Source organism: Rufibacter latericius (assembly GCF_003721515.1).
In the GTDB taxonomy this organism is placed as follows: Bacteria; Bacteroidota; Bacteroidia; order Cytophagales; family Hymenobacteraceae; genus Nibribacter; species Nibribacter latericius.
Genome location: NZ_RJJD01000023.1, coordinates 171,078 through 228,748 on the forward strand (window position 1 = coordinate 171,078; position 57,671 = coordinate 228,748).

General features: G+C 51.6%; 42 protein-coding genes (2 of these 42 cut by a window edge). 22 read left to right on the top strand and 20 right to left on the bottom strand.

All coding sequences use genetic code 11. The features are described from left to right. On the bottom strand, nucleotides 1–477 hold the 5' portion of the coding sequence (locus tag EFB08_RS22385; RefSeq protein ID WP_123129219.1) for a sensor histidine kinase. The gene continues 852 nt to the left of window position 1, outside the view; only the first 477 of its 1,329 coding nucleotides appear in the window; the start codon lies at nucleotides 475–477; the stop codon falls past the left edge of the window. 372 nt (nucleotides 478–849) lie between these two features. Between EFB08_RS22385 and EFB08_RS22390 the strand changes: the two genes are divergently transcribed. Continuing rightward, entirely contained in the window at nucleotides 850–2,208 is a 1,359-nt protein-coding gene (locus EFB08_RS22390; protein ID WP_123129220.1) for a DUF6600 domain-containing protein, read from the top strand. Between the two features lie 85 nt (nucleotides 2,209–2,293). Here the strand turns inward: EFB08_RS22390 and EFB08_RS22395 are convergent, their stop codons facing one another. The 9 genes from EFB08_RS22395 to EFB08_RS22440 all read right to left on the bottom strand — a co-directional run bounded on the left by EFB08_RS22395 (nucleotide 2,294) and on the right by EFB08_RS22440 (nucleotide 18,423). Further along, nucleotides 2,294–3,145 (bottom strand): alpha/beta fold hydrolase, encoded by an 852-nt coding sequence (locus EFB08_RS22395; protein ID WP_123129221.1) that lies wholly within the window; start codon nucleotides 3,143–3,145, stop codon nucleotides 2,294–2,296. A gap of 435 nt (nucleotides 3,146–3,580) precedes the next feature. Beyond that, on the bottom strand, nucleotides 3,581–5,035 hold the full coding sequence (locus EFB08_RS22400) for a glutamate synthase subunit beta (RefSeq protein WP_123129222.1): 1,455 nt from the start codon (nucleotides 5,033–5,035) through the stop codon (nucleotides 3,581–3,583). After that, nucleotides 5,035–9,540, bottom strand: a complete 4,506-nt coding sequence (gene gltB / locus EFB08_RS22405; protein ID WP_123129223.1) for a glutamate synthase large subunit — start codon at nucleotides 9,538–9,540, stop codon at nucleotides 5,035–5,037. Before gltB ends, EFB08_RS22400 begins: the two co-directional genes overlap by 1 nt. Before the next feature lie 330 nt (nucleotides 9,541–9,870). Next, nucleotides 9,871–10,362, bottom strand: coding sequence for a hypothetical protein (locus tag EFB08_RS22410; RefSeq protein WP_123129224.1), 492 nt, complete (start codon nucleotides 10,360–10,362; stop codon nucleotides 9,871–9,873). Nucleotides 10,363–10,438: 76 nt separating this feature from the next. After that, on the bottom strand, nucleotides 10,439–13,609 hold the full coding sequence (locus EFB08_RS22415) for an efflux RND transporter permease subunit (protein ID WP_123129225.1): 3,171 nt from the start codon (nucleotides 13,607–13,609) through the stop codon (nucleotides 10,439–10,441). A gap of 30 nt (nucleotides 13,610–13,639) precedes the next feature. Beyond that, entirely contained in the window at nucleotides 13,640–14,782 is a 1,143-nt protein-coding gene (locus EFB08_RS22420) for an efflux RND transporter periplasmic adaptor subunit (RefSeq protein ID WP_123129226.1), read from the bottom strand. 20 nt (nucleotides 14,783–14,802) lie between these two features. After that, nucleotides 14,803–16,131: a TolC family protein gene (locus EFB08_RS22425; RefSeq protein ID WP_123129227.1), complete on the bottom strand. Its 1,329-nt coding sequence runs from the start codon at nucleotides 16,129–16,131 to the stop codon at nucleotides 14,803–14,805. A gap of 45 nt (nucleotides 16,132–16,176) precedes the next feature. After that, nucleotides 16,177–16,749, bottom strand: a complete 573-nt coding sequence (locus tag EFB08_RS22430) for a TetR/AcrR family transcriptional regulator (protein ID WP_123129228.1) — start codon at nucleotides 16,747–16,749, stop codon at nucleotides 16,177–16,179. A gap of 690 nt (nucleotides 16,750–17,439) precedes the next feature. Beyond that, a complete protein-coding gene (locus EFB08_RS22440) occupies nucleotides 17,440–18,423 on the bottom strand; it encodes a YpdA family putative bacillithiol disulfide reductase (protein ID WP_123129230.1) in 984 nt (327 codons plus the stop codon). A 395-nt stretch (nucleotides 18,424–18,818) separates the two neighbouring features. On the opposite strand from EFB08_RS22440, the gene EFB08_RS22445 reads away from it, so the two are divergent. From EFB08_RS22445 to EFB08_RS22465, 5 genes are all read left to right on the top strand, one after another. Further along, entirely contained in the window at nucleotides 18,819–20,969 is a 2,151-nt protein-coding gene (locus EFB08_RS22445) for an FUSC family membrane protein (protein ID WP_123129231.1), read from the top strand. A 241-nt stretch (nucleotides 20,970–21,210) separates the two neighbouring features. Further along, nucleotides 21,211–21,747, top strand: coding sequence for a YceI family protein (locus EFB08_RS22450; RefSeq protein WP_123129232.1), 537 nt, complete (start codon nucleotides 21,211–21,213; stop codon nucleotides 21,745–21,747). Nucleotides 21,748–21,980: 233 nt separating this feature from the next. Then, nucleotides 21,981–22,520: a GAF domain-containing protein gene (locus EFB08_RS22455; protein WP_227006440.1), complete on the top strand. Its 540-nt coding sequence runs from the start codon at nucleotides 21,981–21,983 to the stop codon at nucleotides 22,518–22,520. 249 nt (nucleotides 22,521–22,769) lie between these two features. Then, entirely contained in the window at nucleotides 22,770–23,270 is a 501-nt protein-coding gene (locus tag EFB08_RS22460; RefSeq protein WP_123129233.1) for a Panacea domain-containing protein, read from the top strand. Next, complete coding sequence (locus tag EFB08_RS22465; RefSeq protein ID WP_123129234.1) at nucleotides 23,251–23,643, top strand: hypothetical protein; 393 nt, start codon at nucleotides 23,251–23,253, stop codon at nucleotides 23,641–23,643. Before EFB08_RS22460 ends, EFB08_RS22465 begins: the two co-directional genes overlap by 20 nt. A gap of 142 nt (nucleotides 23,644–23,785) precedes the next feature. Here EFB08_RS22465 and EFB08_RS22470 read toward each other — a convergent pair whose 3' ends face one another. The 3 genes from EFB08_RS22470 to EFB08_RS22480 form a co-directional block, all read right to left on the bottom strand. Beyond that, nucleotides 23,786–24,646 carry a bestrophin family protein gene (locus EFB08_RS22470; RefSeq protein ID WP_123129235.1) on the bottom strand — a complete coding sequence of 287 codons (861 nt, stop codon included), beginning with the start codon at nucleotides 24,644–24,646 and terminating at the stop codon, nucleotides 23,786–23,788. Nucleotides 24,647–24,874: 228 nt separating this feature from the next. Then, on the bottom strand, nucleotides 24,875–26,455 hold the full coding sequence (locus EFB08_RS22475; RefSeq protein ID WP_123129236.1) for a DUF4394 domain-containing protein: 1,581 nt from the start codon (nucleotides 26,453–26,455) through the stop codon (nucleotides 24,875–24,877). A gap of 189 nt (nucleotides 26,456–26,644) precedes the next feature. Continuing rightward, the gene (locus EFB08_RS22480) at nucleotides 26,645–27,073 is read right to left on the bottom strand and encodes an SRPBCC family protein (protein WP_123129237.1); all 429 of its coding nucleotides are present in this window, start codon (nucleotides 27,071–27,073) and stop codon (nucleotides 26,645–26,647) included. Between the two features lie 343 nt (nucleotides 27,074–27,416). On the opposite strand from EFB08_RS22480, the gene EFB08_RS22485 reads away from it, so the two are divergent. After that, nucleotides 27,417–28,487 carry a glycoside hydrolase family 43 protein gene (locus EFB08_RS22485; RefSeq protein ID WP_123129238.1) on the top strand — a complete coding sequence of 357 codons (1,071 nt, stop codon included), beginning with the start codon at nucleotides 27,417–27,419 and terminating at the stop codon, nucleotides 28,485–28,487. Between the two features lie 386 nt (nucleotides 28,488–28,873). Here EFB08_RS22485 and EFB08_RS22490 read toward each other — a convergent pair whose 3' ends face one another. The 4 genes from EFB08_RS22490 to EFB08_RS22505 all read right to left on the bottom strand — a co-directional run bounded on the left by EFB08_RS22490 (nucleotide 28,874) and on the right by EFB08_RS22505 (nucleotide 32,681). After that, the gene (locus EFB08_RS22490; protein WP_227006441.1) at nucleotides 28,874–29,578 is read right to left on the bottom strand and encodes an SGNH/GDSL hydrolase family protein; all 705 of its coding nucleotides are present in this window, start codon (nucleotides 29,576–29,578) and stop codon (nucleotides 28,874–28,876) included. Nucleotides 29,579–29,814: 236 nt separating this feature from the next. Continuing rightward, nucleotides 29,815–30,270 carry a hypothetical protein gene (locus tag EFB08_RS22495; protein ID WP_123129240.1) on the bottom strand — a complete coding sequence of 152 codons (456 nt, stop codon included), beginning with the start codon at nucleotides 30,268–30,270 and terminating at the stop codon, nucleotides 29,815–29,817. A gap of 51 nt (nucleotides 30,271–30,321) precedes the next feature. Further along, nucleotides 30,322–30,921 carry a hypothetical protein gene (locus EFB08_RS22500; protein ID WP_125077836.1) on the bottom strand — a complete coding sequence of 200 codons (600 nt, stop codon included), beginning with the start codon at nucleotides 30,919–30,921 and terminating at the stop codon, nucleotides 30,322–30,324. Nucleotides 30,922–31,133: 212 nt separating this feature from the next. Beyond that, nucleotides 31,134–32,681: a hypothetical protein gene (locus EFB08_RS22505; RefSeq protein ID WP_123129242.1), complete on the bottom strand. Its 1,548-nt coding sequence runs from the start codon at nucleotides 32,679–32,681 to the stop codon at nucleotides 31,134–31,136. Nucleotides 32,682–32,827: 146 nt separating this feature from the next. Between EFB08_RS22505 and EFB08_RS22510 the strand changes: the two genes are divergently transcribed. The 14 genes from EFB08_RS22510 (at nucleotide 32,828) to EFB08_RS22575 (ending at nucleotide 54,172) form a co-directional block, all read left to right on the top strand. Beyond that, on the top strand, nucleotides 32,828–33,994 hold the full coding sequence (locus EFB08_RS22510) for a 2-isopropylmalate synthase (RefSeq protein ID WP_123129243.1): 1,167 nt from the start codon (nucleotides 32,828–32,830) through the stop codon (nucleotides 33,992–33,994). 135 nt (nucleotides 33,995–34,129) lie between these two features. Then, on the top strand, nucleotides 34,130–35,527 hold the full coding sequence (gene leuC / locus EFB08_RS22515) for a 3-isopropylmalate dehydratase large subunit (protein ID WP_123129244.1): 1,398 nt from the start codon (nucleotides 34,130–34,132) through the stop codon (nucleotides 35,525–35,527). Continuing rightward, nucleotides 35,527–36,123, top strand: coding sequence for a 3-isopropylmalate dehydratase small subunit (leuD, locus tag EFB08_RS22520; RefSeq protein WP_123129245.1), 597 nt, complete (start codon nucleotides 35,527–35,529; stop codon nucleotides 36,121–36,123). The genes leuC and leuD overlap by 1 nt, the downstream gene beginning before the upstream one ends. After that, complete coding sequence (gene leuB / locus EFB08_RS22525; RefSeq protein ID WP_123129246.1) at nucleotides 36,111–37,229, top strand: 3-isopropylmalate dehydrogenase; 1,119 nt, start codon at nucleotides 36,111–36,113, stop codon at nucleotides 37,227–37,229. The genes leuD and leuB overlap by 13 nt, the downstream gene beginning before the upstream one ends. Before the next feature lie 215 nt (nucleotides 37,230–37,444). Next, the gene (gene ilvD / locus EFB08_RS22530) at nucleotides 37,445–39,166 is read left to right on the top strand and encodes a dihydroxy-acid dehydratase (protein WP_123129247.1); all 1,722 of its coding nucleotides are present in this window, start codon (nucleotides 37,445–37,447) and stop codon (nucleotides 39,164–39,166) included. Further along, nucleotides 39,129–40,862: a biosynthetic-type acetolactate synthase large subunit gene (gene ilvB / locus EFB08_RS22535; RefSeq protein ID WP_123129248.1), complete on the top strand. Its 1,734-nt coding sequence runs from the start codon at nucleotides 39,129–39,131 to the stop codon at nucleotides 40,860–40,862. The genes ilvD and ilvB overlap by 38 nt, the downstream gene beginning before the upstream one ends. A 20-nt stretch (nucleotides 40,863–40,882) precedes the next feature. After that, complete coding sequence (ilvN, locus tag EFB08_RS22540; RefSeq protein ID WP_123129249.1) at nucleotides 40,883–41,491, top strand: acetolactate synthase small subunit; 609 nt, start codon at nucleotides 40,883–40,885, stop codon at nucleotides 41,489–41,491. A 126-nt stretch (nucleotides 41,492–41,617) separates the two neighbouring features. Next, nucleotides 41,618–42,661: a ketol-acid reductoisomerase gene (ilvC, locus tag EFB08_RS22545; protein WP_123129250.1), complete on the top strand. Its 1,044-nt coding sequence runs from the start codon at nucleotides 41,618–41,620 to the stop codon at nucleotides 42,659–42,661. A 109-nt stretch (nucleotides 42,662–42,770) separates the two neighbouring features. Beyond that, on the top strand, nucleotides 42,771–44,042 hold the full coding sequence (ilvA, locus tag EFB08_RS22550) for a threonine ammonia-lyase IlvA (protein ID WP_123129251.1): 1,272 nt from the start codon (nucleotides 42,771–42,773) through the stop codon (nucleotides 44,040–44,042). Nucleotides 44,043–44,736: 694 nt separating this feature from the next. After that, on the top strand, nucleotides 44,737–48,096 hold the full coding sequence (locus EFB08_RS22555) for a SusC/RagA family TonB-linked outer membrane protein (RefSeq protein ID WP_165865001.1): 3,360 nt from the start codon (nucleotides 44,737–44,739) through the stop codon (nucleotides 48,094–48,096). 91 nt (nucleotides 48,097–48,187) lie between these two features. Continuing rightward, nucleotides 48,188–49,627: a SusD/RagB family nutrient-binding outer membrane lipoprotein gene (locus EFB08_RS22560; RefSeq protein ID WP_123129252.1), complete on the top strand. Its 1,440-nt coding sequence runs from the start codon at nucleotides 48,188–48,190 to the stop codon at nucleotides 49,625–49,627. A 111-nt stretch (nucleotides 49,628–49,738) separates the two neighbouring features. Further along, nucleotides 49,739–50,782 (top strand): glycerophosphodiester phosphodiesterase, encoded by a 1,044-nt coding sequence (locus tag EFB08_RS22565; protein WP_227006442.1) that lies wholly within the window; start codon nucleotides 49,739–49,741, stop codon nucleotides 50,780–50,782. A gap of 216 nt (nucleotides 50,783–50,998) precedes the next feature. Next, a complete protein-coding gene (locus tag EFB08_RS22570; RefSeq protein ID WP_123129396.1) occupies nucleotides 50,999–52,495 on the top strand; it encodes a calcineurin-like phosphoesterase C-terminal domain-containing protein in 1,497 nt (498 codons plus the stop codon). A 171-nt stretch (nucleotides 52,496–52,666) separates the two neighbouring features. Beyond that, nucleotides 52,667–54,172: an ATP-binding cassette domain-containing protein gene (locus EFB08_RS22575; protein WP_123129397.1), complete on the top strand. Its 1,506-nt coding sequence runs from the start codon at nucleotides 52,667–52,669 to the stop codon at nucleotides 54,170–54,172. Nucleotides 54,173–54,679: 507 nt separating this feature from the next. Here EFB08_RS22575 and EFB08_RS22580 read toward each other — a convergent pair. The 3 genes from EFB08_RS22580 to EFB08_RS22590 all read right to left on the bottom strand — a co-directional run bounded on the left by EFB08_RS22580 (nucleotide 54,680) and on the right by EFB08_RS22590 (nucleotide 56,871). Further along, entirely contained in the window at nucleotides 54,680–55,318 is a 639-nt protein-coding gene (locus EFB08_RS22580; protein ID WP_123129253.1) for a hypothetical protein, read from the bottom strand. A gap of 218 nt (nucleotides 55,319–55,536) precedes the next feature. Then, a complete protein-coding gene (locus EFB08_RS22585; protein WP_123129254.1) occupies nucleotides 55,537–56,409 on the bottom strand; it encodes a prephenate dehydrogenase in 873 nt (290 codons plus the stop codon). 174 nt (nucleotides 56,410–56,583) lie between these two features. Next, nucleotides 56,584–56,871: a GNAT family N-acetyltransferase gene (locus tag EFB08_RS22590; RefSeq protein ID WP_123129255.1), complete on the bottom strand. Its 288-nt coding sequence runs from the start codon at nucleotides 56,869–56,871 to the stop codon at nucleotides 56,584–56,586. Between the two features lie 109 nt (nucleotides 56,872–56,980). Here EFB08_RS22590 and EFB08_RS22595 point away from each other — a divergent pair, with 109 nt between their 5' ends. Further along, nucleotides 56,981–57,671 carry the 5' portion of a CvpA family protein gene (locus tag EFB08_RS22595; RefSeq protein ID WP_227006443.1) on the top strand. The gene runs 344 nt beyond the window's last position, so only the first 691 of its 1,035 coding nucleotides appear in the window; its start codon is at nucleotides 56,981–56,983; the stop codon falls past the right edge of the window.

The window sequence follows — 57,671 nt, forward strand, 5'->3', positions numbered from 1 at the left end:
CGTAAAGGCCAACGTGGTGAAGGCTACCAGTACCAGTGTCTCGAAATATTCAAAGTCCCAGAGAAAGGATACCGTCACCAGTCCCAGTAAGTACATGGTAAGGGTGTTTTTGGGGTTTGACTGCGCAATGAACGTAATGCCCAGGCAGCAGCAGATAAACGCCAAAGCGAAGGCCAGGCACAACCCTTGCGCGATCCACTGCCGGGAAAGCGGTTTTAAGTTCTGGTGGAACCAACCTTCCAGAACCAGCACCGCCGCAGAGGCCAGAGCCAAGGATATATTAAGGCCCCGGAAGAATGTGATGTGCGCCGTTTGGTTCAGAAAAGGAAATACCAGCGGCAAAAGCAGGATCCCGCAAGCCACCGACAGCGAAAGCGAGGCGACCAGCCGTAGTTTTCTGAGGTTTTCCGGTACGTAGTACGCCCTGAAAGGCAAAAGAACCGGGCGTGGAGGGGTATTAAAAAAGTAAAATTTCAAGCCAATGCACTTCTAGAAAAAAAGGGTGACAAAACCCTGAATAAGGTAGATTTCTGACCCGCCGTAAAGGTAAGAAAAGTCTTTTAATCCATTATTCATGCTCCTCCAAATTTCCCTCATCGGCTTTAAATAATTCTATCTGATTTTGAAGAAATTAGGCTAGGATTAAAAAATATTTTATCAAGCCTTTTGGCTGGTTCAAAGAGGCATTTGTCCGTATAAAAATATATTCAATTGAGCCTTGAAAAGTGCGTGATTTTGGCAAGATGTTTGGTTTAAAGCAGATAGGAGGATTTTTCTCCTATGACCCAATTAGCGAGCTGATTAGTGCCCCAAACATGAAGCAGCTGTCTAGTTTAAAACCTCTGTTACATGAAAACCTTTATTAACAACTTGTGGGTCTGGGGAGCTTTGCTGCTTCTGACCCTCGGCCTGGCTTCTCCACCAGAAGCGCAGGCCCGTCCAGGAGACCTGGTGTCTTTCCAGACGTTTTATGATGAGCTGGACCGCTACGGCCGCTGGATCCGTGATCCGGAGTACGGCTACGTGTGGTCGCCCACCGTGGAGCAGGGATTCCAGCCGTACGCTACCCGGGGCCACTGGGTCATGACGGAGTACGGCAACACCTGGGTCTCTGACTATGACTGGGGTTGGGCACCGTTCCACTACGGTCGTTGGATCTACGATGATTTTGACGGATGGCTCTGGATTCCGGGTTCTGAGTGGGGACCGGCCTGGGTAGACTGGCGCAACGGCGGCGGTTACTATGGTTGGGCGCCCATGGGTCCGAGGATGACTTACATTGTCCCGGCTGTTCGCTGGGTGTTTGTGCCGGTGATGTACATCACCAGCCCGCGTATCTACTCGTACAGCGTTCCTAGAACCCGGGTGGTGAACATCTACCACAATACCACCATCATCAACAACTACTACGAGCGCGACAACCGCAAGTATGTGTACGGACCCCGGAACCAGGACATAGAGCGGGCTACTAACCGCAAGGTGAACGTCTACCGCGTGGACAGAGACAACCGTCCCGGAAGAACTTCCTTAGCCGAGAACTCTGTCCGGATTTACCGTCCGGATGTGAACTCGCGCCGTGAGGAAGCCCCTACCCGGGTGATCGCCCGAAATACTTCCACCATCCGTTCCCGCCTAACTGACACTAACTCGGGTACCGTAGGCAGAAGCGATAGAAGCAGCAACGCAGACCGAGGCGGGGTTGGAACCCAGCCTGAAACTGGAACTTACCGCAGCCGCACTGGTTTGGAATCAACCTCTGAGCAGCGGAGCAGCGTGGAAAGAGAAGGTGCCCGGACGAGGGAACGCGTGAGAGGCACTACTTCGGCAAACGTGGAATCTTCAGCCCCATCTCGTGCCGAAAGAACCGATTATCCGCAACGTTCCACCGAAACCAATGCTACCAGAACCCGCACCCGCACGTCCGAAGCACAGGTGCAGCAACGGTCTCCAGAAACTTCGGGGCAGCACCAGCAGCAGCAGCAGCAGCAGCAGCAGCAGCAGCGGACAGAAGGCTCCTATTCTCCCCGCCGGACAGAAAGCGATTCGAACCAGGGACAATACCAAGCCCGTTCTCGCTCTGAGCCTAGCTCGCAAGGGCAATATCAGCAAAGGAGCAGCCGTCAGGAATCTGCCCCGGTCCAGCGCCAGTCTGCTCCCCGCCAGGAACAATCTTCAGGAGGTGAGTCTGGCCGAAGAGGTAGAAATTAAGAGTTTTTGATTTAATGAATGATGGGAAAGCCGCACTTCTTTGAGGGGCGGTTTTTTGTTTTAGCGCTGACTAAGCAGGTGGTTTTTAAGCCTTCAGGAAGTTTTCCATCCAGGCATTTACTTTGTCGGGCTGTTCATGGTGCACCCAGTGGGTCGCATTTTCCAGGAAGAACAGTTGCCCATTGGTGCATTGCTCAATGCTAGGCAACGCCATTTCTGTCCCCAGAAACTGGTCTTGCTTTCCCCAAAGCATAAGGGTAGGAACGTCAACCTGGTGGTCAGCTTCAATCTTATTGTCTTTATAAGCCCGGTACCAATTAATCATGGCTTGCATGGCGCCTGGCTGTTTCCACGCTTCTTTATAGGCTTCTATGTCTTGCTTTGTAAACGTATCCGGCTGGGCAGAGCCTTTCAGGGTACTTTCCAACACTTTAAAATCAAAAGAACTGTTTACTGCTTCCGGTATCCAAGGGATTTGGAAAAAACCGGCATACCAACTCCTCAGCATCTGTTTCGGATTCTTGGTCAAGTGCTCGTGTGCTACCTGCGGGTGCGGCATGTTCAATATCACCAGCTTTTCAAAAAGTTGTGGGTGATGCAGCGCCAGGTTCCAGGCCACTCCGCCGCCCCAGTCGTGTCCCACCAGTACCATTTTCTCTGTGGTAAGTTGCGGGATAAGCTCTACAATATCCTTTGTGAGTTCGTCAATAGTGTAGGATTGTACGCCCTCGGGTTTGCTGCTGAGGTTATAGCCCCGCTGGTCTGGAGCCAACGCATGCCAGCCCTTCTCTGAGAAAAATTTTAGTTGGTTTTTCCAGCCGTACCAGAACTCCGGGAAGCCGTGCAGAAACAAGATTGTTTTCCCTTCCTGTGGTCCAGCCTCCGCTACATGAAGTTGGATGCCGTTGGTTTGGTAGTACTTGTGTTTGATATCCATACAGGGCTTTCTTGTTTCTTAGGCTTCTACGGGAAAGGGTAATTCTGTTTCTGTCCTGCTTTTCTAAAAATAGCCTTAAAACTACTCAATACCGTTCCCTCAAAAGACCTTATAGCGTCCGGAGGACCTGCGAGCGTCTGCGCCAATGGTTTTCTGTCTTGGTTTTAAAACTGTACAGGACTGTAACTCCAAACGGAAAGTGCAACCACAAGGGGTTGCCCCTACATAATCAGATACAGTGGAGACAAGGTAGAGCCTAGTCTCTACAATGTCTGCAAACAAGGTGACTCGGAAGTGGTATTTTTCAGATGTGGTTTCAGATCTTTTTTCAGAAAACAAGTTCTAAACGAAAAAAGCCCCTCCTCACCAAACAGGCAAGAACAGGGCTCTTCAAAACTATTATCGTTCTACGCAATACGTGCTACTTGATACTACCTAAAACAGCTGGTACTTAGAAAGCTCTTTTGACGGCAATTCTGAAGTTCCCATCAGGTACACGTCAATGGCGCGGGCGGCTTCGCGGCCGTCTGAGATGGCCCAGACTACCAGGGACTGTCCGCGGCATGCATCTCCGGCGGAGAAGATGCCGGGTACGTTGGTTTGCCAGTCGTTCAGCTTAAAGTTGCCGCGGCGGTCCAGTTCAAACTTGAAGTTAGACGTGAAGGCATCATGTTCCGGGCGCTCGTAGCCGATGGCAATCAAAGCCAGGTCACAGGGAAGGATGCGTTCACTGTTGGGTTTCTCAGTGTATTCAGATTGGTTTTTCCATTCCAGTTCCACCACGCGAAGGCCTTTCACGTGCCCGTTTTCATCAGCGATAAACTCTTTGTTCAGCCAGCCCCAGCTCCGCTCGCAACCTTCTTCATGGGAAGAGGAGGAGGAGAGCGTCACGGCAACTTCAGGCCAGGGGTTGGTAGGATGGCGCTCAGTGGAAGGCATGTAGCGGTACTGCAACTGGGTCACAGATTTGGCAAAATGACGGTTGGCGGTGCCAACGCAGTCTGAACCGGTGTCGCCGCCGCCAATCACCAGCACGTGCTTCCCAAAGGCGTTGATGTCGTTTTCAGGTGCTATCTGCGCTCCGTCTACGCGGCGGTTCTGCAAGCCAAGGTAATCCATGGCAAAATGGATGCCTTTTAAGTGGTTGCCGGGGATGGCAATGGCGCGGGGTTTCGTAGACCCAATGCACAGCAGCACGGCATCATACTTCCGGTACAGCTTCTTAAGGGTGGTGTCTTGCCCGATTTTGCGGTTGTACTTGAACTTGATGCCTTCGGCCTCCAGGATGGCGATGCGACGGTCAATGGTCCATTTTTCCAGTTTGAAATCGGGAATACCGTAGCGAAGCAGGCCGCCGGCTTTTTCGTCTTTTTCAAACACAGTTACCTTGTGCCCGGCTTTGTTTAACTGGGCCGCGGCGGCTAATCCGGCGGGGCCGGAACCTACTATGGCTACCTTCTTACCGGTTCTGTGCAGCGGCGGCTCTGGTTTCACCAGACCCAACTCAAAGGACTTCTCGGCAATGGATTTCTCAATGTGCTCAATGGTCACGGCCGGTTTGTTGATGGCCAGCACGCAGCTGCTCTCGCACGGAGCGGGGCAGATGCGGCCGGTAAACTCCGGGAAGTTATTGGTACGGTACAGTACGCGTATAGCCCGTTCCCAATCGCCTTCTGACACCGCATCGTTGAAATCCGGAATCAAGTTGCCCAGCGGACAGCCGTTGTGACAGAAAGGAATGCCGCAGTCCATGCAGCGGGAGGCCTGTTGTTTTGTTTTCTCCTCGGGGAAGGGGAGGTAAATCTCGTTGGAGTCGTTTACCCTCACCTTCGGGTCGCGGGTGCCGGGCACCTCGCGGTTATATTTCAAGAATCCGTCTGCTATTCCCATTACGCCAATATTCTTTCAGTTTCTTTATCTTTTAATTGCAGGGCCTTCTTCAGGTCGTGCGGCATTACTTTCCGGAAGTGGTCGCGGTGAATCTCCCAGTTTTCCAGGAACCCATGGGCCAGCACGCTGCCGGTGTAGGCCACGTGCTCCTGTAGTTTTTCTACAATCCAGAGCAGGTCTTCAGCATCTGGTTCTTCCAGGCCTACCATGTCCAGGTTCAGTTGGTCTACATGGTTGGGGTCTGGGGCGTAGATATAGGCCATGCCGCCGCTCATACCGGCTGCGAAGTTCTTTCCTATCTCACCCAGCACCAGCACTTTTCCGCCGGTCATGTACTCGCAACCGTGGTCCCCGATGCCTTCCACCACTGCCTCGGCACCCGAGTTCCGCACGCAGAAGCGCTCACCGGCCATCCCGTTGATGTACACCTTACCGGCCGTAGCGCCGTACAGCGCCACGTTGCCCGTGATGATGTGCTCATGGGCCAGGTATTGGCTTTCTTTGAAAGGCTGCAGAATCAGTTTCCCGCCCGAGAGGCCTTTGCCCAGGTAGTCGTTGGCTTCGCCGTACAGCTTGAAGGAAAGTCCCGGGGCTAAAAAAGCGCCGAAGCTCTGCCCTGCGGAGCCATAGAAGGTGGACCTGAAGGAGTCTTCCGGCAGGCCGTGCTTCCCGAAATTGCGGGAAATCTCATAGGAGAGCATGGTGCCCACGGCGCGGTCCACGTTGTTGATGCGGTACTCCACCTCGGTGTTACCTTTCTTCAGGTCCCGGATAAGCTTTTTGTCCAGCACTTTGGCAATCTCGTGGTCCTGTTCAATCTGCTTGTAGGTACCCACGTTTCTGGGCGCGTACTCCTGGAAGAAGATAGGAGAGAGGTCCAGATTTTTCAGTTTCCAGTGGTTCAGGTCGGTTCTGATTTTGAGCACCTGTGACTGGCCCACCATCTCGTTGATGGTCCTGAAGCCCAGCGATGCCATTATCTGCCGCAATTCCATGGCCAAAAACGTGAACAGGTTCACTACGTGGTCAGGGTCTCCGGTGAAAAGGGCGCGCAGGTCTGGGTTCTGGGTCGCGATACCCACCGGACAGGTATTCAGGTGGCATTTGCGCATCATGATACAGCCTTCGGTGATGAGGGCCGCGGTGGCCACGCCGTATTCCTCGGCACCCAGCAAGGTAGCCACGGCCAGGTCATAGCCGGTCAGAATCTTGCCATCGGTCTGCAGTACCACGCGGCTGCGTAGGTTGTTTTTGATCAAGGTTTGGTGTGCTTCGGCTAAGCCGATTTCCCAAGGCAAACCAGTGTGGCGGATAGAGCTCAGCGGGCTCGCGCCGGTACCACCATCCGCACCGGAAATCATGATAGCATCAGCTTTGGCTTTGGCTACGCCCGAGGCGATGGTGCCTACACCTGCCTCGGCCACCAACTTCACGTTGATGCGGGCTCTGGGGTTGGCATTCTTCAAATCGAAGATCAATTGCTTCAGGTCCTCGATGGAGTAGATGTCATGGTGTGGCGGCGGTGAGATCAAGCCTACGCCGGGCGTAGAGCAGCGCACGCGGGCAATCCAGTGGTCCACTTTGTGACCAGGTAGCTGGCCGCCTTCGCCGGGTTTCGCACCTTGCGCTATCTTTATCTGTATTTCGTCAGCGTTAGCCAGGTAGTGGCTGGTGACGCCAAATCGGCCGGAGGCCACCTGTTTCACACGTGAAATCTCAGAATCACCGTTCGCGTTCCTTATATAGCGAGCCTCATCTTCGCCGCCCTCGCCGCTGTTGCTTTTCCCGCCGATGCGGTTCATGGCAATGGCCAACGTGCTGTGCGCCTCATAGGAAATGGACCCGAACGACATGGCGCCCGTGGCAAACCGTTTCAGGATGGCCGAAACGGGTTCTACTTCGTCTAACGGCACCGACTGCCGCTTCCTGAATTCAAACAGGTTGCGCAGCGTAATGGCGGTTTCCTGCTGGTGCTCTCTAATAGACTTGGAGTACTCTTTGTATAATAAGTAATCGTTTAAACGGGTGGACTTTTGCAGCAGGTGAATCACCTTAGGCGTAAGCAAATGCTCCTCACCATCACGGCGCCACTGGTAATACCCCCCGGACTCCAGCAGGTTTTCCTTAACCGGATAGGCCGATTGGTGTTTGGTCAATGTCTCGCGCTCCAGGTCCTCAAAGTTCAGGCCTTCCAGACGGTTGGTAGTGCCTTTGAAGCATTTTGCAATCACTTCCTGGCTTAGACCCAGAATCTCAAATATCTGAGAGCTCTGGTATGACTGCAGCGTACTGATGCCCATTTTGGACAGGATTTTCAGCAAGCCATTGTCTACCGCGTAGATGAAGTTCTGGAAGTAATGGGTGTAGGGGTGCTTGTTGTCCAGTTTGTGCTGGTCGTGCAGGCCTTTGATGGTATCATACACCAGGAACGGATACACCGCACTTGCGCCATATCCAATAATGGTCGCGAAATGGTGTGTTTCCCAGGCATCACCGGCTTCTACTACCAGCCCTGCTTTGGTCCGGATGCGCTTTTCAATTAAGTGATGGTGCACGGCACCCACCGCCAGCAAAGACGGAATAGCCGCGCGTTGCGCCTGGATGTTGCGGTTAGAGATAATCAGGATTTTCTTTCCGGCGCGTACCGCGGCTTCGGCCTCCGCGCAGATGCGGTCAATCTCGCGTTGCAGGTTGCCGGTTTCGCGGGTAGAGAACGTGGCGTCCAAGGTTTCGTGCTCAAAGCCTTCTTCCTTCAGGAACACCAGTTTCTGGAACTCCACCGGGTCCATGACAGGCTGCGAGATATGGATTTGGCGGGTGTGCAGTTCGGACTCATCCAGGATGTTCAAGGACTCGCCCACGCGGGTGAACAGGGACATCACCAAGCGCTCGCGGATGGAGTCAATCGGCGGATTACTTACCTGCGCGAAGAACTGCTTGAAATAGTTGGAAACGTGCTGGCTTTGCTGCGAGAGTACGGCCAAAGGAGTGTCTGAGCCCATGCTGCCCACTGGTTCATAAGCGGTAGCGGCCATGGGTTCCACCACCATTTTCAGGTCTTCGCGGGTGTAGCCGTATGCTTTCTGGCGTTGGCGCAGTTCCTCGGGCGTGCAGGGTTCTAATAGCACGGCCGGCTCTGGGCGCAGGCGCAGTTTGATGCGGTTTTTCTGAATCCAGTCAAAATACGGCTTGTCGTTGCAGACCAGTTGCTTGATTTCCTCGTCCTCAAAGATGCGGTTCTGCGAGATATCGGCTAGAAGCATTTTGCCGGGCTGCAGGCGGCCGCGTTTGATGACGTCTTTGGGGTCCACGCACAGGGCTCCGGCTTCAGAGGCCATGATCAGGCGACCCTGTTTTGTAAGGCAATAGCGTACCGGGCGCAGGCCGTTGCGGTCCAGAGTAGCGCCAATCTGGGTACCGTCGGTGAAGAAAAGGGCGGCGGGGCCATCCCACGGCTCCATCAGGGATGCATGGAATTTATAGAACGCCTTTTTGTAGGTGTCCATGTACTCGTTGTTCTGCCAGGCCTCAGGTACCAGCATCATCATCACGTGCGGCAACGGTCTTCCAGAAAGGGTCAGCAGCTCCACCAGGGCATCCAGGTTAGCGGAGTCAGAATCCTCTGGGTTGGTGATGGGCAGCAGCCATTGCATCTCTTCCTCGGTGAACAGGGGAGAAGACATTAGCGCTTCCTTGGACTTCATTTTATTCACGTTCCCCCGGATGGTGTTGATCTCGCCGTTGTGCGCGATGAAGCGGAACGGTTGGGCCAGGCGCCAGTTGGGGAAGGTGTTGGTGGAGAAACGGGAGTGCACCACCGCAATCGCCGACTTGAAATCAGGATGGCGCAAGTCATGGTAATAGCGCTCCAGTTGGTCGGTTTTGAGCTGACCTTTATAGATAATGGTGCGGGAAGAGAAACTGGCGATGTAAAAGGTGCCGTTCTCGCCGCGTACGTTCTTGCGGGTTTCGTTGCTGATGAGGTTGCGCAGGACAAACAACTTGCGCTCCAGGTCCTCGCCTTTGATGGTAGGGTCAACCGGCTGCACAAACACCTGTTCAATGTAAGGCTCTACCGCTTTTGCTTCGTGGCCGGGAACCAGCGTGTTCACCGGCACCAAGCGGTAGCCAATCAGGCTTAAGCCTATCTTTCGCAGGCAGTTATTGAGCACTTTTCTGGATTTCTCCCGCAGTTCGTACACAGTCGGGAAGAAGACCATGCCAACGCCGTAGCTACCCTGGGGAGGCAGGTTGATGGCGAATTCGGCTAGTTCTTTCCTGAAAAACTCGTGGGGCAATTGCACTAAGATTCCGGCGCCATCGCCGGTCTCAGGGTCGCTGCCGGTGGCGCCTCGGTGTTCCATGTTTTTAAGCATGGTGAGGGCGTCTTTGACGGTGGCGTGTGATTTCTGGCCATCTAAATTGACTACACAACCAACACCGCAAGCATCGTGCTCTAACTCGGGCGTATACAGCCCTTTCGTATGCTTATCGACCTGATTCATTCCTTTGTTTGTCTAGTTTGGGTAGGGTGAATCAGTAATTTATCAAATTATTTTTAAGGTTTCAAGGCTTATGTTGAAAATAATTTAACGAACAAGTGTTAGTAGTATTAAAACTGCAACAATATTTCTGGTTTATTGCTTTGTTTTTAAAAATCGCCCTAAAAACAAGGGTAAGAATTGTAAAAATGAAAATTAGGGGAAATAAAATATTTTAACTGGCTGATCTGTAATCTGTTGTAGAAATGGCTTTCTAAGGAAGGCGGGAAAGAAAGAGGTTGAGGCCTCGGCTTTACGGCTGTTTTACTGAAAACAGGGGCAAAACAGGTTAAACTACTTTAGCTTAGATTCCTCGCGGGCTCGCTCCAGGAGGTAGATGAGCAGCAGCGCCAGCAGATTTACAGCCACGAAGGAAACCCCGGTGTTGGTGCCTAAACTGAAATGAAAGGAAGACAAGGAGAATCTGAACTTAAAGAGCCAACTGGCAAGGAAATCGATGCCCACGCCTATTTTCAAACCCGCCACATAGTTATACGCCAGCCCACCCATCCCGAAACTGAAGACCTGGAGCACCTGATTGATCAGGGAAAGGCTGTGTCCTTGGCGTTTGCCCCTCATCAGGGAAAAACCACAGAAGATGGAGAAACTGTACAGCAAAGCTGCCAACAAGATACCCACCCAGGTGGAGGTGGATGGATTCTGTAAACCGGGGATCAGTTTGAGGAAAAGGCCCAGTCCCAGCAAGCCTCCGGCCAATTGGTAAACGCCTATGATCTGGGAAAGGAGAAAAGGGTTTTTAGGCGAAGTTTTCGGTTTTTGCTTCATAAACGGAAGAATGTGTTTAGTAAAAAGCCCCGGCTCTAGGAGCCAGGGCTTTTCTGTTTGCTAACAAGAAAGAAACTTAGTGATGGTCAAAGTCAACGTCTCGGTAACGGGCCCGTAGATCGGCTAAGCCTTTTTTGCCGTAGGCCAGGCGGGTGATGACCACGTACAGCACCGGCACAATGAAGATAGCCAGGAACGTGGCCGCCAACATACCGCCTACCACTACCCAGCCAATGGTCTGGCGGGAAACCGCCCCAGCCCCGGAGGCCAGCACCAGCGGTAATACTCCCAAGATAAAGGCAAGCGAAGTCATGATGATCGGGCGCAGACGCAGCCGTACCGCTTCAATGGTAGCTTCTACCAGTTCCATGCCTTTGTCTACCCGCTCTTTCGCGAACTCCACAATCAGGATGGCGTTTTTAGCGGCCAGACCGATCAGGGTAATCATCCCGATCTGGGCGTACACGTTGTTGTCCAGCTTGGGCAGGAATGTCAGGGCCAGAATTGCCCCAAACATCCCCAGCGGAATGGCAAACAAGATGGAGAACGGCACACTCCAGCTTTCATACAAGGCAGCCAGCAAGAGCAATACCAGGATGATAGACAACGCGAAGATGTAGATGGTACTGTTCCCCGCAGCCAATTCCTCGCGGCTTAGGCCTGAGAAATCAAAGCCGTACCCGGCCGGTAAGGTCTGGGCGGCAACTTCCTCCAACGCCTGCAACGCCTGTCCGCTACTGTACCCCGGCTTGGCACTCCCGGAGATCTCTATGGAACGGAACAGGTTGTAGTGCGAGATCACCGCCGGGTTCTCTACCACTTTAGAGGTTACCAAGGCACTCAAGGGCACCGATTCTCCCATGCGGTTGAGGACGTAGAACTGGTTCAGGCTCTGAATGTCCATCCGATATGCGGTATCGGCCTGGGCTACTACCCTGAAGTTACGGCCGTAGCGGGTGAAGTCATTGATGTAGCGGCTACCCATGTACGACGACATGGTAGAGAACACATCGGTCAGGTTGATGCCTAGTTTCTTCACCTTTTCGCGGTCAACCTCTACGTGGTAGCCCGGGGTGCGGGTATTGAAGAAGCTGTAGGCCATGGCGATCTCGGGACGTTGGTTCGCGGCAGCCAGGAACTGACCCATCACGCGCTCCATCTCTTTGATATCACCGGCCGTGCGCTGCTCCAGCATAAAGCTGAAACCACCCGACTGACCCAGACCCGGAATAGCCGGCGGAGCCACCACAATGATGTTCGCTTCCTTAATGGCGGCGAAACGCTGGTTCAACTCAGCCATCACGCCCTGCAAGCGCATGGATTCATCTTGCCGTTGGTCCCATGGGTGCATCTGAATGAAGAACGTACCGCTGTTTGACTTGAACGAAAAGTTGATGGCGTTCAGACCCGAGATGGAAGTGGAGTTTTTGATGGCAGGCACATCGCGCAGAATCACCGCCATACGCTCCAGAATCGCTTGGGTACGGTTGGCCGAAGAACCCTCTGGTAATTCCACCGAGATGAACAGACGACCTTCGTCTTCCGTCGGGATAAAGCCGGTTGGTTTCTTCGCGAACAAGCCCACGGTACCTATATACAGACACAACAGCAGAATCAAGGCCAAAGGAGCCGCTTTGATGCTCTTGCGCACGCCACCGGAGTAAGACTCAGTAGTTCTGGCAAACCAATTGTTGAACCGATAGAAGAACTTGTTCAAACCTCTTGATTCTCGGTTCACCTTCATAGGCTTCAGCATGAGAGAGCAAAGCGCCGGAGTAAGCGTCAAAGCCACAAACGCCGAAATAAGTACCGAGATAGCGATGGTAATGGCAAACTGCTGGTACAGACGGCCCACAATACCGGGGATAAAGCCTACGGGAATAAACACCGCCGCCAGAATCAACGCAATGGCAATAACCGGAGCCGTGATGTCTTTCATCGCCCGCCGGGTTGCCTCCCTTGCGGAGAGCCCTTCATGGTCAATGTAGTGCTGCACGGCCTCTACCACCACAATGGCATCATCCACCACAATACCGATGGCCAATACGAACCCGAACAACGTCAACGTGTTGATGGTGAAGCCCAGCGGGATGAAGAAGATGAACGTCCCGATGATGGATACCGGAATGGCCAGGATGGGTACCAGCGTGGCCCGCCAGCTTTGCAGGAACAGGAATACCACAATAATCACGAGCACCAGGGCTTCTAATAGCGTGTGCACCACCTCATTGATAGACACCTCCACCACTGACACCGACTCAAACGAAACGATATAATCCACGTCGGCAGGGAAGTTTTTCTTTATTTCCGCTAAAGCGGCGTAAATACCCTCCGCGGTTTCCACGGCGTTGGAGCCCGGCGCCTGGTAGATCAACATGATCCCAGACGGGTTGCTGTTGATGGTCGCCTGGCGGCCGTAGTCAAACTGCCCGAATTCAATACGCGCTACGTCCTTGAGATACACCAGGGAACCGTCCTCGGGGTTGGTCCGGATGATCACGTTCTCAAATTCCTGCTGCGTGGCCAAACGACCACTTACGGTGATAGGGTACTGGAACGCCTGGGTATTACGCTGCGGCCTTCCGCCCACGGTCCCGGCCGCTACCTGCAGGTTTTGCTCCTGGATGGCGGTTACCACCTGGTTTGCGCTGATGCTGTATTGCGCCAGTTTATCGGGCTGCAGCCACAGACGCATACTGAAGTCCTGACCAATGGAGGTTACGTCACCCACGCCTTTCACCCGCAGCAACGCGTCTTTCACGTAGATGTTGGTGTAGTTGTCCAGGTACTGGATGTCGTGGGTTTTGTTGGGTGAGTAGATCCCCACCACCATCAAAATACTAGGGTTCCGCTTTCTAACGGTTACCCCCAGGCGGCGTACCTCTTCTGGTAAGCTGGGCTCGGCCACGCTGGCGCGGTTCTGTACGTCCAGGGTGGCGATGTCGATGTTCGTGCCTACCTCAAAGATCACGCTCATGTTCATCTGGCCAGTACTGGTGTTGGTAGAGGTCAGATAGGCCATGCCCGGCGTACCGTTGATCTGGGTTTCAATGGGCGTAGCCACCGTCTGTTCTACTGTCTGGGCATCGGCCCCGGTGTAGTTCGCTGACACTGACACCGTAGGCGGCGAAATATCAGGGTACTGAGTGACGGGCAAGTTCAACATGGCCAGGGTACCTACCAGCACAATCACAATGGAGATCACGATGGCGGTTATAGGCCGTCTTATAAATACTTCAGATATCATATGGTTTCTGAAAAAGCTCTTTAAAATAGATTATCTGGCGCCGGCTGGGGCACCACCGGCAGGCTGTGGCGCGCCTACCTGTACTTTCGCGCCCTGGCGCAGCTTCTGGATTCCTTCCACCACAATGACATCGCCGGCTTTCAAACCTTCACGGGCCACGATCTTGTCCTGAAAGCGGGTACCCAGCTGAATGTTCTGCTGCTGCACAGAATCGCCCTGCACTTTGTACACGAAGTATTCGCCCAACTGCTCGGTCACGGCTTTAAACGGCAGGGTCACCTGCTGCCCGATGTCCTGGTTCAGGACGTTCACGCTCACGGTCATTCCTGACACCAGTTGGCGGTTGGGATTAGGGAAACTCACCCGCACCGTGATGGTCCCGGTCTGAGTCCCAATGGCCCGGTCAATGGCCGTAAGTTTTCCGCCGTGCGGATACCTTGACCCATCAGATAAGGTCAGGGTGAAAAGCGAATCAGATTGTTTTCCTTGCTGCAGACGGTTGAAGCGGGGAAGCTCCTGCTCATTGATCACGAAGTCCACGCCGGTTGGCCCGTCTGAGGAAATGGTGTTGAGCAAGGTCTGCCCCGGGCTCACCTGCGATCCAATACGTACCTGAGAAATGCCTATGGTTCCGCTGAAGGGAGCGTTGATGATGGAATACCCTAAGTCTGTAGAAGCGCTGGCTACCTGGGCACGGGCTACGGCTACCTGGGCACGGGCGGTTTCCACATCGGCACGGGCGTAGTCTACCCGTTGGCGGGCAATGGCGTCCTGTTTGGCTAGGTTCTCGTAGCGTTCCAGGTCTTTCTGAACGCGGTTTAGGTTGGCCTGAGCACTGCGCACGTTCGCCTGGGCCTGGCCGTACGCCGCCTGGTATTTAGTACGGTCAATTTCGTACAGCTTCTGACCTTTGGTTACCCGTTGGCCGTCTTTCACAAAGATCTGAGTGATATAGCCGCTCACCTGCGGGCGCAATTCTACTTCGCTCAGGGGAACCACGGTGCCGGGGTAAGTGTCAGTTCCTACTACATTTTCCTGGCTAACGGTATAGGTATTCACGGGAACCGGTCCTCCCATCATGGGGCCTTGGGGTGCGGCGTCCTTTTTGCCGCAAGAAACCAACAGGGCACCAGACAGGGAAAGCGCCGCAAAAGTGGATAAGTGTATCTTCATTGTAATCTGTTTTTCTCTGGTTAATTAACGGCTATGGTACCCAGGGCGCGCTGCACGTCCAGTTTGCTGGAGAGCACGTTGTACAGGGCATTGTAGTAATTGAGTTGAGCGGTTCTGAGATCCGTTTCGGCCACAATCAGGTCCAGGTAGGTTTTAATGCCTTCGTTGTACTGGAGCTTGATCACGTTGTAGACCTCCTCGGCCAGCTGCACGTTGCTTTGCAGGGTAAGCCAGTCGTTGTAGTCGCTTTTGTAGTTGGCCAGGGCGCGCTGGTACTCGGTGTTGATCTGGCGCTGTACATTCTGAAGTTCCAGGTTCAGGTTTTCTTCCTGCAGCTCAGAGATGCGCACGTTCTGCAGACGTCTTCCTCCCTGGAAAATAGGGATGCCCACCTGCAGTCCTACGGCCGAAGTGGGGTATGACTGGCTGTAGATGTCTGAAAAGCTGGAGCTGAAGAACGTAGGGTTGTAATTGACAAAGGCCGAGGCCGTGGGTAGAAAGTTATACCGGTGGTAGCGGGTATTCAGGCCCTGGATCTGGCGTTGCGTCTGCACCTGCTGAAACTCCACCCGGTTGGCAAAGGTCACATTCTGGGTAGTGTCCACGAGGATGTTCTGCTGCATCTGGTTGTAGTCATACGCCAGCGTGAGCGGAGAATTCACCGGTAAGCCCATCAGCTCCTGAAGCACGGCGGTGCTGGCCTTAATGGCTTCCTGGGTTCTTTTGCGGTCGGCCCGGATGCTGTTGAGCGTAATGCTGGCCCGCTGGTAATCGGTTTTGTCTACCAGGCCCTGTTCGTATTGGGCGCGGGCATCGCGGTACTGTTTTTCCTGCCGGGCGATGTTTTCGTCCAGAATCCGGAGCTGCTCCTGGCTCAGGAGGATGTTATAGAACGCCTTGCTCACGTCTACCACCGTGTTGATTTTAGTGGACTGTGTGTTCAGGTCCAGGGCGGTTCTGGTAAAGCGGGCCGCCCGCGAGGCCAGCAGCAGGTCATTGCTGTAGAGGGTCTGGTTTGCCTGGAAGTTGATGTTGGACGTGAATTTCTGCCCGATGGTAATCACCTGGTCGCCAAACACGCTTTGGGGGCGTTTGATGTTGTGCGTAAACGCGTAATTGGCCGACACCTGCGGTAACCAGCCCGAAAGCTGCGCCCTGATCTGCCGTTCGCCAATCTCCTCGTCTATTTGCGCCTGCTGCACCTGGGCCTGGTTCTTCAACGCGTACTCCACGCATTGCTCCAAGGATAGCCGTCCAGCGGTGCTATCTGGAGTCACCTGTGCCCGCAAAACCGCCGGCGCCAGAAGGCAACCCAGCAGCAGAAGCATCAGATAGTTTGTTTTTCTCATAGGTACTAATTGATAAATAAAGGTAAGTGGGTGATTGTTTGAAGTTTATAGCTTACGGATGCTGTCCCAAACCATCTGGGCTAATTGGTTGAATTCTTTGTCTCCTAACAGCACTTTTTGGTCTAAGTGAACTTTGGCGGCCGTCATGATGCTGCTGTGAATCATAATAGCCATCAGCTTTTGGTCCAGATCTCGCAGGATTCCGTGCCTATGGCCTATCTCTATAAACTGCTTTATCTCATTCTGCACCCGCTCATTATGATCCTGAGGACACCGGGGGTAGTAGGGCGAATTCACAAACTGCTCCATGAAGAACAGCACATCGGGGTGTTGGATGTAGAACCGGCAACGGCTTATCCAGCGTAGGAAGAAGTTCTCCTTCAGGTCCATGTCTTCGCGCAGGCACATTCCCATGGCTTCCTGTACCCGGTACTGGGTGTAGGCGAACAATTCCATGATCAGGGTGTCTTTGCTGTCAAAATAATGGTAGATGGTACCGGCCGCTACGCCCGCTCTTTTTGCCACCATACTCATGGGCGTTCCGTGGAAGCCATTTTCTTTAATCAACTTCAGCGTACTCTCCAGAATCGCTTTCTTCTTCTCTGCAATAATCTCCAAGTTGTTTCTGTCTGTCTATTGAACGTTCATTCGGCGGCGCAAAGTAACGCAAATCAAAAGGAAGGATACAAGCTGGTATTTGTTTTATTCAATGGGTAGGCAAAAAGAAAGATAATTTTTGTTTGTAAGATATTGGTATTTAAATAGTTAATGTAATATTATCTTTTAGTTACCTTTGGGATACTTCCTGCCAATAGGATTTCCCATGTTCACCTATCTAGGGCCTGTTTTCAGGAAAACAGGCTCAAAAGGAAGTTTTAGGAAGAAGGGCAGGAGAGAGGGGCCAAGTGAATATTTGATGGTTTACTGAAGCTGGAAAGGCGAGTGGCACCGGTCACACCTGCAAAAGCGGGAAACTAGCACGTTCGTTAGAATCTTCTTGAAAAGCCTGTAAAAGAAGTTTGGAATTTTTTGCCCCATTTGAAGGAGGTAGGGGATGGCTGCCCGGACTGATCTTGGCAATTGCATTTCGTAGGGCCAATCCCTTGTGGTTGTCCTCGCTCTTTGCCAAAGCTGTTGGTTCTTCAAACGGAATTATCATCCCCCTACCCCCTTCAAAGGGGGACGGTGTGTGTGCGAATCTCGGGAAGGAGATGTTTTTGTAGAGATGAAGTCTTAAAAGAATTAATTTAACCCGAACTTCTGTTTCGGGGCTGGTTTCAATAAAACATGCCCGAAACAGAAAAGGGGTTAAGAAACGCGGTCTTGTTCCAGAATGTGCTGGACTATCTTTTCGGCGTGGTCGCGGGAGTTCTCGATGAACCAGAGGTGGGTGTCCATGCCGCCGCAGACCACGCCCGCCAGGTACAGGCCGGGCTGGTTTGTTTCCATGGTCTGGGTGTTGTGCTGCGGGTACAGTTTGTCATCTGGGGAGAGTTCCACGCCGAATTTGCGGAGCAGGTCAAAATTGGGTTTGTAGCCGGTGAGCGCCAGCACGAAATCAGTTTCCAGGGTAACGGGCCCCTCGGGCGTGTTGAGGTCTACCTCGCCGGGGCGGATGGCCGTGATGCAGGAGTTGAAATGCGCTTTGATGCTTCCTTCCTTGATGCGGTTCTCCACGTCGGGCCGAACCCAGTATTTCACCCGCCGCCCGATCTCGGGTCCGCGTACCACCATGGTGACATCGGCGCCTTTGCGGTACGTCTCCAGGGCGGCATCCACTGACGAGTTACTGGCCCCAACTACCACTACTTTCTGCAGTGCATAGTAATGCGGGTCTTTGTAGTAATGGGTCACGTGCGGCAGGTCTTCGCCGGGAACGTCCATTAGCGCGGGCAGGTCATAAAAACCCGTAGAGACAATCACCTTGCGGGCATGGTAGGTTTCCTTGGTGGTTTGCACCTCAAACCGCTCTCCGGTTTTCTGCACTGAAAGAACTTCCTCAAACAGGCGCAGGTTCAGGTGGAACTTGAGCGTTACCCGGCGGTAATACTCCAAGGCCTCGTTGCGGCGGGGCTTCGGGTTGTCTGACATGAAGGGTACTCCGCCAATCTCCAGTTTCTCAGAGGTGGAGAAAAACGTCATGGTGACCGGGTAGTTGTACAGCGAGTTCACCAGAGCCCCTTTGTCCAGGATCACGTAAGAGAGCCCGGCTTTTTGGGCCTCAATGCCACAGGTCAAGCCGATGGGGCCGGCCCCGATGATCACAATGTCGAATTCAGAAGGAGTACGCATGGCGTAAAGGTAAGGAGTGATTTTAGGATTGAGTAATAGGGAATGTAACCTGATAGCAGATGAGGTTGGGGAATTGGGTGAGTGATTCTACGGAAAGCTCCTGAGTAGAGTAATACGGGAGATTTGTCCTTTGGGCTTCTTTTCCTCAAAACGCCCGTAAAGCGCAACCTATCCTCTTGGTAGCTTATCCATGCCTTTTTACGTACTTCGGCATTTTAAATTGTTGGTCTGTTTGAAGGCTTTTTCCGTAAAAGCAGCCCGAAACCATCTGGTGTGAACGAGAAGAATTTCCTCAAAGGTACAAGGTCGGCGCTCTTGCGGGCGAAGAACGTATTACTTTCAGGCATTCATTTGTGTTCACCCACGAACCCCATCACGCAGTCACACCTCAAAGAATGAACAGGAAAGTCCGGGAGCTACAGTACTTTTTCTTCAGCCAGAACTTTTATGACGGCATCCGCACCACCGTAGCGGCGCTGCTGCCTTCTTTGCTGTTTTCGCAGATGGGCCATTTTGAGACGGGAGTCACCATTTCCTTGGGAGCCATTGGGGTGAGCTTGGCAGATTCGCCGGGGCCGGTGCTGCACAAACGCAACGGCATGCTCATCTGCATGGGCATCTGTACCCTTATGGCTTTGGTCACGGGATTTGCGCGGATGCACGTGGTCACGCTGGGGCTGGCCATTCTGGTGAGTTGCTTTGTGCTTTCCATGCTGCTGGTGTACGGTATGCGGGCCTCGTTCATCGGGTTGGCCGGGTTGCTGATTTTGGTTTTGACCATGGACCGGCCCTTGGAGTCGATGCAAGTGGTGCAGTACAGCGGCCTGGTCATGGCGGGGGGCAGCTGGTACATGGTATTGAGTTTGCTTTCCAACCGGTTCATGCCGTATCGGCCGGCCCAACAGGCGTTGGGCGAGTGCATCCGGGAAGTGGCTGTTTTCCTTCGGCTGAAAGCGTCTTTCTACCAGCCTTCCTCTAATCTGGAGGAGGGCTACCGGAAAGTAATTACGCAGCAGGTGCTGGTCAGCGAAAAGCAGGATGCCCTGCGGGAACTGCTCTTCAAAAGCCGGCAAATGATGAAGGAATCCACTACCACCGGCCACACGCTGGTGATGACGTTTGTAGACCTGGTGGATCTCTACGAACAGGTCACCGCCATCCATTATGATTACAGTAATATCAGAGAGAAATACGGACCCACCGGAATCCTGCCCGAGTTCGCCGACATGATCACCGCCTTAGCCGACGAGTTGGACAACATCGGGTTTGCCATTCAGGCCAACTTATCGCCTAAAACCAAGCTGGATTTTACCGGAAAACTGGACCGCCTCAAAGCCCGCATCGATGCGCTGGAGGAACAAGTAGGGCATACCGGCCACCTGGTACTGAAGAAGATTTTGGTGAATATCCGGTCTATTTCACAGCGTCTGTCAGACATCAGGTCGTACTACTCAGAAAACAAACCCGATGTGCGGCAGAAGACCCGAAACCTGGAGTTCGCGCAGTTTGTCTCGCACCAGACCCTTGACCCCAAGCTGTTCTGGAGCAACCTCACCATGGAATCCTCGGTGTTCCGGTTCTCGGTGCGGGTGGCCGTGGTGGCGTTGTTTGCCTACATTCTCACCAAGTTGTTCCCGTATGGGCAGCACAGTTACTGGGTCCTGCTCACCGTCATCTTCCTGCTCAAACCCGCTTTCAGCCTCACCAAACAACGCAACAAAGAGCGGGTCATCGGGACGTTAGTGGGCGGAGGTTTGGGGCTGTTGGTTCTGTACCTGGTTCCGGACCAAAGGCTTCAGTTTGTGTTTTTGCTGGTGTTCATGACGGGCTTCTACAGCGTGCAGCGCATCAACTATAAACTGAGCGTCATTCTCATGACTCCGTTCATGCTCATTCTGTTCAGTTTTCTGGGCGGCGGAGGCCTCACCATTGTGCAGGAACGCGTGATTGACACGGTGGTGGGCTGCGCCATTGCGTTGGCGGCCACGTATTTTGTGTTTCCTAACTGGGAATCAAAGCAGGTAGGCCGGTTCCTGAAAAGCATGGTGCAGGCCAACCTCAAATACCTGCAGGTGCTTCATGACGGGCTGGCCGGAAAAGAGGTGCCCGAGGTGCAATACAAACTGGCCCGCAAGGAAGTGTATGTGAGCGGGGGTAACCTGGCTGCTGCGTTCCAGCGCATGGCCGCCGAACCCAAAAGCAAGCAGCGGCACCGCGAGGAAATCTACCAGTTTGTGGTCCTGAACCATATCCTTTCTTCCTACATTGCTACCATCGTCTCGGTTAGAATGCAGCGGGAGCCCGTCACGTATCCTAAAAGCATGCTGAAAGCGCTTCGGCGCGCCTTGTTTTCCCTCACCGAAACACTGCACACTCTAGACCCCAGCCTGCAGGTTCCGGAGAGCAGTCCCCAAGCCATTGAACCCGAGATTCCTGAAAAAACCGAGCTTACCTCAGACGATCTTTTGCTTTTGGAGCAACTGGAATTCATCAGGAAAGTAGCCGCTGACCTAACTAAAATCGCGCATCAGCTTCAAGGGGAATAAGGAGGAAAGCCTTCTAAACGGATTCCTTTCCGTAAAACCTAGTACACGTAGCTACCCCAAAGGATGTCGGCTTTAGGGGTATTTTCCGAAAAATAGGCCTAAAACAGGCTTACGGCAGAAGGGGTTTAACCTGTTCGTCCTTTTTTATGTATATACATGAAGTGGATACCTGTATTTCCCAGCGCCCTTGAAGGGATTGTTATTTCCGGCTTCTCAAAACCTAACCCATAATCACATTACCATGGCAACTATCAAATGGTCTACAGACCCCATGCACAGCGAAGTGCAGTTCAAAGTAAAGCACTTGATGATCACCACGGTGACCGGTTATTTCCAGACCTTCAACGCCGAGATGGAAACTGAGACCGATGATTTTACCACGGCTACCAGCATTATTTTCACCGCCGATGTGAACTCCATCAATACCAACAACGAACAACGCGACACCCACCTGAAATCAGCGGATTTCTTTGAGGCCGATACCCACGGAGAAATCCGGTTTGTGGGCAACCGCTACGAAAAAACGGGGGAAGACTCTGCCCGGCTCCACGGCGACCTGACCATCAAAGGCACAACCAAACCCCTGACCCTGGAGGTTGAATTCGGGGGCATGGTGGTAGACCCTTACGGACAAACCAAGGCCGGTTTCACCTTAAGAGGAAAGATCAGTCGCAAGGAATTCGGGCTTACCTGGAATGCGGTCACTGAGGCGGGCAGCGTGGTGGTTAGTGATGAAATCCGGTTGAACGCCGAGATCCAGTTAGTGAAGCAGGGGTAATTTCCTGCGTCTTCCTTAAAACAGAACAAGGAGCCAACTAACAAAGGCTCCTTGTTCTGTTTGGCGCCTTTGGAGTTCTTTATAGAGGCATTTCCTAATATTAAGCAGAGTCTTGGAAAAGAGACACTTGTGATTATTCCGTTACAATGTTTTAATTTTCTGTTAACCTTGTGGTAATGTGCACGTACTGTCCTAAACTGCTTGTCTGGAGCAGTAGTTTAGCTATAGCGTGAATGGGAATAAAAAATACATTCGGGGTGGAGATAATTCCTGATAATGACACAGATAGGGTAAAAAGGCTACATGATTACCAAATTCTAGACACTGAGACCGAGGGTCCGTTTAAGCACATCGCGGCCCTGGCAGCCCACATCTTCAAGGTGCCCATTGCTTTGGTTTCGTTTGTGGATGCTGAGCGGGTCTGGTTTAAGGGAAACGTGGGCATGGAAGAAGTACGCCAGGTAGACCGGGGCGCTAGTTTATGCTCTTTGTCCATCATGCGCCCGGAAGCCACCATTTTTGAAGATGCCCTGAAAGAGCCCTGCCTGCTGGCCAATCCGCTGGTAGCCGGGGAGTTTGGCCTTCGGTTTTACGCCGCCGTGCCCATTACCACCTATGACGGATATAATCTGGGATCGGTCTGCATCGTGGACAAAGAACCAAGGGCTTTTTCCCTGGATGACCAGATAACCCTGGAGTACATGGCCAAGTTGGTCATGGATGAACTGGACCTCTGGAGGTGCCAATTATACGTGAACAATTCTGTCAATTGATTTAAGCCTCTTTTGCTTAAAACAACGCTAAAAGCCTGTGCATCTGGGGTGCACAGGCTTTTAGCGTTGTCGTTTTGAGGTAGTTTGGAGATAGAAAGAGGCGAATGGCTATCCTATTGCTTTTCAGGAAGTAAAGTCAGAGTAGGCTTTGTTTTACCAGCTTTATCTTTATATTTTTGTAAAGGCGTTAGGCAAACCTCTTCCTTTGCCGCTGCGTTTTAAAAATACCAAAATACCTGTCCTGTCCTTATGGAAAATGCCCTCGCTATTGCCAATTACTTTATCAAGAAGTCATTTGACACCGGCGAACCCGTGACCAACATGAAACTAGTGAAACTGGTGTACATCGCGCATGGCTGGTACCTGGGCTTATCGGGGCAGCCGCTGCTCACCGAACCCGTGGAAGCTTGGAAATACGGCCCCGTGGTGCCCTCGGTGTACTATAGTTTCAAGGATTACGGCGGCGAGGCCATCCGGCAGATGGCGACCACGGGGGGAGCTACCCACGAAACAGGCTCCGTGCCGCTCGCAGACGCTGAGCTAGTTCCTTTCCTGGACAAGATCTGGGAAGTGTACGGCCAGTTCTCCGGCGTTGATTTATCGGCCATGACCCACCAGGACCACACGCCCTGGAAGAAGGTCTGGGATACCCAAGGAAAGCACAGCAACAACGTCATCATCCCCAACGATCTCATAAAAGAGTATTACCAGAAGCTTGTCAATGCCCCCCATGCAGCCCAGTCAGCCTAGCAACTCCTCCTCAAACCTAGACTTGGGTGCCATCAGGGCATCACCTCCGCCGCAGGCAGCCTTACGAAAAGCCAAAGAAGAAGATGAGTGGTTTGCCAGCGACCGCCGCAAACGCGAGCACCAGCGGGAACAGGGAGCCAGAACCATCATCCACTGGGCCATTCAGGGCAACATCATTGTGGCGGGCGTTATCATCGCGATCTGCATTGGCGTACGAGGCTTCCACCTGATCGCTGCCGAAGAATGGAAATGGCTGACCAAGGAGCAGATTGATTTACTGGACAACCTGGCTAAATACGCCGGGTCCGGCGCCGTAGGTAGTTTGCTTACCCGCTATCTCACCAAGAATGTGGAAGGTTCAGGTCCTTCGTAACGAAGGATGTTTTAAGGCTGGTTTTAGAAAACGAGCACAAAAAAGGAGAGCCGGGCAGCTCTCCTTTTTTGTGCTCTAATTTGGCAGAATTCAACCGGTACAACACTTTGTGCATCCTTCAAAGGCTGACGAAGGGAAACGCCTATTTCAGCAATTCCTCCACGTGTTTCTTGATGTTGAGGCAGATTTGATCAAGCGGAAGGTCATTGTCGTCGGTGCCGAAGGGGTTTTCGATTTCTTCGGCAATCAGTTCCAGGCTGGCCATGGCGTACAGAATCAGCATGACCACCGGAACCACAAAGTAGCCCATACTATAAGCCCAGCCAAACGGCAAGGTCATGACATAAAAGAAGATGAATTTCTTGATGAAAACGCTGTAGGTAAAAGGAATAGGAGTGTTCTTGATGCGCTCACTGGCACCGGTGACTTCGGTGAAGGTTCTGATTTCCTGATCCAGCACCATCAACTGTCCCGAGGTGAGGGTGCCGGTTTGGTGCAGTTGGTTTACCTTTTGGTACATGGCCGCAGCAATCTGGTTGGGCATGTGTTCTTCGGGGTTCAAATCCAGCACGGGATCAAAGTCCTGAAATTCTTCATTCTGCCGAAGTGAATTCTTAAGAGCCAGGGCGAAGCTGGGAATTGTTTTCCTGAAGAAAAGCCGGTCACCTGCATCGGGAAGGCTGGCCTGCAGTTTCAAAGCCAGGTTACGGGAACTGTTGGTGAGGCTGCCCCAGATTTTACGGCCTTCCCACCAGCGGTCATACGCCGTATTCGTCCGGAATACCAACAACAGGGAAAGCACGAAACCCAAAACACTGTGCATCAACCCTACATTCCTGAGATGATCTGAAGAGACCAGTTTGATATAGTTCAGTTCAAAGTAGGCGATGGTGCCAGAATAAACCCCCACCGCAAACAAAAGCGGTAACAACCGGCGAAACGTGTCTGACTTTGAAAACCGGAAAATGAAGATGAACCAGTCTTTGGGGTTGTAATTGATCATGGCAAATGCGCTCCTAAGGTGAAGGCCAATTAAAATAAATTACTTATCCTTTGCCGTAAAGATAGAAAGGAATGTAAGGCACCTTCGGGTTTACAAAAAAGACTTGATGGCGGGTTTTCTGCTTTCTGGGCGATTTCCCAAAAGAAGCCTATTTTCAGGAGACAAAAAAAGTGAGTCCTGCCAAGAAGAAATGACAGGACCCACGGATGAAAAGAAGAATCTACGCGATTAAAAGCCTAATCCTAAGGCGAAGCTTAAGGGAGTTTTGGCTAAAGAAGATACTTTGGTTGCCCTTCCAGTGGTCAGGTTGATTCTATAGATACCGGAAGACCCTCCGGTCTGAAGCAAGGCCAAAGCCCTGCCGCTTACGCCGCCAATGTCAAAGCCGTTGTTTGGGCCCGTAGCGATGCCAAGGCTACCGACCAATACCTGGGTTCCGGTATTAGGTGGGTTTTGCAGGTAAAGGGCATCTCCCCCAAAATCAATGTTGTACAAAGCGGTAGTAGTGGCCCCGGCAAAATTGTTGGTGTACGCACTGGCATCTACCATGGGAGTACCGGGTTTTAACGTGCCGTCTACAGCGGCTACCATGCCGGTTATAGGGTTCAACCTTAGGTTCTGGCCGGTGTTGCTCACCACCCTAATCCTATCTACGATGGGATTAAAATCAAACCCGAAGAAGTTGCCAGATAGGGCAGGGGTAAAAGGTTCGCCCACGGCGGTGAACGCCGCAGAAGCCAGGTTAACGGTGTAGATCCGGTTGGTACTGCCCAGGGCGTAGAGCTGCGAAGTGGCGGGACGCATGTCAATGCCTAACACTTTTTCGCCGGGTTGCAGGCCGGTAATGGGTTTGGAAATAACCGTAGCTGCAGCATAAGGATTGAAGATGAGCAGATTGTTACTGGCATCTACTCCATAGGCCACTGGGTTGGTAGGAATGGCTACCCCAATGATGGTACGGTCTGTTTTGCCTAGGTTCCTGGCTTTGCCGGTGGCAAGATCAATGGTGTAGAACCGGTACTTGTTTCCGTTGGAATCTTCCTTCTGGTTTTGTGAGCCACCGCCCCGGCCGTACAGAGCCGCAATGGCCAAGGAATTGTCTGGGGCTATGTCAAAGCCGCCTTCGCCCACCGCCTGCACATTCAATCGGCCTACTTCCACCAGGGTACCGGCATTGGGTGGATTTTGGATATAGAGTTTATCGGTTTTTACGTCTATGTCATACAGGGTGGTAGAAGTTGCCCCTGCCATGCTGTTGGTGTAGGCCACCGCCACTACTTCGGGGTTGCCGGGGTTCAGACTCCCGTCAATGGATACCACCGCCCCGGTTTCTGGGTTCAGGCGCAGATTTTGGGTTTCATTTGTGACCAGCCTAATGCGGTCAACGGTGGGGTTGAAGTCAAACCCTACCTGGGTTCCGTCAATGGCAGGAGAGAAGGGAGCAGTACCCACCTGGGTCGCAACCCCGGTGTTCTGGTTGATGACATACAGGTAACTTTGGTTACTTACCCCATAAAGCTGCCCGGTTGCCGGTCTAAAATCAATAGCCAATAGTCTTTCGCCGCTTCTCAGGCCCATAATGCTGACAGCACCCGCTTCCTGTATCCTTCCGCAGGTGCTGTACTTTACCAGTTGGTTATTGTTGGTTAGAGCATAGAAGGTAAGGTCGTTCTGAACTCTCGCTTCCTGGAGCGCAGTAGCGTTCAGTTCTTCCTGAGATTCCAGAACATCTTCTGTACAGGAAGTGAACAGGGTGGAGAAGGAAAGCAGGCCGGTAGCCCAGAAAAGGAGGTGGTTAGTTTTTTTCATTTGTGTATAGGTCTAAGTTATTGGATAACAGGACCTACGAAGTGCTTCAGGAGACCGGATTTCTGCTTTTTTAGATTAGTTGAGCATTTTTTTAGTTGGTTTGCTTTAAGATTTTGAAGGCAATCAGGATAAGACAATTCTTGCTTGTTTTAGAGGCCATTTCAGGAAATTAGGGATAAATCAAAGGCCTCAATCCTTCTCCAGGTACTCTGGCAGTGAGATCCCGATGATGTGGTTCCAGCCTTCCACGAAGTTAGCCTTTGCAAAATCTGGGTTGTCTTGGGGGAAGGTTTCCAAACCAGAGTGAGTGAGTTTCAGGGTAGTGGAAGCTCCTTCGGGGAATAGGTCAAACGTCACATAGGAAATTCCTTCATACCCGTCGTATCGCCAACTGTAGGTTAACTTTGAGTTTTCTTCTACCTCGGTGACTTCGCACAGGTGCAGGTACCGGTTTTCCACGGTGCCACCCGTAAATTCAAACCTAAATCCCACTTCGGGTCTGAACTCTGCTAAGTCAAAATACCAAAGTTTCATCTGGTCTTTGTCAGTAAGGGCGGCCCAAACTTTCTCAACTGGTGCCGATAGTGATTGCTCTATGATGATGGGGGTTTGTTCCATATTGGTTAGGTCTTAGTTTACAGAGGTTAGGTCTTAGTTTACAGATTTCGTCCCTAGAATAGGGCAATTGCTCGACTTTGAATAGATGCCCTGCCGCCTGTTTGAGAGGTGGTAGCTTGTTATCTCTTCCTCTAAGGTACTACTTTCAAGCAAATGGCTACCTTATCCGTAATTCTACCCTAATCCCTCTGAAAGGGTTCTAAAAGAGAGGTAGTTTACTAAGTCAATGAAGCCAAAGGAGGAAAGGGTGGAGACAAATGGTAATAAATGTAAAAAGTACGCTTATCTTTAAACAAGAAAATTAAGCTCATTCTGTTTAAGTACAGCAACGCAAACAAACCATATGAAACCCCTTAAACATTTAAAATTCCTCCTGGCCGTGACGCTTCTTTTAGGCGGAACAGCCGCAAATGCGCAAAAGCTGAAGAAAAACCAATTCAACAACCCCTTGGCGGTGCAACGGGCAGACCCGCATGTCTGGAAAACCACCGATGGCACCTACTACTTTGTGGCCACTGTGCCGGAGTATGACCGGTTGGAGATCCGGAGGTCAAACACCATCAATGGCATAAAGGAGGCGCAACCGGTGGTGGTATGGCGCAAGCACGAGAAAGGGGCCATGGGCAACCACATCTGGGCGCCTGAACTGCATCAAATAAACGGGAAATGGTACATCTACTTTGCCGCCGGATCGGTGGAGGATAAATGGGCCATCCGCAAATATGCCTTGTCCAATGCCTCAGCAGATCCTACGAAGGGCGAATGGAAAGAGGAAGGGGAGATTGTAAGCAGCCCGAACCAGTTCACCCTGGACGCTACCACTTTTGAACATAAGGGCCAACGGTACATGATTTGGGTGGACCGGGCTCCGGCCAAGTTGACGAACACCAGCCTTTTTATCGCTAGAATGACCAGCCCAACCACCCTGGATGACAAACAGGTGGTGATCTCCAGCCCAGAACATGCCTGGGAAACACAAGGGCACCGGGTGAACGAGGCTCCGGCCGTGATCATCCGGAACGGGAAAGTATTCGTGACCTTCTCAGCTAGCGCCACCGATGCGAACTACGCCCTCGGACTGCTTTGGGCAGAGGAGAGTGCCGACCTGCTGGATACTGCCTCCTGGCACAAGTTACCCGAGCCGGTTTTCTACACAAATGAACGCCTCAAGCGCTTCGGCCCGGGACACAACAGCTTCATTGTGGCCGAAGACGGCAAAACCGACGTGATGATTTACCATGCCCGCGACTACAAAGAAATCAACGGCGAACCCCTGTACGACCCCAACCGCCACACCCGTGCCCGGGTGCTGAGATGGACGAAAGACGGCATGCCTGATTTTGGTCAGGAATTGGATGACAATGAAATGGCTCTGAAAAAGGGAAAACAGGCTAAAAAAGCGAGGAAGAGATAAACTGCGAAGCCTTGTTCAGGCTTCTATTCTAAATAAAACGACTGTGGCTTAGAGGTGTCTCCTCTAAGCCACAGTCGTTTTATTTAAAAATTCATTTTTAGAGCCAGCGGAGAAGAATAAAAATTAGGGTGTTCGGAAGGCTAAATTCATTGCAAATTTCTTTGTTTTTTCCTTCCGTAAAAAGTTGTAATAGAAACCCTTCTTGATTCATATTACTAATCAATGTACGCTAAAGCTAAAGGTGAAAATAATAGCAGGCTCCGGGCTTCAGTTCTGCTAAATTACAAAAAGATATTACCTCTATGACTACAGCTATCTTGGGTTATTAACTAAATACACTGTCGTGTGAAAGGCTTTATCTGCTAGTAAATTCAAAGCATAACTAACTAAGGGAAAGCAAGGAACGATACCTGTAGTTCGCCCAGTTTTTTATATCCTAGTGCATTCATATGGATTGTGTCGCGGTAATATAAATGCTTGTTGTAGATATTAAAGCCGCCCAAAAGGAACTGGTCAAGAACAGGAATTCCGTGAAGCGAGCAGATTTTCTTTTGCATCTCAACATAATCGTTCATCCCCTTTGCATGAGACGGATCATATCCACCCCGATCATTGAAGGCTTTGCTTGAGGTGAAGAAGTAAATGATTGCACGAGGGTTTATCTCATAGATCCTTTTAATGCAGTAGTTAATCCCTCCTGCCTGGGTGGATAATTTCTTCTTGTCATAACCATCAAATTCGGTATAGTCTGTGTAAGATCCAATGTCCCTATGGTTTGTATAATCATTCGTCGAAGCCCAGAGGATATAGATGTCAAATACCCCGGCCTCATCTACCTGCTTTTGAATAGATTTTCCCTGTAAGGAAGAAAAGCCAGCACCAGAAACACCGTAATTTGTAATGGCCATTCCTAAGGATTTTTGCCACATATTCTTGGCGCTATCACTTTCAGGAATCACAGAAACAGAGCCGCCGAAGACTGCTACCGATTTTCCATGGTTGAGGGATTTTTCAAGGGGTAACTTCTCAATCCTGTTTTGTGAAAAGACATTGGTTGAAATTAAAAGACATAAGGCAACCAAATAATTCATGCTGCTCCGCATAAGAAGGGGGTGGTTAGTTTGAACTTCAAAAATAGGTTCCAGACGCCGTCTGTGGTTGGATTAATGATTAATAATATATTAAGCGTTCAAATTATTATTGTGGGTAGTTCTTTTTATTTGCTAATACTTATTGCATGTAATCCTGCCAACGGTCTCGTATACAAAACGTGCGAGGCCGTCGACCGAAGCATAATGTTTATACCTTGTTGGCAGTTGCCATTCTTTTATTTTCTAATTGAATATTCCTGCTTTAATTCCTGAAACTTCAACCTTAGTTCCAATAAAGCCTTATCAGGGTCTAAACTTAAAATGTGTCGAAACTTGCTTGAACTGGTTAGGGCAAAATACGCTTTACTGCCGTCTTGAAATTTAAGACAATATTTCAAAGGCATAATAGCTTCTTCTACTGTTTTATACTCGGCTATTGGTTTAACCTTTACACCAAACAATTTTTTAACTATTAAAGTATTACCTTCCAAGTACAAGTCGGCATAAGAGAAAGCATATCTTACAATAAGAATACTTGGGATGAAGAAAGCTGACAGGAATCCTATCCCTTCTAAACTGAGGTTTTTGGTAATGATAATATAAAGCAAGAACAAGCATAAAGGAATAAAGAAAAGTAGCACCATAGCATGCGCCAAAACGGCAAAGCCACTGCTAATCTTTTCTTTCTTCATTTTATACTTTGTATTTTATTGGTTACTGCCAACGTTTTGCTAAAAAGCGTTTTAATGCTTTTTAGCTCTTGTTGAGAGTTGTTGTTTTTTAACTGTTTTTGTGAATTCTGAATCTGGATGAAAAGTTGAACAAGAACTTGTTGTAAATACTCTGTAATTTTTTAATATTTTTCCCCAATAATCAGTTTCTTCTTTGTCGTAATTCAAAGTTGTGAGTATTCCATTCTTGTCAATTTTTTCTCCAGGCAGTGGTGGTGGAGTATTATTAGATTTTATTTTGCTATTATATTCCTTCTTTTTGCTGCGAAATCCTTTGACCTCATAACCAAAGATGAAATATTGATTGCCCATTTTGTATAGCTCTGTGCAATTCCCCAACCCCCATTGGTTTAGGGCTATAACCTTCTGATTCAAGTCACCTTTGATAACTGAAGTGACACTAAACAATATGTTGGTTCCTTCTTTCTTTAAGTTCCCACTTTCTCTCAAAACTTTATTTTTATCAATTACCGAAAGAGGAGTACCTTCTACAACTATGTCGGCATTATTAATCATTCTTGTTATTTCTTCCTTGGTTCTTGGTGTTGCGCAACTGCATCCGAAGGAGTAAGTGCAGGAAAGAGCAAAAATAAGGATTAGTAAGTTTTTCATATTTCAATTGCTCTCAACTACCGGATAAACGGAACACCCACAGTTATCAAGCATATTTCTATCTAAACATACGGTTCACTGTCTCAATCGACGGATAACCGTAACTGGACTGTCGAATATACTATATACTATTTCCTATTCATCAAGGAAAACAACATCAAACCTTTTCAGGTCCACTTTCCTAAAAATAGGTCTAAAACTCGCTGCTTATCTTACTTCAATCTGCCTGCCTTCCGGCGCATGATCTCCTGCACGGGTACGTTCTCAATTTTGCTTTCCAGCCATGAGATGATGTCCAGATACATAAAAGGTCGGCGTTCGTAGGGGTTTTGGGAAATGGCAATCAGCTTTTCTTTAAGGGTAATGAAGGCATCCTTCAATTGGTAAGGCGCAATGTTACCAACAGAGCGCAGGAACTTGAAAATCTCTACCTGCATTTGCTGCTGGTTGTCCATTTTGCCCAGGAAATGGTACACCGTCCGGATCTGGTAATCCAGGGTGTCGTCATCGTAACCGGCTTCGTAGTGGGCAATCAGGTTCAGGATACGCGCGAAGCACTGCAGGTCTTCGCGCAGGCTGGTGTTCTGGTGATGAATGACTTTATTCAGGTACTCAATGGCCTTTTTGAAATCGCCTGAGCCAAAGTAGAGGCTGGCAATTTTGTAGTAGAAGACCAGCATGCGGTGCGGGTCCAGCTGGGCCTGAAAGCCTTCCAGGTTCTTGAGGACCCCTGGAATCACCTGCAAGCCCTCCGTGAACTTGCCTTCCAGAAAATAGCCGTTGATCTTATTGGTGTAGATGTAAAGAAACAGCAGCGTGTCTACGTTGGGGTTTGACCGGCGAGCGGGGTCTGCGGCAAAGTCTTCCAATTGCTGTAGCACCTTCACAAATTTTGAATGGTACAGGATGTTGTACAGCGAATTGAGCAGGTTGTGCATGCCCTTGATGTACAGCACTTGCCGCCGCTCCTTCATGTGCGGGTACTCGTCAAACAAATCTACCCACTTCTGAGCGGCGCGGTAACAGTTCTTGAAATCCTGGGTCATGAGGTAATACCACACATGCGATTGGTGGTAATACAGCTTTTCATAAAACCCCGCACGGCGGAGGTCCGTTTCGGGTAGGTTTTCCCGAAAGAAGCCCGAAATGGAATTGTAGTCTTCCTGGTTCCGGGCCAAACCCACTTTCAGGTACAGCCCATACAGACGTAACGCCACATTAGACAACCGGTGCATCTGAGAAATGTGCGTGGACACGGCGGTAGCCTCCTGGGTCAGGCTCTCGGCCCGGCCGCTCAGGCTGCGGGTGATGTATTGGCTCTCAATCAGCTTCTCAAAGTCAATGGCCGTGAGTGCGATGTGCGGTAACTCATACTCCAGCGCTGCCACTTTCACCTTGTCCAGCATTTTCAGGCTCTGCTGGTAGAAGCCTTTATTATAAAGAACCCGCGCGTAATCCAGTTGCTCGTGCAATTGAATGTCCAGGTTCTGGGGCGCATGAAACGTCCGGAGGCTGGAAAGCAGGTGCTTATAGAGGTTGTTCTTCAGGTTGGCTAGCTGCGCCTTCTTGATGCTGGGCACCTGCTTCAGAACTTTCTCCTCGTTCAGGGTTTCCTGCTGGTCCAGGGCATCAAAGAGCTGCAGAAACTTAAGGTCCTCGCTGGAGCCGCTTTTGTTGGTAAAAAGCCGGAAGTGCCTCTTTTCTGAAGGAGTAAGCGATTTTATCAATTGAAAAATAGGGTCAATATTTTGGTTAGGCATTGTAAGCGAAAGAGAGTTAAAATATTGATTTTCAGATTGATATAAATAAAAAAGAGTGGCTTAGAAATAGTAGATCAGGCAAAAATAGTTTTTCGGTTCAGTATAAGTACGTGCTTCTTTGTAAAGAATAAGTAGCCAAAATAACGATGTCAGCTCAGAAGATACAAATATTTGATACAACGTTGCGCGATGGCGAGCAAGTGCCCGGTTGCAAGTTGAACATGGAGGAGAAGTTGGTCATTGCGCGGCAACTGGAGCTTCTGGGCGTGAACGTGATTGAGGCGGGCTTTCCGGTGTCCAGCCCTGGCGATTATGAGGCGATTCGCGCAATTGCGGCCCAAACCAAGGACGCCACCGTCTGCGGGCTTACCCGCGCCGTGGAAAACGACATCAGGGTAGCCGCCGAGGCCTTGAAAGCGGCCCGTTACCCCAGAATCCATACCGGAATAGGCACTTCTGAGTCGCACGTGAAATTTAAGCTGCGCACCACCCAGGCCGATGTGGTGGAACGCGCTGTGGCCGCCGTGAAATTAGCGAAAAGCTTTGTGGAAGATGTGGAGTTCTACGCCGAAGACGCCGGCCGCACCGACAATGAGTTTTTGGCCATGGTCTGCGAAGCGGCCATTAAAGCCGGTGCCACCGTCCTGAACATACCCGATACCACTGGCTACTGCCTGCCGGAAGAATATGGGGCGAAAATCAAATACTTGTATGAAAACGTGCGCGGGGTTCAGAACGTGACGCTTTCCACGCATTGCCACAATGATTTGGGTTTGGCTACCGCCAATTCCATCTCCGGGGTTATCAACGGAGCCCGGCAGATTGAGTGTACCATCAACGGGGTAGGGGAGCGTGCCGGAAACACCGCACTGGAGGAAGTCGTCATGATTTTACGCCAACACCCGTACCTGAACCTGGACACCAGCGTGAACACGCGTCTGCTCACCGAGACCTCACACTTAGTCTCGCACATGATGCGCATGCAGGTACAACCTAATAAAGCCATAGTGGGCGCTAACGCCTTTGCGCATTCCAGCGGCATCCACCAGGACGGCGTCATCAAGCACCGCGAAACTTATGAGATTATTGATCCCAAAGAAGTAGGCGCCGAGGATTCCTCCATTGTGTTAACCGCCCGCTCAGGCAGAGCAGCTTTGGCTTACCGGATGCAAAAACTAGGCTATGCCCTGGAGAAAGAAGCCTTAGACAAGGCTTATTCTTCCTTCCTGGCGGTGGCAGACAAGAAAAAAGAAGTAATAGATGAAGACCTCCATTTGATGGTGGAGCAGGATAATTTGGTTTCTGCGAATTAAAAACCCTTTCCTGGAACCCTGAAAGGAACTTGTGGGTGTAACCCTGAAAGGAACTTGTGGGCGAGCGGTAGAAACAACAGATAGAGGAAATAGCACTTGCCCCACCAGGTTGTAAATAGAGTACACGAAACAACAATGGCAAAGACATTATTAGATAAGATTTGGGCTGCCCACGTGGTGAAATCCATTCCTGGAGGTGGGTTAGACGTGTTTTACATTGACCGTCATCTCATCCACGAGGTAACCAGCCCGCAAGCATTTGACGAGATTGAACACCGTGGTTTGCCCCTGTTCCGCAAAGAGCAAATAGTGGCAACCGCCGATCATAACGTACCCACCAAAAATCAGCATCTACCCATTGCCGAGCCCCTTTCCAGGTTCCAGGTAGACAAGCTTTCTGAGAACTGCGCCAAGTACGACATTGAGCTGTACGGCCTGGGCCACGAAAACCAAGGCATTGTACACGTGATCGGGCCGGAGTTAGGTTTAACCCAACCCGGCATGACCATCGTGTGCGGCGATAGCCACACATCCACACACGGAGCCTTCGGAGCCATTGCCTTCGGGATTGGCACCAGCCAGGTGGCGCAGGTAATGGCTTCGCAGTGCTTGCTGTTGAGCAAACCCAAAAGCATGCGCATAACTGTTGAAGGCGAAGTAAAAAACGGGGTTACCGCCAAAGACGTGATCCTGTACGTGATCTCCAAACTGGGAACCGGCGGAGCTACCGGGTACTTTGTAGAGTACGCCGGCAGTGCCTTCCGGGCGTTGAGCATGGAAGGCCGCATGACGGTCTGCAACATGAGTATTGAGATGGGTGCCCGGGGCGGCATGATAGCGCCGGACCAAACCACGTTTGCTTACCTGAAAGACCGTCCGTTCGCGCCACAGGGCGAGCGGTGGGAGCAAGCCGTTGATTACTGGTCCACCCTGTACACCGACGAGGATGCTGCCTTCGATAAGGAATTCTTCTTTGATGCGCAGGACATCGCCCCAATGATCACCTTCGGGACCAATCCGGGCATGGGCATGGCCATTGACGCCGTAATCCCCACGGATATTCCGGCCAGCGAAGCAGCCAGCTATGCCAAGTCTTTGAATTACATGGGCTTCCAGCCGGGCGAGTCGCTGTTAGGAAAGGAAATCCAGTACGTGTTCATCGGGTCATGCACTAATTCGCGCATTGAGGATTTGCGCCAGGTAGCCAATTTTGTAAAAGGCAAGCATAAAGCCCCCAACGTGGAGGCCATCATTGTACCGGGTTCCAAACACGTGGAAAAACAAGCCATTGAAGAGGGCATTGACAAAGTGCTGGCCGAGGCTGGTTTTGAACTTCGTGAACCTGGTTGCAGCGCTTGTCTGGCCATGAACGAAGACAAGATTCCGGCGGGTGCTTACTGCGTGTCTACCTCTAACCGCAACTTTGAAGGCCGTCAGGGACCAGGTTCCCGCACCTTGCTGGCCAGTCCGTTGGTAGCGGCCATCACGGCTGTGGAAGGCAAGATTGTAGACATTACCCAATACCTGAACTAATGGAAAAGTTTGAGATACTTCAATCCACGGCGGTTCCGCTCCCGATTGAGAATATAGATACCGATCAGATTATTCCGGCCCGCTTCCTGAAGGCTACTTCGCGCGAAGGCTTCGGAGAGAATTTATTCCGCGACTGGCGCTTTGATAACGCCGGTCAGCCCAAAGCGGATTTCGTGCTGAACACCGGCCGTTACAGCGGGCAGATTCTGGTGGCCGGCAAGAACTTCGGGTGCGGCAGTAGCCGGGAGCATGCCGCCTGGGCTATTTATGATGCTGGGTTCAAAGTTGTGATTTCCAGCTTCTTTGCTGATATTTTCAAAGGCAACGCGCTGAACAACGGCTTATTGCCGCTGCAGGTCTCAGATGAAGTTTTGGCAAGATTGTTGGGCCAGATTGAAGAAGACCCGCAAACCACCCTGGTGGTTGACCTGGTGAAACAGGAATTACAGGTACCCCCTTTGGAGGAAAAGATCCCGTTTGAGATTGACGCCTACAAAAAAGAGTGCCTGATCAATGGCTACGATGACATTGATTATTTAGTGAATCAGAAAGACGCAATAGAACAATACGAAAAGAGTAGACCATGGGCGTATTAAGTAAGAAGATAGCCGTTCTCCCCGGCGACGGAATTGGACCAGAAGTATGTGCCGAGGCCCTCAAAGTATTAGAAACCGTTTCTGAGCGCTTCGGGCATGAATTTGAACTGGATGTGCAGTTGATGGGCGCTTGCGCCATAGATGCCACCGGCAACCCCCTTCCTGAATCCACCCTACAAGCTTGTTTTGAGGCAGACGCCATTTTGTTAGGCGCCATCGGTGATCCTAAGTATGACAACAACCCGGCCGCCAAAGTACGGCCGGAGCAGGGTTTGTTGCGCCTTCGTAAATCTTTGGGCCTGTACGCCAACATCCGTCCGGTGACGGCTTATGATGTACTTGTCGCGCATTCTCCGCTGAAAAGTGACCGCATTTCAGGCGTAGACATGGTGATTTACCGTGAGCTGACCGGTGGCATTTACTTCGGGGAGAAAGGCCGCACCCAGGATGGCGCGTTTGACAACTGCTTTTACTCTACAGAAGAGATCGCGCGCATTGCGCATCTGGCGTTCCAGGCGGCCACAACCCGCCGGAACAAACTTACGCTGATAGACAAAGCCAATGTGCTGGAAACTTCCCGTCTGTGGCGCGAAGTGGTACAACAGATTGCCCCGGAGTATCCGTCCGTGGAGGTGGAGTACCTGTTCGTGGACAATGCCGCCATGCAGATGATCTTGAACCCGAGACAGTTTGATGTGATCCTGACCGAGAACATGTTCGGCGATATTATTTCAGACGAAGCCTCGGTGATTGCCGGTTCTTTAGGCTTACTGCCCTCTGCTTCAGTTGGAGAGACGGCAGCTTTGTTTGAGCCCATCCATGGTTCTTTTCCGCAGGCCAAGGGCAAAGGCATCGCTAACCCCATCGCTACTATTCTTTCTGTGTCCTTAATGCTGGAGCATTTCGGGTTGCAGGACGAAGCGAACCTGGTGAAAGAAGGCGTGGAATACGCCCTGAGAAGAAACGTACTGACCCCGGAACTGAACAAGGAAAACCCTTTCACCACCGAGCAGGTGGGCGGTTTCATCGCTGACTACGTGCAGGAAGGCGGCGAGTGTTTTCGGCACCTGAAAAACCTGGAGATAGGGTTAAGCACCATCATTTAAGAACAACTCGTTTCAGGCCCGTTTTTCAGAAAACAAGCCTGAAACAGAACAAGACAGCAGATGCGACAACGGTCGTTTATTCTTCTTTTCGTCATTATTCCTCTGCCGCAAGGTGGGTAGGAACGGCCTCTTACAATCTTTTGGAGCCTTTCTAACCACCCGGTAGAAAGGCTCTTTTTTTGCAAAAACACCTTAGAAACACTGCATTACGAACCATGGCTTTAAATAAATACAGCAGCATCTACACCAAAGACGATAGCCTTCCGGCCTCTCAGGCCATGCTCATTGGGTCTGGTATCCCAGAAGCAGATCTGCGCAAACCGTTTGTGGGCATCTGCTCTACGGGCTTTGAGGGAAACACCTGTAACATGCACCTCAATGGTTTGGCCGATGCCGTGAAAATGGGCGTGCAGGCCAATGGCATGGTAGGGCTCCGCTTCAACACCATTGGCGTGAGTGACGGAATCACCAATGGCAACGCCGGAATGCGTTTCTCCCTCGTCTCCAGAGAGCTGATCGCTGATTCCATTGAAGCCATGGCCGGAGCCCATTACTATGACGCCGTAGCTACTGTGGTAGGCTGCGACAAAAACATGCCGGGTGCGTTGATTGCCATGGCGCGTCTGAACCGCCCGTCGCTGATGGTGTACGGTGGTACCATCAAAGGTGGGGAGTACAAAGGCCAGAAACTGAACATTGTGTCCTGCTTTGAGGCTTACGGTAAAAAACTGAACGGCGCCATCTCAGACGAAGACTACCGGGGTATCATCCGCAACGCGTGTCCGGGTCCGGGTGCCTGTGGGGGTATGTATACCGCCAATACCATGGCCGCCGCCATTGAGACCCTGGGCATGAGCCTTCCTTTCTCGTCTTCCTCCACGGCGGTGAGCGCCGAGAAAAACCAGGAAGCCATGGATACCGGGGCGTTTATCCTGCAATTATTAGAAAAAGACATCAAACCCCGCGACATCCTGGTGCGCGAGGCTTTTGAGAATGCCCTAGTCATGATTACCGTATTAGGCGGTTCCACCAACGCCGTTTTGCACTTGATTGCCATTGCCCATGCCGCAGGGGTGAAACTGACCATGGAAGATTTCCAGGAGGTCAGCAACCGGGTTCCGGTACTCGCCGACCTAAAACCAAGTGGCAAATACCTGATGGAAGACCTTTCCGCTTTAGGGGGAGTGCCCGCCGTGCAGAAGACCTTGTTGGAAGCCGGTTTGCTCAAAGGCGATTTAAAGACGGTTACTGGTAAAACACTTGCCGAAAACTTGGCAGACATGAAACCTTTGGGCGAGGAACAGGACCTGTTGAGACCGCTTTCCAACCCAATCAAAGCAGACGGCCATATCCAAATCTTGTATGGCAACCTGGCCAGCAAAGGCGCGGTAGCCAAAATCTCCGGAAAAGAAGGCCTGCGGTTTGAAGGACCCGCCATTGTCTTCAACTCAGAAGAAGAACTGAACGAAGGCATTACCCTTGGCAAGATCCAGCCCGGCCAGGTAGTGGTCATTCGCTACGTAGGGCCAAAAGGAGGACCCGGCATGCCGGAAATGCTGAAACCCACCTCGGCCATCATGGGCGCTGGTCTAGGCGATAAAGTAGCCTTGATTACCGACGGAAGGTTCTCTGGAGGTACGCACGGTTTCGTCATCGGGCACGTCTGCCCCGAGGCCTACGACGGTGGAACGATTGCCTTGGTAGAAGACGGTGACTGGATTGTGCTGGATGCTACCACCAATACCATGGATGTACAGGTAGACGAGGCTGAGTTATCCCTTAGAAGAAGCCAATGGCAAAGACCCCAGCCCAACGTGCAGGGAGGAGTGCTTTTGAAATATATCAGAACAGTAAGTGATGCCAGCCACGGTTGTATCACCGATTTACAGGAAGAAGCCTATGTTAACGCAAGAGAAACAAGCCCCAGCCTTGCCTGAAACAGACACCATGATCAGCGGCAGTCAGGCGCTGCTGCACGCCCTTTCCGTGGAAGGGGTGGACACGATCTTCGGCTATCCCGGTGGGGCCATCATGCCTATCTATGATGCCCTGTTCGATTTTCCCGGTAACATGCAGCACGTGCTGGTACGCCACGAACAAGGTGGCATCCACGCAGGCCAAGGCTATGCCCGTGCTTCAGGCAAGGTAGGCGTGGTGTTCGCTACCAGCGGTCCTGGCGCCACAAACCTGATCACCGGCCTCGCCGATGCCCTCATTGACAGCACGCCGCTGGTCTGCATCACGGGCCAGGTGTTCGCGCACTTGTTGGGTACCGATGCGTTCCAGGAAGCCGATGTGATTGGTATCACCACCCCGGTGACCAAGTGGAACTACCAGGTAACCGATGCCACCGAGATCCCGGCGGTATTGGCCAAGGCGTTTCACATTGCCAGCACCGGTCGGCCCGGTCCGGTGTTGATTGACATTACCAAGAATGCCCAGTTGCAGAAATTTGCTTTTCAGGGCTATGAAAGATGCGTGCATATCCGCAGCTACCGGCCAAAGCCAATTGTGCGGAAAGAATATATAGAACGCGCCGCCGAACTGATCAACAGCGCCAAAAAGCCTTTCGTGCTGTGGGGCCAGGGTGTGATGCTGGGTTCAGCGGAGCAGGAGTTCAAAGCTTTTCTGGAGAAATCCGGCATCCCGGCCGCCTGGACCATCATGGGCGCGGGCGCTTTGCCAAGTGACCATCCGCTGAACGTGGGCATGCTGGGCATGCACGGAAACTACGGCCCCAACGTGATGACAAATGAGTGCGATGTACTCATCGCCATCGGCATGCGCTTCGATGACCGCGTGACCGGTCGGTTGGACAAATACGCCAAGCAAGCCAAGATCATCCACCTGGACATTGACCCCGCCGAGATTGACAAAAACGTGAAAACCACCGTGCCGGTGTGGGGCGACTGCAAAGAAACGTTGCCGCTGCTGACCCAACTGGTGGAACAAAAACAGCACACCGAGTGGCTGGCCAAGTTCCGGGAGTTTGAGCAGAAAGAAATTGATGCAGTCATCCGGGAGGAACTGTTCCCGAGCGCCGGGGAGATGACCATGGGCGAGGTGATCCAGCAACTAAACGAACTTACCAACGGCGAAGCCATCATTGTTACCGACGTGGGGCAACACCAGATGGTGGCCTGCCGCTACGCCAAACTGAACCACACCCGCAGCAACATTACCAGCGGTGGGTTGGGGACCATGGGCTTTGCCTTACCGGCCGCCATTGGCGCCAAGTTCGGGGCACCGGAAAGAACCGTGGTGGCGGTAATCGGGGATGGTGGTATCCAGATGACCATTCAGGAGCTGGGCACCATCATGCAGAGCGGCGTGGACGTGAAAATCATGATCCTAAACAACCAGTTCCTGGGCATGGTGCGGCAGTGGCAGGAGCTTTTCCATGAGCGCCGCTACTCCTTCGTGGACATCCAAAGCCCCGACTACGTGCAGGTGGCCAAAGGCTACGGCATCTCGGGTCGCAGTGTGAACGAACGTGTTGACCTCACCGATGCCTTGAAAGAAATGCTGGCACACCCCGGTTCCTTTCTTTTGGAGGTGATGGTAACCAAAGAGAACAACGTGTTCCCCATGGTGCCGCAGGGCTGCAGCGTGAGCGAAATCAGATTGAAATAACGGTGCTAAACGAAAAGACTATGCCTGAGCAAGCGCCCATTGAAAAGCAGGAATATAACATTACGGTGTACACCGAGAACCATGTGGGGTTGCTGAACCGCATCGCCATGATTTTCACGCGCCGCAAGATTAACATAGACAGCCTTAACGTGTCGCCTAGTGAGATTGAAGGCATCCACCGCTTCAACATCGTGATCAACGAAACCGAGGAAGTAGTGAGCAAAATTGCCCGGCAGATTGAAAAGCAGGTGGAGGTGCTCAAGGTGTACTTCAACACGAACGAAGACGTGATCTGGCAGGAAATGGCCCTCTACAAAGTGCCCACCGACATCATCGCTGAGAAAGCCAAAGTGGAACGCCTGCTCCGCGAAAACGGGGCCCGCGCCGTGGTGATCCGCAAGGACTACACTGTTTTTGAAACCACAGGCCACCGCGAAGAAACTGACAACCTGATTAAAGTCTTACAGCCCTTCGGATTGATAGAGTTTGTGCGCAGTGCCCGCATTGCCATCATCAAAGGCAGTGACGGCTTCAACCGAAAACTGCGGGAGTTTGAGCGCGCAGAGCCTGGACAGGAAGCCATCGAAAATGAGTTCCTGAACAGCCGCGACAAGGTATTCACCATGTAAACCAAAGCTGGCAGCAGCAGTTGCTGAGGCCAGAGAGTATGAATGCTGCTTTAGCCCTCTTTTCTACAAATTGGGGCTAAAACCCCAGAAATGTAAATCAAATCATAACCCATATTAACTAACAAAATGGCAAAGATCAATTTCGGCGGTGTAGAAGAAACCGTTGTGACCCGCGAAGAATATCCGTTGGCAAAAGCCCAGGAAACTCTGAAAAACGAAGTAATCGCTGTGATTGGCTACGGCGTGCAAGGACCAGGTCAGGCCCTGAACATGCGTGACAACGGCTTTAACGTGATTGTGGGTCAACGGCAGGATTCTGCTTCCTGGGAGAAAGCGAAACAAGACGGTTGGGTACCAGGCGAAACCCTGTTCTCTATTGAAGAGGCGGTGGAGCGCGGCACCATTATCTGCAACCTGTTGTCAGATGCGGGTCAGATTGCGGTGTGGCCTACCATCAAGGAAAGACTGAAGCCTGGCAAAACGCTTTACTTCTCGCACGGTTTCGGGATCACCTTCAAGGAGCAGACCAACATTATCCCACCCGCCGATGTGGACGTGATCTTAGTGGCCCCCAAAGGCAGCGGTACCAGCCTGCGTCGCCTGTTCCTGGAAGGCGGCGGATTGAACTCTTCGTTCGCGGTGTTCCAGGATGCCACCGGCAAAGCCTACGAGAAAGCCATTGCCATGGGCATCGGGGTAGGTTCAGGCTACCTGTTCGAGACCGATTTCAAAAAAGAGGTGTACTCAGACTTGACCGGCGAGCGCGGGGTGTTGATGGGTGCCCTGGCCGGTATCATCGAGGCCCAGTACCAGGTGCTGCGTCAGCGCGGTCACTCTCCTTCTGAGGCCTTCAACGAGACTGTGGAAGAACTGACCCAAAGCTTAGTGCCGCTGGTAGGCGAGAACGGCATGGACTGGATGTTCAGCAACTGCTCCGTAACGGCCCAGCGCGGTGCCCTGGATTGGAAAGGAAAATTCAGAGAGGCAACGTTGCCGGTATTGAATGACCTGTATGACAGCGTGGCCTCTGGCAAAGAAGCCGCCCGTACCATCCAGCGGGGTTCTACGCCGGGTTACCGTCAGGAACTAGAAGAAGAACTGAAAGAAGTAAGAGAGTCAGAGCTGTGGCAAACCGGTGCCACCGTGCGGAAGCTCCGTTCAGGTAGATAGTCAACCAATCCCTTTTCAGGGGAAGGAAGGGATGCCGTTTCGGGTCTGTTTTTAACAAAGCAGGCCCGAAACAGGAAATGTTCAACCCTTCCATTATAGTTCATACATCATGCAGAAAGAGACCACCGCCCCCGACACCATAGTTGCCCTAGGGAACGTAGAGAAAGCCGCCAAGAACCTGAAAGGAGTCATTTACAAGACGCCCTTGATGAAGAACCTGTGGCTTTCCCAAACCTATGGTGCCGATATTTACCTCAAGCGCGAGGACCTGCAGATTGTACGTTCCTATAAAATAAGAGGGGCTTATAACAAGATTTTGTCTTTAACGTCCGCCGAAAGGGAAAAGGAAATTGTCTGCTCCAGCGCGGGGAACCACGCCCAGGGAGTGGCTTATGCCTGCCAGCTTCTGGGGATAAAAGGATACATCTTCATGCCCGCCCAAACGCCGGCCCAGAAGGTGAACAAAGTGCGCCTTTTCGGGAAGGACATGGTGGAAGTGGTGCTCACCGGTGCCACCTATGACGATACCTTTAAGGCCGCCAAAGAATTCTGCGATGAGCGGGGCAGTGCCTTTATCCCGCCGTTCGATGACCTGGCCATTGTGGAAGGGCAGGCCACCGTGGGGCTTGAGATCTTCAAGGATGCTGATTTCGGGATTGATTACCTGTTCATGCCCATCGGGGGGGGAGGACTGGCCTCAGGCGTTTCCAGCGTGTTTAAGCAATTGAGCCCGCAAACCAAGTTGATTGGCGTGCAGCCCATGGGCGCACCCTCCATGTATAATTCCATCAAGGAGAAAAAGCGCCAGCGGCTGGAAACCATTGATTCTTTTGTGGACGGTGCGGCGGTGAAGTGTCCGGGTGAGCTCACGTTCGAGATCTGCCGCGAGTTGCTGGATGAGGTGGTGTTGGTGCCTGAGGGCCAGATCTGCGAAGACATCCTGAAGATGTACAACGAGGAAGGCGTGGTGCTGGAACCTGCCGGAACCTTGAGCATTTCGGCCCTGAAATCTTTCGCGGAGGAGATCAAAGGCAAGCACGTGGTCTGCGTGATCAGCGGCAGCAACAATGACATCACCCGCATGGAGGACATCAAGGAGCGCGCCATGCAGCACCAGGGCCTGAAGCACTATTTCATGGTGACCTTCAACCAAAAACCGGGTGCCCTGCGCACCTTCGTGAACCGCGTGCTGGATCCCGAGGACGACATCATCCATTTCCAGTACATCAAGAAAAACAACAAGGAGAAAGGTCCGGTGTTTATTGGCGTGGAAGTGAAACGCCCGCACGATGTGGAGAACATCAAGCTCCGGATGCTGGAAGAAGGCTTCGCTTACGAGTATCTCAATGGCAAGCAGGACTTCCTGAACATGTTTGTGTAAAAGCCATTTTAGCTTGGTTTATAGTTTGTTTAATTAGTGTTGTGTGTTGTCTTTAAGCCCTGCGCCTGAAAAGGTGGCAGGGCTTTCTGCTTTTAAGGGTTGTCTGTCCAGAGTGCCCACGCATTGCGTCCCCCTTTGAATATTATACCTGCTGATCACACGCATTTCCGAGAATAATGTAGGGGCAATCCCTTGTTGTTGCCCTTGCTTTCAACCCATTAAAGCCACCGCTTTGTAGTAAAGGTCATCGGGTGTTTCAATGGCCTTTGTCATCCCCCTACCCCCTTCAAAGGGGGACGATCAGATAATGTACTCTTCTTTCCCCGCAGAAATGTCTACTTCTTCCTCTGCAGGAAAGATCCAAATTAAGAAGCATCATCCTCTCCAATCAGCCCTGCACTTCCAGCCTGTTTTCCTGAAAGTGGTTCTTAAACAGGCCTCTATTCCCCTCTAAACATTGCGGTAACGAAAGGTTTACAATAAGGTAACGCCTCATTTGCCGCGTCTCAGAACCGGACAAACTACTTTTGAACAGCGAAAAAAACGGTCTATGCTTGAGGTGCCAGGGCACACAGAGTAGACCGATGGATTCCTGAACAGACTCAAAAGTACACCCAATGACTCCATCAGTTCTGGTGGTTTTCAAGCTTCTCACCCGCTCCCAGTCCGAATTCAATTTACCGTCAACTAAACCATGAGAAACCCTTTACTTCCTCCAAGTAAAAGTCAATTGCCTAAGAAGATGCTTTTAGGCTTTTCGTTGCTGGCGCTGGCGCCCATGACTGAAGCGCGGCTGCTGCTCATTCCCAAAGTAGCAGAAAACATGCAGCAGGCACCTGCCAATGTACTGGTGCAGGCGTTTCCAGAAAGAAAAAGTAACCCAACCGGTCAAACTGGTTTAATGGCCGTTTTGGCAAAAAACACGGGAAACCCGGCGTCGCAGCAAACCGAGCGGGTGAGCATCTCTGGTACGGTGACTTCCGCAGAACTGGGTACAATGCCTGGGGTGGTGATTACTTCTAACGGAACGGCTCTGGGCGCCACCAGCACCGACGGTTCTTTTACCATCCAGGTACCTAAGGGCGCAGAAGTGGTGTTCTCGTTTGTGGGTTATACCTCGCTTAAAAGGACCTTTGCCCAGAATGAAACCAATGTCTCTATCTCTCTGGTGCAGGATAGCCAGCAACTGAGTGAAGTAGTGGTAACAGCTCTGGGTATTAAGCGGGAGCAGAAAGCGCTGGGATACGCTACCCAAACGGTGACGAGCGAAGCCTTGACCGATGCCATGCCCAATAACTTCGCGCAGGCTTTATCCGGGAAAGTGGCTGGTTTGAATTTGATTTCTCCGGGTTCGGGCCCCGTGAACTCCACCCGTATCAGCTTACGTGGCGATAACTCCCTGAACCCGGGCGGGAACAATGCCCTGATTGTATTAGATGGGGTGCCGATGAGCAGCGATTTAACCAGTTCTGGGGTAGACAACGCCTACGGAGCCGGTTCCGGGAATGATATCCCGGTAGACTTCGGGAACGGCATCGCCGACATCAACCCGAACGACATTGAAAGCATTACCGTCTTGAAAGGCCCAAGCGCCGCCGCCCTTTACGGAAGCCGCGCCGCTAACGGTGCCTTGATCATCACCACTAAATCTGGAAGTCGCAAAGACAAGGGCATTGGAGTTACCGTAAATACAAACATCAGCTTCAACGATGTCCTGAAATGGCCCGATTACCAATATGAATATGGGCAGGGAACGGGTAAATCCTTCAATGCCGCCGGGGAGCCTTATTATTCGTATGGCGCTTCGGCCGATGGAGCCAACACCGGGGGAACCAGCAGTGCCTTCGGGCCTAAATTCAATGGTCAGTCTTATTACCAGTATGATCCAACCCGTGAAGGGCAGTCGGCGGAGAGACAGCTTTGGAGACCTTACAAAGACAACATCAAAGGTTTCTTCAGAACCGGGTACACCCTCACCAACAACGTGGCCTTAGAGGGTGGGGGAGAGAACGGGTCCGTAAGGGCTTCGCTCACTCATACCAAAAACGAGTGGATCATGCCTAACACTGGCTTTGAGCGTTTAACGGCCGCTTTGAGCATCAACCAAAACATCTCTAAAAGGTTAAAGCTTTCCTCTAAAGTCAACTTCACCAACAAAAAGAGTGATAACCTGCCGGGCACGGGCTACAGCAACCAGTCCATTGCCTACTTCATGATTTTTCAGAACCCTAACGTGGATCTGGCTTGGTATGAGCCAAGATGGAAAGCCGGGCAAGAGCAAGTGCAGCAGATTCACCCGTTCAGTTCCTTCATAGACAACCCCTATGTGATTGCCTATGAGATGACCAACTCCCTGAACAACTATTCTTTGGTGGGAAACCTGGCGGCTATCTATGAGTTCTCGCCCAAGTTGGACATCATGGTGCGCTCTGGTATTGATTTAACTGCCGAGGACCGTGCCATGCGCCGCCCCTTCAACACGGCCAACTTTCCTTATGGCTACTTTAAGGAGCAGAACATTTTTGATTACGAGATCAACACAGACGCCTTGCTGACCTATAAAGAGCAGTTAGGAAGCAAAATTGACGTGAGAACCTCGGTGGGGGGTAACCTCAGAAACCAGCGGTACCGTGCCACGGATGGCGTGGTAGATGGATTAGTGATTCCGGGGGTATACAAACTGTCAAACGGGATAGGAAACGCCATGATGACTACCCGTCACAGAAACCGGGAAGTGAACAGCTTGTACGCCTTGGCTGCATTCTCTTATGAAGACAAGATCTTTGTGGATTTGACCGCGCGTAATGACTGGTCCAGCACGCTGCCGGTGCAGAACAGCTCTTTCTTCTATCCGTCCATCAGTACCAGCTTTATCTTAACCGATCTGTTCAGGCTGCCCACGGAGATCTCTTTTGCCAAGCTAAGGGTATCTGCCGCCCAGGTGGGAAGTGACACAGATCCGTACAGAACCAGAAAATACTATGGTCAAAGCGATTTCGCCGGTTCGGGCTCGGTGCCTACCACGCTCCACAACATCAACTTCAAGCCCGAGATCACTACCAGCTATGAGGCCGGCATGGAGTTCATGCTCTTCAATGGCAGAATCGGCTTAGATGCCACGGTGTACAGAAACTTCACCAAAAACCAGATTCTGGAGATTCCGGTTGACCCAACCACGGGCTATACCCGGGCTGTGTTGAACGCGGGTAAAGTACGGAACCAAGGCCTGGAACTGGTCTTGAACGCCAAACCCATTGATTTGGCCAACTTCAAGTGGAGATCAACGGTCACCTGGTCTAAAAACGATAACAAGGTCTTGAGATTGGCCGATGGTATTGAAGACCAGCAGGTGTTGGGCGTAGGTGGCAACGCCTCTATCATTGCCAAAGTGGGTGGTACCACGGGTGACATCTACGGCTTCGGGTTTGTCAGAAGCCCTGATGGTCAAATTGTGTATGACAACAGCGGATTGCCCGCCTACCCAGACGAAGTTCAGTACATTGGCAACGCTTACGCCGACTGGAAAGGTGGTTTCCTGAACGAGGTCTCTTACAAGAATTTCCGGTTCAGCTTTTTGCTGGATGGTTCTTACGGCGGCATCATCTACTCCCAGACCCACCACAAGATGTCTGAGCAAGGCAAGCTGGAACACACCTTAATGGGCCGCGAGGAAGGATTCATCATTGGCGATGGCGTGGTGCTGAACGGTGACGGTACCTACACGCAGAATACCAAAAAAGTAAACCCCGCCGACTACTACACCCGGTATTACCGTCGCGCCAACGTGGAGTCCAACTCCTTTGACGCCTCCTACCTGAAACTGAGAGAAGTTCGTCTGGAGTACAACCTACCTCAATCGCTGTTGGCCAGAACCAGATTCTTCAACGGCGCCAGCATTGCGCTCTACGGCCGTGACCTGGCCATGCTCACCGACTTCCCAATTTTTGATCCCGAAACGGCGGCCTTGAACGGGAACAACATCATGCCGGGTATTGAAATGGGCCAGATGCCTTCCACCAGAACCATGGGCATGAACGTGACCCTTAAATTCTAAGCCAATCACAGTTTAGTTTTCAACTCAACCTTTCAGAACTGCCGGTAAGCTTCCCCAGTCTATCGGCGGTTCTTCCAAAGAACTAAGAATCATGTTATCAATAAAGAAGACCTTTGTATTCCTCCTTGCCATTGGTGCCCTCAACACCTCCTGTACCGATGATTTTGAAGAGGTGAACACCGATCCTAACCGCATTGAACAAATCAGCCCAGGTACCTTGCTGAACCCTATCCTTTATGAGATGAGCAGCTTCAACGCCAACCGGGCCGATGACTTCACCTTTGACCTCATGCAAGTGGCGCTTCCTTTCCCCAGTGCTTCGGGCGGTATTCACCGCTATGATGTCAATGAGAACTCCGGTAGCTCTACCTGGAACACCTATTACCGTTGGTTAACCAACATTAAGGAGATGCAGGCCGCGGCCGTGAAAGCCAATGACCCCAATTATGAGGCGGTGGCGCTTACGCTAAATGCCTGGGTGTATTCACTGCTCACGGATAGTTTTGGCGATGTACCCATGGTAGAGGCTTCGCGCGGCGATGAGGGGATTCTGTATCCAGCCTTTGATACGCAGCAGTCTATCTACACTAGGATTTTAGCCGATTTGGAAGCCGCTAATGCAAAGTTTGATCCGGCTAAAACCATGATCTACGGCGATGATATCTTGTATCATAACAACGTGGCTAAGTGGAAGAAATTCTGCAACTCGCTGCGGCTTCGGTTACTGCTTAGAGTCTCCAAAAGAACGGAGATGAACGCCGTGGCTAAGATGACGGAGATCCTCAACAACCCCACCCAGTTTCCGGTATTCACGTCCAACGCAGATGCGGCCATTCTGCAGATCTCAGGGGTTCCGCCATTGATTTCCCCTTGGGGGCGGGCAGTTGACTTTAGAACGGGTCGGGCGGCATCATCTTTCTTCATTGATCACCTGAACGCCCTGAATGATCCACGCCGAGCTAAATTCTTTACTCAGGCTACCTCCAAAGATGGTAGAACGCAAGTGGGGTACAAGGGAATTCCTAGCGGCTACGAAGGAAGTGATACCCAGTTTGACTATGCTCCTTCCACCTTCAACGTTGCCCTGGTGACCGCTCCCATGATTACCGTGATTATGCCTTACGCTGAGGTAGAGTTTATCAAGGCTGAACTGGCGCAGAAAGGCATAGTGGCCGGTGATACCCAAGCCGCGTATGAAAAAGGCGTGAAGGCTGCAATTGAGCAGTGGGGAGCTGTGGTGCCCGCAGATTATTTCACCAATCCAGCCGCTGCGTACAATGGTACATTGGAACAAATCCTGTTGCAGAAGTACCTGGGGTTGTTCTTTGTGGATTATCAGCAGTGGTTTGAATACCGCCGCACGGGTTTACCGGTACTTCCCACCACCAATGCCATGATGAACAACAGGGTGGTGCCCGTTCGCTTCAGATACCCTACTACGGTGCAAACCAACAACGCCGAGAACTACAGAAAAGCCGTAGAAATGATGGGTGGCGATGACATTAATACCAAGGTTTGGTGGGAGAAATAAGCCTGCCTTAACCTCTGGTGGCTATCTAAGCTTACCGTGCCTCTTTCAACCTAGGCATGGTAAGCTTAGATTCTTTCCCTGTATGTAAGACCTCTTTTAACCAAACAGACTATGAGAATCGTAACACCCTGGAAGCTGCTTTTCTGTTTCTTGTTAGGGGTACACGCCAACGCCATGGCTCAATCGCAAATAACGCTTTCTAACTTTACCTTTAAGCCCGGCTCAACCCAAGTGGGCCAGGTGGTAGTTCTGCCCCCTGCGATGAGTAAAGCAAAGGTAAAGCTGGTAGGTACTTCCGCTACTACCTTCACCTTAGGCAAAGACAATACCCTGAAAGCCAAGAAACCCATTTCTGACCCATGGGTAGACGTGGTCTTGGCAGTAGAACAGGGGCAAAGCACGATTCAGGATACCTTTAGGATTGTAAAAGACGAGTTTATCACTAACCGGGTCATTGCACACCGGGGTGCCTGGAAAAACACCGGGGTAACTGAAAACTCCATTGGAGCCCTGCAGCACGCCATCCGGTTAGGCTGTGCCGGCAGTGAGTTTGACGTACACATGTCTTCAGACTCAGTACTGTTTGTGCACCATGACCATGATGTGAACGGCATCCACATTGAAAAGACACCTGCCGCAGAACTAGCCAAACTGAAGCTGCTTAACGGCGAGTATTTGCCCACGTTGGATGCGTATCTGCAAGCGGGACTCCACCAGAACAAAACCAAGCTGATCCTGGAAATCAAACCCTCCGCCATCAGCAAGGAGCGGGGCCAGGCCTTGGCGCGCAAAGTGGTGGAAACGGTGCAGAAACACAACGCTCAGGGCTGGGTAGACTACATCAGCTTTGACTATGCCATCTGCCGGAAAGTGCAGGAACTGGAGCCCTCTGCTAAAGTAGCGTACCTCAACGGCGAGAAAGCCCCCGCCGAACTGGCCAAAGACAAGCTGTACGGGTTTGATTACAACCAAAGCGTCTTGAAGAAGAACCCCCACTGGATAGAAGAAGCCCACCAACTCGGGCTTACCGTTAATTCCTGGACCGTCAACTCCCCAGAAATGATGGACTGGCTTTTAGAGCGAAAAGCTGATTTCATCACCACCAACGAACCTGAACTTCTGCTGGAAAAGGTAAAGAAGTTGGCTAATCAATAGGTCTGTTTGCAAGGTGATCCCTGCCAGGATAATGTCGCCTCTTCTTCCGTCTATCTGGTAGGCAGGAAGGTGATTATCCGCAGGAATCGATATCCTCGTTTTGGGCCTTAAATCCATTAAACACACCTAAAACGAAGAGCCACAGGTTACAAAAATATTTGTTAGCTATTGCCTCATTCACACATTCTCTCCATCACTCATTCCCTCATTAATTACATGTTTAGAAGAAAATTCCTCCAGAGTATTGGCACCTTGGGCCTTGGGTTAACCTTGCCCATGGGGGCCGTGCAAGCGCAAACCCCTTCAAAGTCGGCTGACCAAAAAATAAACTTGTCGCTAATCGCCATTAAGGGCAGGGTTCAGTCCGGCGGTAGGGGAATCCCCGGGGTGGTGGTTTCTGATGGCATCAACATGGTGGCCACTGATAATGCCGGGAAGTACACCCTGGAAAGCAACGCCACCGCCGAGTTTGTGTACATCTCCGTTCCCCGCGGCTACGCTATACCCCAGGAGAAAGGAGTGGCACAATTTTTCAAGCCGCTACCCAAAGGCAAATCCAGCTTCACTGCCGATTTTGAACTGCAGAAATTAGCGCAAGACGACTCCAAACACGCCTTTGTGGTATGGGCCGATCCGCAGATGATCAACAAGAAAGACGCCGAGGAACTGGTGAACACCTCGGCGCCGGATTTGAAGAAATTGGTGGCTGGCTATGGCAAAGACGCGCTGTTCCACGGCATTGGCTGTGGTGACCTGGTGTGGGACAAGTTTGAGTTGTTTGAGGATTACCAGAAAGCCATCGAGATCTCAGGCATCCCGTTTTACCAGGTCATCGGCAACCACGACATGGACCTCACTGCCCGCACCGACGACGGCTCTGCTGACACGTTTAAGAAGCTGTTCGGGCCCACGTACTACTCCTTTAACCGAGGCGAAGTACACTATGTGGTGTTGGATGATGTCTTCTTCATAGGCACGGCCAAACGCTACATTGGCTATCTCACCGAGAAGCAGTTGCAGTGGCTGGAGCAGGATTTGTCTTATGTGAAGCCGGGCAGCATGGTGGTGGTCTCGGTACACATTCCGGTGAACAGCGGGGAGAAAAGACGCATGAAGCTCAAAGACGAGTCGCTGGGCGGCGTGGTGTCTAACCGCAAGGAGTTGTACCGGCTGCTGAAGCCCTACAAAGCCCACATCATGTCAGGCCACACGCACATCTGCGAGAAAGTGATAGAGGGCGACATCATTGAACATACCCACGGGGCCGTTTGTGGTGCCTGGTGGACGGGGCCTATCTGTACCGATGGCTCGCCCAGCGGTTACGGAGTGTACGAGGTGAATGGCTCCGAGATGAAATGGTACTACAAATCGGTGGGCCATGACCGGGATCACCAGTTCAGGATCTACCCAAAAAGCACTGTGAAGGACCGCCCCGAGGAAGTAGTAGTCAACGTCTGGAACTGGGACCCTGAATGGAAAGTGACCTGGTTTGAGGATGGGGTGCGCAAAGGCGACATGAAACAGGAGATGGGCCTGGACCCGCTTTCGGTGCAGCTGCACGCCGGACCAGACCTACCGGCCAAGCACAAGTTCGTGGACCCTACTATGACTGACCATTTGTTCTGGGCCAAACCCTCTTCGGGCGCCAAGCAAATCAAGATTGAAGTCACCGACCGCTTTGGAAAAGTGTACTCGCAGCAACAGGCGGTTTAGATACCGTTAAGAAGTAAGATCGGGCTAAAGCAGGTGCGCAGGGCATAGCTTTAGCCCGATCTTGTTTTAGGCCCCGTTTCCAGAATTCAGGCTTGAAACAAGAAGAGCAGAAAAGGCTAGGTTAGGCGGGGCAAACCTCTTATTTTAGAGGAATTACCATTGCCAACCTTCATGTCTTCGCCTTTCCTTTCCCTCCGTAATGTGACGATCCGTCACCTGAATCACCTCATTTTCAAAGACCTTAATTTTCAGGTAGAGCCCGGTGAGCATTGGGCGCTGGTAGGGGAGAGCGGCTCTGGGAAGAGCAGTTTGCTGCAGGTGATCGCCGGAAAACTGGTGGTGGTTGACGGGCACGTGGAGCACGGCTTTTACGATGCTTTCCTGGAAACCCATTCCGCGCCAGATCCTTTTTTCTCTTTCAGGGACCTTTTGGCCAAAGTAGGGCAAAAACACTCGTTCCGTAACTTCTCCTCCAACACCAGTGATTTCTATTACCAGCAGCGCTACCACGCCACTGAGGCCCAGGATGCCCCCACGGTAGAAGACTACCTGGCCGCGGCGGAAACCCCAAACCTGGATAGCCCTGCGTGGACGCTGGCCAGAGTTATCCAAAGCTTCGGGCTGGGGGATCTGCTGCAGAAGGAACTGATCAAATTATCCAACGGGGAAACCAAGCGCCTGCTTATGGCGGAGGCCCTGCTCCGGAACCCCAAACTCCTGCTCCTGGACATGCCGCTCACGGGTCTGGACGTACAGACGCGCGCTGATTTCGGCCAACTTCTTTCCCAGATTATGGCCTCGGGCATCACGGTGGTCATGGCTACCTCGGCGCAGGAAATCCCGGAGGGCATTACCCACGTGGCAGTGCTGGAAAAAGGGAAGATCATCTTGGCGCAGCCGAAAGAAGATTATGAAGCAACCTCGCAGCCCGATTCTAAAACCGGGGGGCTGGACAAGGAGGCTTTGGGTCGTTTGCTATCTGCGGACCCGGCCATGACGTTTGAGACCATTGTGGAGCTGAAGGATGTCTCGGTGCAGTACGGAAACAAGCTGGTCCTGCAAAACGTGAACTGGAAGGTGAAACAAGGCGAGCGCTGGGCAGTGCTGGGACACAACGGCGCCGGCAAAACCACTTTGCTCAGTCTCCTGAACGGCGATAACCCACAGGCGTTTTCCAAAGACATCACGCTCTTTGACCGCAAACGCGGCACCGGCGAAACCATTTGGGACATCAAGCAGAAGATCGGGTTTGTGTCGCCGGAGCTGTTCCAGTTTTTTCCTTACCAAAATACGTGTCTGCAGGTAGTGGAATCTGGTTTGTATGATACGCTGGGCATGCTCAAGGCCAGCCAGCCGGAGAACGCCGCCCTTGCCCTGCAGTGGCTGGCGTTATTGAGGCTGGAGCAGGATGCGTCTAAAACCTTGCGCCAGGTACCGGCCAGCACGCAACGCTTGTGTCTTCTGGCCCGGGCCTTGATCAAAAATCCACCGCTGCTGATTTTAGATGAGCCTTGCCAGGGCATGGATGATCGGCAACAGGAGGCTTTCAAACAGATCCTGAACACCATCTGTGCGCACTCTAATACCACGCTGTTGTATGTAACCCATTATCCGCAGGAAATCCCGGAATGCGTCACCAAAGTGCTAAGGCTGGAGAATGGCCAGGTAGTAGCGTAGTCATTTCCGCCATCGGTGTAAAAAGGAAAAGTTTCGATTGGCCCGCCCGGATTTACAGCAACTTGGTCACGCAAACTGCCTATAGACTCAATATCACCTTGTTCGGAAACAACCAACCCAAACACTATCTTGATCAACTGAAATTTTTTGTAGGCAAGATAAGTAGGTAAAGGCCTTGGTTTTTCCTTTACCGCCGGGGCTTCTTATGTCCATTAAGAAATGCTGTAAAGCATCAGAAAGGTTGGTAATGGAGAGTGGGGTGGTATCTTAAACTCTACCTTCAATGGGTACGATACCAGAAAGTACATTCTCCTTGGCCTGAGTGCCCGAGCTGAAATTATTCTTGACCTTTGAACTCGGTGGGTTCTACCATTGAGGGAGACTATTATCTAAGCCGCAAAGTACAGTTCTGCGGCCTGAGTATTAACCTGATGTTTGGCAGATTCCGGCCAAATAAAGCTGACTGATTTTCTCCTGGGAAAGCATCAAGCTAAGTAGAAGGTTAGCTTACCCCTCGGCAATTTCCTCCAGGTGCACGTAGTAGCGCGTGATTTTCCCCCATTGCAGCGCCTGAAACCCTGCCCAGCCGCCTTCTGAGATAAGCGTGTTGAGGACGCCTCGGCCACCCGCCTGGTCACCCTGGTTGTTGGGTTTCTCGTCCCGACCGATCTCCATCCCTTGGATCTTGTTTCCTTCACGCAGTACCCTGAACGTGCTGGTGGCCTCCTCCGTGAAGAAATGCTTTACCTCCTCTCCATCGGTGGGGGCCTTCTGGACCTCGGGTTTAGGGCAGGGCCGCACTACAAACTGCGCCGCGTCTTCCTCTTCCACCACTTCTACTACCGTTACCCAGTTTTCAATGAGGGTAGCGGGCAAAATGATCTGCATGAAATCGCCTACCTGTACTTTAGAAGCCTCAGACTTATTTCCGTGGGCATCATACAACTGGAAGGTGGAATTGATGCCGGGCAGCAAAGACCAGCGGTTCACGTCAAAAAGTTTCTGTTTGGTGCGGACGAACTCCCGCTGGGCAGTTACTTCGTCTGGGTAAGTGTTCTCGTTGTAGAAGAACTTGTCTTTTGCGTTTTCGCCCTTCAGTACTTCCCACTCGTGCTTTATCTTATCCAGGAAATTTGAGATGCCCATTTCTCTTCAGTTTAAGTGATGCCCAAAGGCTTCTAAAGGGAGAGATACGGGGCAGGGGAGGGGAGGTTCATCTGCTTTCTGCAATCAGGTGGGATATTGCGGCTAATTCCTGAAAAACAGGCCTAAAACAGGAGGCAGGAGCAAGGGAGTTAATCTCGCTTTACCCAAATAACCAATCCCGCTATAAGCCTATTTTATAAATCGAGCCCAAAACAATCTTACTTCACCGGAGAAACCTGCGCGATACCGTCCAATACAGGTCTGATCTGGTTGGCCTGCTGCATCATCTGGTACAGTTGGTCGGTTTGGCCGTTGAGGAGGCACTGGTGGAATTGCTGGAGGTGCTTGATGTACTCAGCCAGGGCGTGGCTCAGGAAATGTGCGTTTTGCTCAAAGATAGGTGCCCACATGTCGGGGGAGCTTTTGGCCAGACGCACGGTAGACGCGAAACCGGAACCTGCCAGGGTGAAGATGTTGCGCTCGTCTTTCTCCACGTCTAGTACCGTTAAGCCCAACAGAAAGGAACTCACGTGCGACAGGTGCGAAACGTAGGCCACGTGCTTGTCATGCTCCTCGGGTTGCATGAAAATGGTTTTAAGCCCCAAAACCGAAAATAGGGCCTCAGCGGCGGAAAGAGCGTGAGCCGAGGATAGTTCTTTCTCACAAATGATGTTCATTTTTCCCTGGTACAGACCTTCCAAAGCGGCAGTTGGGCCTGAGTTCTCGGTACCAGCAATGGGGTGCGCGGCCACAAACTGGGCGCGGTGGGGGTGGGTTTTCACGGCCTCACACAGAAGGCTTTTGGTAGAACCCAGGTCAATTACCACGGTGTGCTGGGGCACCATGTCCAGCAGGGAGGGCAACAGTTTTTGGATGGCCGTCACCGGTATGGCCACTAAAATAAGGTCAGACAAAGCGGCCGCTTCTGCCAACGGAAGCACCCGGTCCACCAAGCCTATCTCCACGGCTTGGGCGGCATTTTCCTCGTTCTGGTCCACGCCAATCAACTCGGTGGCAAATCCTGCTTTTCTGATGTCCAAAGCAGCAGAACCGCCAATGAGCCCGGTGCCTATTATGGTGATGGTTTTCATGTCTGAAAGCGTACGGAAAGTAAAAACCCGAAGGTACTACAAGTTTTCCTTTCGGGGTTCATTTGGCGGGGCAGTACCGATAGGAGAGAAAAGAAAAGCATCCGTTTTAGGGCTGATTTCTCTAAAACAGCCATAAAACAGACGCTTCCTGGGGCAGGTGCTTTGAAGTAAGCCTTAAATCTCGGCCATAAACTTTTCATACTCCGGGTGGCGCTTCACATAGGCTTCCACTACGGGGCAGGAGGCAATAAATTTCAACTGGTTTCCTTTGACGTACTCCAGGGCGGTTTTCACCAGTTGGTCGGCAAGGCCTTGGCCGCGGTATTCCTCGGGTACGTAGGTGTAGTCCAGGTCAAGTTCTTCTTTGTCAGTGATGGAGTAAGTGAGTTCGGCTTCTTCGCCGTCCAGCTCCACGAAAAATCGCAGGTCGTCCTCGTCATGAATGATAGTTTGCTTTTCCATGGTCTCGTCTTTTTGAAGAACATATACGTGGCTCAGGCCCAAATAGGCAAAATTCAGTATTTACTCTACCCTTTACAGAGGGTGGTACGGTAACAGAAACGGCTTGAACTTGGTAAAAGAAAAGGGTTTTTGGGGCAAATTCCTGAAAACGGCTCCAAAGCAAACGCGCGCCGCTAATCCTTCCGCTATGAACTACATTGACCTATTGATTTTGTTTATTGTACTTTCCAGCATCTGGACCGGCTGGTACCGGGGCTTTGCCCACGGCGTGCTGGACCTGGTGAGGTGGGTGGGCAGTTTGCTCATCGGCCTCAGCCTGTACCCTTACGTGGCCGAGTGGCTGGAGGAAATCCTGAACTGGAACGAACTCTGGCTTTTACCGGTCTCTTTTTTCATTGTAGCGGTACTGGCCAGTATTCTCATTCAGGCCCTGGGAGATTGGGTGCTGGCGCAGTTCCCCGGCACGGTGCACCGGTCTAAAACCAACCAGGTGCTGGGCTTGATTCCCGGGTTTCTAAGCGGCGTGGTGACCGCTGCCATTGTGGTGGTACTCCTGACTGCGTTTCCCCTGCCGCAAAATGTTCAGGAGGAAGTACAGGATAGTGCTCTGGCTACCCGCATCTCTTCGGCCTCAGACAAAGCCGAGATGGCACTTTCTCCGGTTTTTGACAAAGCCATTAACCGCACCATGAGCAAACTGACGGTGCAGCCTGGTTCTGAGGAAATGATTGAGCTGCCGTACAAGGTCACCAACATGAAACCCCGCCCAGACCTGGAAGCCGAAATGCTGCAACTGATAA

Excerpts from the sequence above, each read along its gene's own strand:
- EFB08_RS22395 (WP_123129221.1), bottom strand. The coding sequence starts at position 3,145 with ATGGATATCAAACACAAGTACTACCAAACCAACGGCATCCAACTTCAT.
- EFB08_RS22465 (WP_123129234.1), top strand. The coding sequence starts at position 23,251 with ATGCAGCCCAGTCAGCCTAGCAACTCCTCCTCAAACCTAGACTTGGGT.
- EFB08_RS22400 (WP_123129222.1), bottom strand. The coding sequence starts at position 5,035 with ATGGGAATAGCAGACGGATTCTTGAAATATAACCGCGAGGTGCCCGGC.
- EFB08_RS22570 (WP_123129396.1), top strand. The coding sequence starts at position 50,999 with ATGTTTAGAAGAAAATTCCTCCAGAGTATTGGCACCTTGGGCCTTGGG.
- EFB08_RS22510 (WP_123129243.1), top strand. The coding sequence starts at position 32,828 with ATGTCAGCTCAGAAGATACAAATATTTGATACAACGTTGCGCGATGGC.
- EFB08_RS22580 (WP_123129253.1), bottom strand. The coding sequence starts at position 55,318 with ATGGGCATCTCAAATTTCCTGGATAAGATAAAGCACGAGTGGGAAGTA.
- ilvD (WP_123129247.1), top strand. The coding sequence starts at position 37,445 with ATGGCTTTAAATAAATACAGCAGCATCTACACCAAAGACGATAGCCTT.
- EFB08_RS22420 (WP_123129226.1), bottom strand. The coding sequence starts at position 14,782 with ATGAAGATACACTTATCCACTTTTGCGGCGCTTTCCCTGTCTGGTGCC.
- EFB08_RS22460 (WP_123129233.1), top strand. The coding sequence starts at position 22,770 with ATGGAAAATGCCCTCGCTATTGCCAATTACTTTATCAAGAAGTCATTT.
- EFB08_RS22575 (WP_123129397.1), top strand. The coding sequence starts at position 52,667 with ATGTCTTCGCCTTTCCTTTCCCTCCGTAATGTGACGATCCGTCACCTG.
- ilvB (WP_123129248.1), top strand. The coding sequence starts at position 39,129 with ATGTTAACGCAAGAGAAACAAGCCCCAGCCTTGCCTGAAACAGACACC.
- EFB08_RS22415 (WP_123129225.1), bottom strand. The coding sequence starts at position 13,609 with ATGATATCTGAAGTATTTATAAGACGGCCTATAACCGCCATCGTGATC.
- EFB08_RS22410 (WP_123129224.1), bottom strand. The coding sequence starts at position 10,362 with ATGAAGCAAAAACCGAAAACTTCGCCTAAAAACCCTTTTCTCCTTTCC.
- EFB08_RS22440 (WP_123129230.1), bottom strand. The coding sequence starts at position 18,423 with ATGCGTACTCCTTCTGAATTCGACATTGTGATCATCGGGGCCGGCCCC.
- leuB (WP_123129246.1), top strand. The coding sequence starts at position 36,111 with ATGGGCGTATTAAGTAAGAAGATAGCCGTTCTCCCCGGCGACGGAATT.
- leuD (WP_123129245.1), top strand. The coding sequence starts at position 35,527 with ATGGAAAAGTTTGAGATACTTCAATCCACGGCGGTTCCGCTCCCGATT.
- EFB08_RS22390 (WP_123129220.1), top strand. The coding sequence starts at position 850 with ATGAAAACCTTTATTAACAACTTGTGGGTCTGGGGAGCTTTGCTGCTT.
- EFB08_RS22495 (WP_123129240.1), bottom strand. The coding sequence starts at position 30,270 with ATGAAGAAAGAAAAGATTAGCAGTGGCTTTGCCGTTTTGGCGCATGCT.
- EFB08_RS22485 (WP_123129238.1), top strand. The coding sequence starts at position 27,417 with ATGAAACCCCTTAAACATTTAAAATTCCTCCTGGCCGTGACGCTTCTT.
- EFB08_RS22560 (WP_123129252.1), top strand. The coding sequence starts at position 48,188 with ATGTTATCAATAAAGAAGACCTTTGTATTCCTCCTTGCCATTGGTGCC.
- EFB08_RS22590 (WP_123129255.1), bottom strand. The coding sequence starts at position 56,871 with ATGGAAAAGCAAACTATCATTCATGACGAGGACGACCTGCGATTTTTC.
- EFB08_RS22505 (WP_123129242.1), bottom strand. The coding sequence starts at position 32,681 with ATGCCTAACCAAAATATTGACCCTATTTTTCAATTGATAAAATCGCTT.
- EFB08_RS22475 (WP_123129236.1), bottom strand. The coding sequence starts at position 26,455 with ATGAAAAAAACTAACCACCTCCTTTTCTGGGCTACCGGCCTGCTTTCC.
- EFB08_RS22565 (WP_227006442.1), top strand. The coding sequence starts at position 49,739 with ATGAGAATCGTAACACCCTGGAAGCTGCTTTTCTGTTTCTTGTTAGGG.
- ilvC (WP_123129250.1), top strand. The coding sequence starts at position 41,618 with ATGGCAAAGATCAATTTCGGCGGTGTAGAAGAAACCGTTGTGACCCGC.
- leuC (WP_123129244.1), top strand. The coding sequence starts at position 34,130 with ATGGCAAAGACATTATTAGATAAGATTTGGGCTGCCCACGTGGTGAAA.
- EFB08_RS22500 (WP_125077836.1), bottom strand. The coding sequence starts at position 30,921 with ATGAAAAACTTACTAATCCTTATTTTTGCTCTTTCCTGCACTTACTCC.
- EFB08_RS22490 (WP_227006441.1), bottom strand. The coding sequence starts at position 29,578 with ATGAATTATTTGGTTGCCTTATGTCTTTTAATTTCAACCAATGTCTTT.
- EFB08_RS22455 (WP_227006440.1), top strand. The coding sequence starts at position 21,981 with ATGGGAATAAAAAATACATTCGGGGTGGAGATAATTCCTGATAATGAC.
- EFB08_RS22470 (WP_123129235.1), bottom strand. The coding sequence starts at position 24,646 with ATGATCAATTACAACCCCAAAGACTGGTTCATCTTCATTTTCCGGTTT.
- EFB08_RS22425 (WP_123129227.1), bottom strand. The coding sequence starts at position 16,131 with ATGAGAAAAACAAACTATCTGATGCTTCTGCTGCTGGGTTGCCTTCTG.
- gltB (WP_123129223.1), bottom strand. The coding sequence starts at position 9,540 with ATGAATCAGGTCGATAAGCATACGAAAGGGCTGTATACGCCCGAGTTA.
- EFB08_RS22450 (WP_123129232.1), top strand. The coding sequence starts at position 21,211 with ATGGCAACTATCAAATGGTCTACAGACCCCATGCACAGCGAAGTGCAG.
- EFB08_RS22585 (WP_123129254.1), bottom strand. The coding sequence starts at position 56,409 with ATGAAAACCATCACCATAATAGGCACCGGGCTCATTGGCGGTTCTGCT.
- EFB08_RS22480 (WP_123129237.1), bottom strand. The coding sequence starts at position 27,073 with ATGGAACAAACCCCCATCATCATAGAGCAATCACTATCGGCACCAGTT.
- EFB08_RS22555 (WP_165865001.1), top strand. The coding sequence starts at position 44,737 with ATGAGAAACCCTTTACTTCCTCCAAGTAAAAGTCAATTGCCTAAGAAG.
- ilvN (WP_123129249.1), top strand. The coding sequence starts at position 40,883 with ATGCCTGAGCAAGCGCCCATTGAAAAGCAGGAATATAACATTACGGTG.
- ilvA (WP_123129251.1), top strand. The coding sequence starts at position 42,771 with ATGCAGAAAGAGACCACCGCCCCCGACACCATAGTTGCCCTAGGGAAC.
- EFB08_RS22445 (WP_123129231.1), top strand. The coding sequence starts at position 18,819 with ATGAACAGGAAAGTCCGGGAGCTACAGTACTTTTTCTTCAGCCAGAAC.